Source organism: Mycobacterium sp. DBP42 (assembly GCF_005924235.1).
Classification (GTDB): Bacteria; Actinomycetota; Actinomycetes; order Mycobacteriales; family Mycobacteriaceae; genus Mycobacterium; species Mycobacterium syngnathidarum.
Genome location: NZ_VCMY01000005.1, coordinates 110,649 through 168,319 on the forward strand (window position 1 = coordinate 110,649; position 57,671 = coordinate 168,319).

The 57,671-nt window shown below is 66.6% G+C and carries 49 protein-coding genes and 1 pseudogene (2 of these 50 cut by a window edge); 27 read left to right on the plus strand and 23 right to left on the minus strand.

Features of this window, described 5'->3' with window-relative positions:
• The 3 genes from E0T84_RS08220 to E0T84_RS08230 all read left to right on the plus strand — a co-directional run.
• Positions 1-943 carry the 3' portion of a wax ester/triacylglycerol synthase family O-acyltransferase gene (locus E0T84_RS08220; RefSeq protein ID WP_070945545.1) on the plus strand. Its footprint begins 434 nt before the window's first position, so the window shows 943 of its 1,377 coding nt (coding positions 435-1,377); the start codon falls outside the window, past its left edge; it ends in the stop codon at positions 941-943.
• Positions 944-946: 3 nt separating this feature from the next.
• The gene (locus E0T84_RS08225) at positions 947-1,420 is read left to right on the plus strand and encodes a pyridoxamine 5'-phosphate oxidase family protein (protein WP_070188526.1); all 474 of its coding nucleotides are present in this window, start codon (positions 947-949) and stop codon (positions 1,418-1,420) included.
• A 405-nt stretch (positions 1,421-1,825) separates the two neighbouring features.
• Positions 1,826-4,438: a PQQ-dependent sugar dehydrogenase gene (locus tag E0T84_RS08230; protein WP_278185122.1), complete on the plus strand. Its 2,613-nt coding sequence runs from the start codon at positions 1,826-1,828 to the stop codon at positions 4,436-4,438.
• A 13-nt stretch (positions 4,439-4,451) separates the two neighbouring features.
• On the opposite strand, the gene E0T84_RS08235 is transcribed toward E0T84_RS08230, so the two are convergent.
• Complete coding sequence (locus tag E0T84_RS08235) at positions 4,452-4,718, minus strand: hypothetical protein (protein WP_019343449.1); 267 nt, start codon at positions 4,716-4,718, stop codon at positions 4,452-4,454.
• A 285-nt stretch (positions 4,719-5,003) separates the two neighbouring features.
• Between E0T84_RS08235 and typA the strand changes: the two genes are divergently transcribed.
• The gene (gene typA / locus E0T84_RS08245; protein ID WP_070188538.1) at positions 5,004-6,905 is read left to right on the plus strand and encodes a translational GTPase TypA; all 1,902 of its coding nucleotides are present in this window, start codon (positions 5,004-5,006) and stop codon (positions 6,903-6,905) included.
• Between the two features lie 189 nt (positions 6,906-7,094).
• Positions 7,095-8,939: an ABC transporter family substrate-binding protein gene (locus E0T84_RS08250; protein WP_110765159.1), complete on the plus strand. Its 1,845-nt coding sequence runs from the start codon at positions 7,095-7,097 to the stop codon at positions 8,937-8,939.
• 49 nt (positions 8,940-8,988) lie between these two features.
• Here E0T84_RS08250 and E0T84_RS08255 read toward each other — a convergent pair whose 3' ends face one another.
• From E0T84_RS08255 to E0T84_RS08270, 4 genes are all read right to left on the minus strand, one after another.
• On the minus strand, positions 8,989-10,230 hold the full coding sequence (locus tag E0T84_RS08255; RefSeq protein ID WP_070188528.1) for a hypothetical protein: 1,242 nt from the start codon (positions 10,228-10,230) through the stop codon (positions 8,989-8,991).
• A 577-nt stretch (positions 10,231-10,807) separates the two neighbouring features.
• Entirely contained in the window at positions 10,808-12,193 is a 1,386-nt protein-coding gene (locus tag E0T84_RS08260; RefSeq protein ID WP_070945543.1) for a hypothetical protein, read from the minus strand.
• 71 nt (positions 12,194-12,264) lie between these two features.
• Positions 12,265-13,554, minus strand: a complete 1,290-nt coding sequence (locus tag E0T84_RS08265) for a hypothetical protein (RefSeq protein WP_070188530.1) — start codon at positions 13,552-13,554, stop codon at positions 12,265-12,267.
• A gap of 522 nt (positions 13,555-14,076) precedes the next feature.
• A complete protein-coding gene (locus E0T84_RS08270) occupies positions 14,077-15,312 on the minus strand; it encodes a chloride channel protein (RefSeq protein WP_070188540.1) in 1,236 nt (411 codons plus the stop codon).
• Between the two features lie 105 nt (positions 15,313-15,417).
• Between E0T84_RS08270 and mshB the strand changes: the two genes are divergently transcribed.
• Positions 15,418-16,275, plus strand: coding sequence for an N-acetyl-1-D-myo-inositol-2-amino-2-deoxy-alpha-D-glucopyranoside deacetylase (gene mshB, locus E0T84_RS08275; RefSeq protein ID WP_070188531.1), 858 nt, complete (start codon positions 15,418-15,420; stop codon positions 16,273-16,275).
• Positions 16,276-16,387: 112 nt separating this feature from the next.
• Positions 16,388-16,810 (plus strand): hypothetical protein, encoded by a 423-nt coding sequence (locus E0T84_RS08280; protein WP_070188532.1) that lies wholly within the window; start codon positions 16,388-16,390, stop codon positions 16,808-16,810.
• A 1-nt stretch (position 16,811) separates the two neighbouring features.
• Here E0T84_RS08280 and E0T84_RS08285 read toward each other — a convergent pair whose 3' ends face one another.
• Positions 16,812-18,314, minus strand: a complete 1,503-nt coding sequence (locus tag E0T84_RS08285) for a hypothetical protein (protein WP_131823386.1) — start codon at positions 18,312-18,314, stop codon at positions 16,812-16,814.
• Between the two features lie 203 nt (positions 18,315-18,517).
• On the opposite strand from E0T84_RS08285, the gene E0T84_RS08290 reads away from it, so the two are divergent.
• Positions 18,518-21,109, plus strand: coding sequence for a bifunctional FO biosynthesis protein CofGH (locus tag E0T84_RS08290; protein WP_070185042.1), 2,592 nt, complete (start codon positions 18,518-18,520; stop codon positions 21,107-21,109).
• A gap of 76 nt (positions 21,110-21,185) precedes the next feature.
• Here E0T84_RS08290 and E0T84_RS32685 read toward each other — a convergent pair whose 3' ends face one another.
• Positions 21,186-21,629 carry an excalibur calcium-binding domain-containing protein gene (locus E0T84_RS32685; RefSeq protein WP_070185032.1) on the minus strand — a complete coding sequence of 148 codons (444 nt, stop codon included), beginning with the start codon at positions 21,627-21,629 and terminating at the stop codon, positions 21,186-21,188.
• Positions 21,630-21,810: 181 nt separating this feature from the next.
• Here E0T84_RS32685 and E0T84_RS08300 point away from each other — a divergent pair, with 181 nt between their 5' ends.
• On the plus strand, positions 21,811-22,359 hold the full coding sequence (locus E0T84_RS08300) for a YceI family protein (protein WP_070185033.1): 549 nt from the start codon (positions 21,811-21,813) through the stop codon (positions 22,357-22,359).
• Positions 22,360-22,614: 255 nt separating this feature from the next.
• Positions 22,615-23,298: a GAF and ANTAR domain-containing protein gene (locus E0T84_RS08305; RefSeq protein ID WP_070185043.1), complete on the plus strand. Its 684-nt coding sequence runs from the start codon at positions 22,615-22,617 to the stop codon at positions 23,296-23,298.
• Between the two features lie 7 nt (positions 23,299-23,305).
• Here E0T84_RS08305 and E0T84_RS08310 read toward each other — a convergent pair whose 3' ends face one another.
• Complete coding sequence (locus tag E0T84_RS08310; protein WP_110764882.1) at positions 23,306-25,321, minus strand: NADPH-dependent 2,4-dienoyl-CoA reductase; 2,016 nt, start codon at positions 25,319-25,321, stop codon at positions 23,306-23,308.
• Between the two features lie 263 nt (positions 25,322-25,584).
• Here E0T84_RS08310 and fdxA point away from each other — a divergent pair, with 263 nt between their 5' ends.
• Positions 25,585-25,908, plus strand: coding sequence for a ferredoxin (gene fdxA / locus E0T84_RS08315; protein WP_036448192.1), 324 nt, complete (start codon positions 25,585-25,587; stop codon positions 25,906-25,908).
• 29 nt (positions 25,909-25,937) lie between these two features.
• On the plus strand, positions 25,938-27,041 hold the full coding sequence (dapC, locus tag E0T84_RS08320; protein WP_070185034.1) for a succinyldiaminopimelate transaminase: 1,104 nt from the start codon (positions 25,938-25,940) through the stop codon (positions 27,039-27,041).
• Between the two features lie 16 nt (positions 27,042-27,057).
• On the opposite strand, the gene E0T84_RS08325 is transcribed toward dapC, so the two are convergent.
• The 5 genes from E0T84_RS08325 to E0T84_RS08345 form a co-directional block, all read right to left on the minus strand.
• Positions 27,058-27,675: a response regulator transcription factor gene (locus E0T84_RS08325; RefSeq protein WP_070185035.1), complete on the minus strand. Its 618-nt coding sequence runs from the start codon at positions 27,673-27,675 to the stop codon at positions 27,058-27,060.
• Positions 27,672-28,886, minus strand: coding sequence for a sensor histidine kinase (locus tag E0T84_RS08330; protein WP_070185036.1), 1,215 nt, complete (start codon positions 28,884-28,886; stop codon positions 27,672-27,674). Before E0T84_RS08330 ends, E0T84_RS08325 begins: the two co-directional genes overlap by 4 nt.
• A 9-nt stretch (positions 28,887-28,895) precedes the next feature.
• Complete coding sequence (locus E0T84_RS08335; RefSeq protein ID WP_070185037.1) at positions 28,896-30,392, minus strand: carotenoid oxygenase family protein; 1,497 nt, start codon at positions 30,390-30,392, stop codon at positions 28,896-28,898.
• Positions 30,393-30,482: 90 nt separating this feature from the next.
• Positions 30,483-31,103, minus strand: a complete 621-nt coding sequence (locus E0T84_RS08340) for a DUF6199 family natural product biosynthesis protein (RefSeq protein ID WP_070185038.1) — start codon at positions 31,101-31,103, stop codon at positions 30,483-30,485.
• A gap of 60 nt (positions 31,104-31,163) precedes the next feature.
• On the minus strand, positions 31,164-32,759 hold the full coding sequence (locus tag E0T84_RS08345) for a CdaR family transcriptional regulator (RefSeq protein ID WP_070185039.1): 1,596 nt from the start codon (positions 32,757-32,759) through the stop codon (positions 31,164-31,166).
• Positions 32,760-32,842: 83 nt separating this feature from the next.
• Between E0T84_RS08345 and pruA the strand changes: the two genes are divergently transcribed.
• Together pruA and E0T84_RS08355 are read left to right on the plus strand one after the other, a co-directional pair.
• Complete coding sequence (gene pruA / locus E0T84_RS08350) at positions 32,843-34,471, plus strand: L-glutamate gamma-semialdehyde dehydrogenase (RefSeq protein WP_138744204.1); 1,629 nt, start codon at positions 32,843-32,845, stop codon at positions 34,469-34,471.
• Position 34,472: 1 nt separating this feature from the next.
• The gene (locus E0T84_RS08355; protein WP_070185041.1) at positions 34,473-35,432 is read left to right on the plus strand and encodes a proline dehydrogenase family protein; all 960 of its coding nucleotides are present in this window, start codon (positions 34,473-34,475) and stop codon (positions 35,430-35,432) included.
• Positions 35,433-35,439: 7 nt separating this feature from the next.
• Here the strand turns inward: E0T84_RS08355 and E0T84_RS08360 are convergent, their stop codons facing one another.
• The 3 genes and pseudogenes from E0T84_RS08360 to E0T84_RS31795 form a co-directional block, all read right to left on the minus strand.
• Complete coding sequence (locus E0T84_RS08360; protein ID WP_083283923.1) at positions 35,440-36,435, minus strand: isopenicillin N synthase family oxygenase; 996 nt, start codon at positions 36,433-36,435, stop codon at positions 35,440-35,442.
• Between the two features lie 34 nt (positions 36,436-36,469).
• The gene (locus E0T84_RS31790; RefSeq protein WP_070185046.1) at positions 36,470-37,027 is read right to left on the minus strand and encodes an NUDIX hydrolase; all 558 of its coding nucleotides are present in this window, start codon (positions 37,025-37,027) and stop codon (positions 36,470-36,472) included.
• Positions 37,019-37,498: pseudogene (locus E0T84_RS31795) on the minus strand (DUF309 domain-containing protein); the annotation flags it as partial. The pseudogene E0T84_RS31795 and the gene E0T84_RS31790, both read right to left, overlap by 9 nt.
• 25 nt (positions 37,499-37,523) lie before the next feature.
• Here E0T84_RS31795 and E0T84_RS08370 point away from each other — a divergent pair.
• Complete coding sequence (locus E0T84_RS08370) at positions 37,524-38,930, plus strand: acyl-CoA synthetase (protein ID WP_070945564.1); 1,407 nt, start codon at positions 37,524-37,526, stop codon at positions 38,928-38,930.
• Positions 38,931-39,529: 599 nt separating this feature from the next.
• On the opposite strand, the gene dapD is transcribed toward E0T84_RS08370, so the two are convergent.
• On the minus strand, positions 39,530-40,474 hold the full coding sequence (gene dapD, locus E0T84_RS08380; protein ID WP_138744206.1) for a 2,3,4,5-tetrahydropyridine-2,6-dicarboxylate N-succinyltransferase: 945 nt from the start codon (positions 40,472-40,474) through the stop codon (positions 39,530-39,532).
• 73 nt (positions 40,475-40,547) lie between these two features.
• Between dapD and dapE the strand changes: the two genes are divergently transcribed.
• The 4 genes from dapE to E0T84_RS08400 all read left to right on the plus strand — a co-directional run bounded on the left by dapE (position 40,548) and on the right by E0T84_RS08400 (position 44,940).
• Positions 40,548-41,606: a succinyl-diaminopimelate desuccinylase gene (gene dapE / locus E0T84_RS08385; RefSeq protein WP_249383600.1), complete on the plus strand. Its 1,059-nt coding sequence runs from the start codon at positions 40,548-40,550 to the stop codon at positions 41,604-41,606.
• Complete coding sequence (locus E0T84_RS08390) at positions 41,603-41,968, plus strand: RNA-binding S4 domain-containing protein (protein ID WP_070186862.1); 366 nt, start codon at positions 41,603-41,605, stop codon at positions 41,966-41,968. Before dapE ends, E0T84_RS08390 begins: the two co-directional genes overlap by 4 nt.
• Positions 41,969-42,241: 273 nt before the next feature.
• A complete protein-coding gene (locus tag E0T84_RS08395; protein WP_070186861.1) occupies positions 42,242-43,063 on the plus strand; it encodes a hypothetical protein in 822 nt (273 codons plus the stop codon).
• 254 nt (positions 43,064-43,317) lie between these two features.
• The gene (locus tag E0T84_RS08400) at positions 43,318-44,940 is read left to right on the plus strand and encodes an ABC-F family ATP-binding cassette domain-containing protein (RefSeq protein ID WP_070186860.1); all 1,623 of its coding nucleotides are present in this window, start codon (positions 43,318-43,320) and stop codon (positions 44,938-44,940) included.
• On the opposite strand, the gene E0T84_RS08405 is transcribed toward E0T84_RS08400, so the two are convergent.
• The 4 genes from E0T84_RS08405 to E0T84_RS08420 all read right to left on the minus strand — a co-directional run bounded on the left by E0T84_RS08405 (position 44,921) and on the right by E0T84_RS08420 (position 49,075).
• On the minus strand, positions 44,921-45,790 hold the full coding sequence (locus E0T84_RS08405) for a type VII secretion target (RefSeq protein ID WP_138744208.1): 870 nt from the start codon (positions 45,788-45,790) through the stop codon (positions 44,921-44,923). The genes E0T84_RS08400 and E0T84_RS08405 overlap by 20 nt on opposite strands.
• A gap of 71 nt (positions 45,791-45,861) precedes the next feature.
• The gene (locus E0T84_RS08410) at positions 45,862-47,940 is read right to left on the minus strand and encodes an ATP-binding protein (protein WP_138744209.1); all 2,079 of its coding nucleotides are present in this window, start codon (positions 47,938-47,940) and stop codon (positions 45,862-45,864) included.
• Positions 47,941-47,950: 10 nt separating this feature from the next.
• On the minus strand, positions 47,951-48,340 hold the full coding sequence (locus E0T84_RS08415) for an anti-sigma factor antagonist (RefSeq protein ID WP_070186857.1): 390 nt from the start codon (positions 48,338-48,340) through the stop codon (positions 47,951-47,953).
• Between the two features lie 45 nt (positions 48,341-48,385).
• Complete coding sequence (locus E0T84_RS08420; RefSeq protein WP_083284222.1) at positions 48,386-49,075, minus strand: TetR/AcrR family transcriptional regulator; 690 nt, start codon at positions 49,073-49,075, stop codon at positions 48,386-48,388.
• Positions 49,076-49,178: 103 nt separating this feature from the next.
• Between E0T84_RS08420 and E0T84_RS08425 the strand changes: the two genes are divergently transcribed.
• The 7 genes from E0T84_RS08425 (at position 49,179) to E0T84_RS08455 (ending at position 54,867) form a co-directional block, all read left to right on the plus strand.
• Positions 49,179-49,739, plus strand: coding sequence for a TIGR00730 family Rossman fold protein (locus E0T84_RS08425; RefSeq protein WP_070186855.1), 561 nt, complete (start codon positions 49,179-49,181; stop codon positions 49,737-49,739).
• Positions 49,740-49,831: 92 nt separating this feature from the next.
• Positions 49,832-51,610, plus strand: a complete 1,779-nt coding sequence (gene fadD6, locus E0T84_RS08430) for a long-chain-acyl-CoA synthetase FadD6 (RefSeq protein ID WP_070186854.1) — start codon at positions 49,832-49,834, stop codon at positions 51,608-51,610.
• Between the two features lie 161 nt (positions 51,611-51,771).
• The gene (gene folP / locus E0T84_RS08435) at positions 51,772-52,596 is read left to right on the plus strand and encodes a dihydropteroate synthase (RefSeq protein ID WP_070186873.1); all 825 of its coding nucleotides are present in this window, start codon (positions 51,772-51,774) and stop codon (positions 52,594-52,596) included.
• Positions 52,593-53,543, plus strand: a complete 951-nt coding sequence (locus E0T84_RS08440) for a glucosyl-3-phosphoglycerate synthase (RefSeq protein ID WP_070186853.1) — start codon at positions 52,593-52,595, stop codon at positions 53,541-53,543. Before folP ends, E0T84_RS08440 begins: the two co-directional genes overlap by 4 nt.
• Positions 53,544-53,573: 30 nt before the next feature.
• On the plus strand, positions 53,574-53,951 hold the full coding sequence (locus E0T84_RS08445; protein ID WP_070186852.1) for a DivIVA domain-containing protein: 378 nt from the start codon (positions 53,574-53,576) through the stop codon (positions 53,949-53,951).
• Positions 53,948-54,538, plus strand: coding sequence for a DNA-3-methyladenine glycosylase I (locus E0T84_RS08450; protein WP_278185121.1), 591 nt, complete (start codon positions 53,948-53,950; stop codon positions 54,536-54,538). The genes E0T84_RS08445 and E0T84_RS08450 overlap by 4 nt, the downstream gene beginning before the upstream one ends.
• Positions 54,539-54,699: 161 nt before the next feature.
• Positions 54,700-54,867 carry a DUF3117 domain-containing protein gene (locus E0T84_RS08455; protein ID WP_003885506.1) on the plus strand — a complete coding sequence of 56 codons (168 nt, stop codon included), beginning with the start codon at positions 54,700-54,702 and terminating at the stop codon, positions 54,865-54,867.
• 21 nt (positions 54,868-54,888) lie between these two features.
• Here E0T84_RS08455 and glgA read toward each other — a convergent pair whose 3' ends face one another.
• Positions 54,889-56,052 carry a glycogen synthase gene (gene glgA, locus E0T84_RS08460; protein WP_110765031.1) on the minus strand — a complete coding sequence of 388 codons (1,164 nt, stop codon included), beginning with the start codon at positions 56,050-56,052 and terminating at the stop codon, positions 54,889-54,891.
• Positions 56,053-56,151: 99 nt separating this feature from the next.
• On the opposite strand from glgA, the gene glgC reads away from it, so the two are divergent.
• On the plus strand, positions 56,152-57,366 hold the full coding sequence (glgC, locus tag E0T84_RS08465) for a glucose-1-phosphate adenylyltransferase (protein ID WP_070945530.1): 1,215 nt from the start codon (positions 56,152-56,154) through the stop codon (positions 57,364-57,366).
• Positions 57,367-57,389: 23 nt separating this feature from the next.
• Here glgC and E0T84_RS08470 read toward each other — a convergent pair whose 3' ends face one another.
• Positions 57,390-57,671, minus strand: partial view of a DUF4126 domain-containing protein gene (locus E0T84_RS08470; RefSeq protein ID WP_110765030.1) — the end only. Its footprint extends 363 nt past the window's final position; the window shows 282 of its 645 coding nt (coding positions 364-645); its start codon lies beyond the right edge, outside the window; the stop codon is at positions 57,390-57,392.

Consider the following 57,671-nt stretch of genomic DNA (forward strand, 5'->3'; position numbering starts at 1 on the left):
GACGCGATTGTTGAGCCGCCTGTGTGACGACGGCGCCATGAACGCTTCAGGCCGCACCCGGCAAGCATCAATGGTGTTCAGCCCGGTCGGCTGGCTCGGTGACGCATGGCGCATCTCGACCGGGCTACCCGCGGCCACCGTTCAGGCCGTCCGTGGGGCACTCGGCATCGTCACCGGCCTGCTGCGTCCGGCGGCCGCCAGCTCGTTGACCGGACCGGTGACGAGCATGCGGCGCTACGCCACGGCTGAGGTGGCACTCGACGATGTTGCCACGGTGTGCCGGGAATTCGGTGTGACCGTCAACGACGTCGCCCTCGCCGCAATCACCGACAGCTTTCGCAACACGCTGATCCGCCGGGGTGAGAAGCCGAGTAGGGACGCGCTGCGCACCCTGATCCCGGTTTCGGTGCGAGCCGACGATGCGCATGACCGCACCGACAATCGGGTTTCCGTGATGCTGCCCTACCTTCCCGTCGACCAAGCCGATCCTGTGCAGCAGTTGCGCGCAGTACATTCCCGGCTGTCGAGAGCCAAGGCCAGTGGACAGCGCGAGGCGGGCAACTTCCTGGTTTCGGCTGCGAAAGCGATTCCTTTCCCGCTCACCGCGTGGACGGTACGGGCGCTGACCCGGTTGCCGCAACGCGGCGTCGTCACCGTTGCCACCAATGTCCCCGGCCCGCGGAAACGGTTGCGCCTCATGGGCTGCGACATCGTCAGGCTGCTTCCGATTCCGCCGCTGGCGATGCAGCTGAGAACCGGTATCGCCATCATGAGTTACGCCGACCGCCTGGTCTTCGGTGTTATCGGCGACTATGACACGGCTCCTGACGTGGATGAACTGGCGCGCGGCATCGACCGTGCCGTTGCTCGTCTGGTCGACATCAGCGTCGGCCACTGGCGCTCCACCCCGGTGGGGACTCTGCAACTCGTACAGGGAGGTTGACCGATGAAGGGACAAGAACTCGGCGTGCTCACCCGCAGGCAGTGCCTGGATCTTCTGGAGCGCGTGCGCGTCGGACGATTGGTGTTCACCGAGGACGCCCTGCCGGCCGTGCAGCCGGTCAACTTCCGGTTGTGGCATGACGATGTGGTGATCCGGGTGGCCGGCGGGCCCAAACTGACCGCGGCCATCGAACATCAGGTGGTGGCGTTTCAGGCCGATGAGCTTGACGCTGACCTGCGGACGGGCTGGAGCGTGACCGTTGTCGGACATGCCGAACCGATCACCGATGTGGACGAACAGGTGCAGATCGCCGGGACGTTCGTGCACCCTTGGGCCGAGGGGCGTCGCGATCACTTCGTACGGATCCGCACCGAGAAGGTCACCGGGCGCGTACTCCGGGACCATGCCACGCCGCATTACCAGGGCAACAACACGACTGGCGAGTTTCAGGATTCGGCCCGCCAAGCTCATATGTAAGTCATAGAGTTTGGGCACGATCGTCCCGCTCCATTGCTCGAGAACGGGAGATGGATTCGTGGGGGGCCCATGCGCAATCAGCCTGTCGGCACCGGGATCAGACACGTTGCCCGAGTAGGCGCCATGGCAGCCGTTCTCGGACTTGGCTCCGCGATGGCCTCTCCTGTCGGGGTGGCATGGGCCGACGAGGCCGCCTCAACGGCGTCATCGGAATCGCCGTCGTCGGAAGCGAATAGCGCTACGACGGATCCGGGGCCGGCCGCGCCTCCCCAGCCGAAACCGGCAGGTTCGACCAGCTCACCCGCCGGCGAGCCCGGGCCGACCGGTAAACAGCCGGCATCGAAGACATTGAAGTCGAAGAGGTTCAGGTCGAGGCAATCAATTGTCACATTCGGCGACGGAGTGGTGATCCGGAGCTCGGGCGGGGCCCACACGTCGGGTGCCGCGAAGGACACCCCGCCCAAGGACGTCGAAGCGACCGAAGAAGTCGACGATGCCGAAATGCCCGAATTGCCGGACCTCCTCGATCGCCCGGCAGGTGTCGTCGAGCCGAAGCCGCAGCAGCTGACACCGGCCGATGAGCCCGTCGTACCCGACACCGACACGGTGAGTTCGTTGAATCGGCCTACCAGCGAGCTGGATTCGAAGAACCGCACACTCGAGCCGCAGTTGAGGCAGGCGGAACTCACCGACCGGACGACATTTCTCGGTGCCATACGGGCCAAGATCGATGCGCTCGACACGGCGTCGTCGCCGACTCTGCAAACCCGGTCACAGGAAAAGGCGACGATCACCATCCCGCCGCTGCCACTTCCAGGGCCGGATTCACCCGAGCCGGTGCAGAAGGCGTGGGGTTGCTTCTGCAACGTCTTCACCACGGTGGCTCCCATCGCCCAGAAGCTCGGCGGGGTGATCAACAAGTACATCGCGCCCCTGCTGGCGGGGTCCGCGCCTGGAGAGACGCCGGACTCGCCGGCGTTGTGGGCCGTGCTCGGTTGGGTTCGCCGACAGGCGGACCAAATCCTTTCCTCCCCGCCGATTTCCGATGTCACCGAAGCGGTCACGGCCTGGGGTGCCTTGACTCTTCAGCAGGTGACCCAGTCGTGCGGGGAGCCCACGCAGGGACTGCCGGAGGAGCTCGAACGCACCGTGATCGTCTCGGGGCTGTCGGAGCCGGTGGATTTCCGGTTCCTGCCCGACGATCCGGACAACCCGGACGACGGTGGCATCCTGATCGCCGAAAAGGGCGGCGCGATCAAGCTTTACCAGGAGGGCCGGGGGACGACGACACTGGTGGTACTGCCGACCCAGACCGACTTCGAGAGCGGCATCGGCGGCATCGAAGTAGACCCGAACTTTGCCGAAAACCACTACCTCTACGTGTCATACACCAACGGCAACGACACCGATGTGCTGTCGCGCTTCACGCTGTCCGGTGACCAAGCCGCCATCCTGGCCTCCGAGCAGGTGCTGATCGCATCGGACCAGACGGCCGGTCCGATCCACCACGGCGGTGAGATCTACTACGAGGACAATCCCGGCGACAGTGCCGATTACATCTACTGGGCCAAGGGTGACAACTCGGTCAGCACCAACGCGCAGGATCTCACCAACATCCACGGCAAGATCATGCGGATCCACCCGGACGGAACGATCCCGACGGACAATCCCTTCTACAACACGCCGGGTGCCCGCAAGGAGATCTGGGCCTACGGTCTGCGCAACCCGTTCCGGTTCGACGTTGCACCGAACGGCCAGCTTCTCGTCGGGGATGTCGGGGACACCTCCTGGGAAGAGCTCAACGTCGTGACGAAGGGGGCCAACTACGGCTGGCCCGGGGCCGAAGGCGTGTGCGTGGGCTGCGGCTACGTCAATCCGATCTACTCCTACGACCACAACACGCCCGCCGGAACCGCGTCGATCACCTCTGTCCTGGTGTACACCGGTGACACCTTCCCCGAGGAGTACCGGGGCAAAGTCTTCGTCGCCGACTACACGCTCGGCTGGATCAAGGTGCTGACCCTCGATGAGAACTACGCCAGCTACGTCAGCGAGCAGCCTTTCGATGGCCAGGCGGGCACTCCGGTGCGGCTCATACAGGGGCCGGACGGCAACATCTACCAACTCAACATCTATCCCGGTGAGCTGTCGATGATCGCGCCGTCGGGCGGCAACCGGGCACCGACCGCCGTCGCGACGGCGACGCCGAGCGACGGGTATTCGCCTCTGGAGGTGCACTTCTCATCGCAGGGCTCCAGCGACCCCGATCCGGACACCACCCTCACGTATCACTGGGATTTCGGTGACGGCACGACCTCGACACAGGCCAACCCGACCAAGACCTACGACACCAACGGCACCTACAACGTGACGTTGACCGTCAGCGATGGGGAGAAGGCGGGCCAGGACACACAGTCGATCACCGTCGGCAGTACGGCGCCGCACGACCTGACGATCACCACGCCGCTGGGCGCCCCGCTCGACAACACGAAATACAATGCCGGCGATACCATTTCGTTCACCGGGGCGGCGTTGGATCAGGATGAAACACTGCCTGACAGTGCCTACAACTGGACCGTGGTGTTCCATCACGCCGACCACATCCATCCGGTCACCAGCAACGTCGTCGGCAAGACCGGCAGTATCACGGTCCCAACCGACCCGCACAACTCGGCGGACACCTGGTACGAGGTCAGGCTGACCGTCACCGACAGCACGGGCCTGTCGACGACCACCTCGGCCATGGTCTACCCGAACACCGTCACGCAGACGTTCACCGCGAGCGACCCGGACGCCGTCTTCACCATCGACGGCAAGCCCTACACCGGTTCGCATACGGAGACGTCGGTCGTGGGCGTGGAGCGAGTCCTCGGCGTGCCGTCACCGCAATTCGTCGAGGACGGTCAACTGGTGTTCGTCAGCTGGTCCGACGGCGGAGCCCAGACTCACACGATCGTCACACCCGGCACGGACACCACCTACACCGTCACCTTCGACAACGTTCCGTCTGTCTTGTGACGTCTCGACAGTGTCAGTAGCGCAATCGGTCGTTGACGACCCGCACGGCGTGGCCCGGGTGCTGCGTCGCATACAGCGGGTGCAGCAGCATCGGGTGGCGGCAGTGCGCGCAGGAGGCCTGCGGCTGGTTCGCCGACGCGAAGGTGAGGTGGTGGCATTCGCTGCACCGGACCATGTAGCAGGCCCCGATCCAGTTGGCCATGCCCACATAGATCGCGACCGTGGTCCCCGCAGCGAGCACCATGATCAAAGCGACCGTGAGCGCTTCATAAACCGTCATCCTGGCACCTCCAAGCACGCCCATCGCACGTGACGGATACCTAAAACGGTACGCCCGAACGTCAGGATTTCCTCGCCCGTTTGAAGACCTTGTCCAGTTCTTTGCCGCTCACCCCGTGGCGTTCGGCCTTGCGGACCTTGTGCAGCACCAGAGGGCAGCGTTTGCAGCGCGGCTTGCTCCGGCAGCACTTTTTCTTGGGTTTCAGGCGGGCGATCTTCGCGGACTTCAACGTGACGGGGCTCTCTCGTTTTCGTGATCGACCGGCGTGCCTGCGAGAATGTCGGTGTGGATTCACGCCCGAGCTTTCGCAATGTCGCCATCGTCGCCCACGTCGACCACGGCAAGACGACCCTAGTCGACGCGATGCTGCGACAGTCCGGTGCCTTGACGCACCGCGGCGACGACGCGGTCGAGCGCCTGATGGACTCCGGTGACCTTGAGAAGGAAAAGGGCATCACCATCCTGGCCAAGAACACCGCGGTGCACCGGCACCATGCGGACGGCTCGATGACGGTGATCAACGTCATCGACACTCCAGGTCACGCCGACTTCGGTGGTGAGGTGGAGCGCGGCCTGTCCATGGTCGACGGTGTGGTGCTGCTGGTCGACGCCTCTGAGGGGCCGCTGCCGCAGACCCGGTTCGTGCTGCGCAAGGCCCTGGCCGCGCACCTTCCGGTGATCCTGGTGGTCAACAAGACCGACCGGCCCGACGCCCGCATCGCCGAGGTGGTCGAGGAAAGCCACGACCTGCTGCTCGACGTTGCCTCCGACCTCGACGAGGAAGCGCAGGCGGCCGCCGAGAAGGCGCTGGATCTGCCCACGCTGTACGCCTCGGGCCGGGCCGGCATCGCGTCGACCACACAGCCCGCCAACGGCGAAAACCCCGACGGGGAGAACCTGGACCCGTTGTTCGACGTGCTGATGGAGCACATCCCGCCGCCCTCCGGTGACCCGGAGGCGCCGCTGCAGGCGCTGGTCACCAACCTCGACGCGTCGGCCTTCCTCGGCCGCCTCGCGCTGATCCGTATCTACAACGGCCGGCTCAAGAAGGGGCAGCAGGTCGCCTGGATGCGTGAGGTCGACGGGGCGCCGGTGATCACCAACGCCAAGATCACCGAGCTGTTGGCCACCGAGGGCGTCAACCGTAACCCCACAGAAGAGGCCGTCGCCGGCGACATCGTCGCCGTCGCGGGTATCCCCGAGATCATGATCGGCGACACCCTGGCCGACCCCGAGCACGCGCACGCGCTGCCGCGCATCACCGTCGACGAGCCCGCCATCTCGGTGACCATCGGCACCAACACCTCGCCGCTGGCGGGACGGGTGTCCGGGCACAAGCTGACCGCCCGCATGGTCAAGAACCGCCTCGACACCGAGTTGATCGGCAACGTGTCGATCCGGGTCGTCGACATCGGCCGCCCCGACGCCTGGGAGGTGCAGGGCCGCGGCGAGCTGGCGCTGGCCATCCTGGTCGAGCAGATGCGCCGCGAGGGCTTCGAACTGACCGTCGGCAAGCCGCAGGTGGTCACCAAGAACATCGACGGCAAGCTGCACGAGCCGTTCGAAGAGCTGACCATCGACTGCCCCGAGGAGTTCGTCGGAGCCATCACCCAGCTGATGGCCAACCGCAAGGGCCGCATGGAGCAGATGACCAACCACGCGGCCGGTTGGGTGCGGATGGACTTCGTGGTGCCCAGCCGCGGCCTCATCGGCTTCCGCACGGACTTCCTGACCGAGACCCGTGGCACCGGTATCGCCAACGCGGTGTTCGAGGGCTACCGGCCGTGGGCCGGGGAGATCCGCGCCCGCCACACCGGCTCGCTGGTTTCGGACCGGTCCGGTTCGATCACCCCGTTCGCGATGATCCAGCTGTCCGACCGTGGCCAGTTCTTCGTCGAGCCGGGCCAGGATACGTATGAGGGCCAGGTCGTCGGGATCAACCCGCGCGCCGAGGATCTCGACATCAACATCACCCGCGAGAAGAAGCTGACCAACATGCGGTCGTCGACCGCTGACGTCATGGAGACTTTGGCGCGGCCACTGGATCTGGGCCTGGAGCAGGCCATGGAGTTCTGCGCCGAGGACGAGTGCGTGGAGGTGACCCCCGAGGTCGTGCGCGTGCGCAAGGTGGAGCTGACGGCCTCATTGCGGGCACGCGCGAAGGCCCGGGCCAAGGCTCGCGGCTAGTTCTTCGTTTTCTTGGTTTGACTATGCGTCCAGGGCGCGAAGGTGCGAGGAGCAGGTGTCCTGAACGCAGAGTCGATGTCGTTTGCCGCCGGAATGCGGTTGATTCGCAGTGCCGGTGCGCAGCGCCGGCGTCGGGAGAGGCTCGATACCCTGAGTAGCGTGCCGACACCGCTGAGCCGCGCCCGTCTGATGATCGGAGCGCTCGTTTCGGTGCCGGTGCTTCTGTTCAGCGGTTGTACGGTCAGCCCGCCACCGGCCCCGCAGAGCACCGAGACCACTGAGACAACGCCACCGCCTCCGGTCAAGGCGACGCAGATCATCATGGCCATCGATTCGATCGGGCCAGGGTTCAACCCGCACCTGCTGTCGGACCAGTCTCCGGTGAATGCGGCCGTCGCCTCGATGGTGCTGCCGAGCTCGTTCCGCCCGGTGCCCGACCCGAAGTCTCCGACAGGTTCGCGCTGGGAGCTCGATCCGACGCTGCTCGAATCGGCCGAGGTCACCAGTGAGAACCCGTTCACGGTCACCTACAAGATCCGTCCGGAAGCGCAGTGGACCGACAACGCACCCATCGCCGCCGATGACTACTGGTATCTGTGGCAACAAATGGTCAGTCAGCCAGGCGTTGTGGACCCGGGCGGCTATGACCTGATCACCGGTGTGCAATCGGTCGAGGGCGGCAAGCAGGCGGTGGTGACGTTCTCGCAGCCCTACCCGGCGTGGCGGGAGCTGTTCAACGACATCCTGCCGGCCCATATCGTCAAGGACATTCCCGGCGGCTTCGGCGCTGGCCTGGCCCGCGCTATGCCGGTGACCGGCGGGCAGTTCCGGGTGGAAAGCATTGACCCGCAACGTGATGAGATCCTGCTCGCCCGCAACGACCGGTACTGGAGTGCGCCGGCAAAACCTGATCTGGTGCTGTTCCGGCGCGGTGGCGCGCCGGCCGCACTCGCCGACTCCATTCGCAACGGCGACACCCAAGTCGCCCAGGTGCACGGTGGCGCAGCCACTTTCGCGCAGTTGAGTGCGATCCCCGATGTTCGCACCGCCCGGATCGTGACGCCTCGGGTGATGCAGCTGACCCTGCGGGGACAACAACCCACCTTGGAGCAGGCACAGGTGCGCAAGGCGATCCTGGGTCTCATCGATGTCGATCTGCTGGCATCGGTGGGTGCCGGCGACGACAACACGGTGACGCTGGCCCAGGCTCAGGTTCGCTCTCCGTCAGACCCTGGCTATGTGCCGACGGCCCCGCCGGCCATGTCGCGGGCGGCCGCCCTGGATCTCTTGCGCGGTGCCGGCTACGTGATCGAACCGGCGGCCGAGCCGGGCGCGCCGGGTGCGCCTCCGTCCCCCGACAACGGCAGGCAGCGCATCACCAAAGACGGCAACCCGCTGTTGTTGGTGCTGGGTGTGGCATCCAATGATCCGACGTCGGTCGCGGTGGCCAACACCGCGGCCGATCAACTGCGGAATGTCGGGATCGACGCCTCGGTGCTGGCTTTGGACCCTGTTGCGCTCTACGGCGATGCGCTGACCAACAACCGTGTCGACGCCGTCGTCGGGTGGCGTCAGGCCGGGGGAGACCTGGCCACCAGCCTTGCCTCGCGCTACGGCTGCCGCGCGCTGGAAGCGACCGCTGTCTCCACGACGGTTCCCGGTGTCCCGACGTCACCGTCACCGTCGCCGAAGCCGACGACGAGTGCCGCGCCCGCACCGACCACCACCGCAACCTCGACCCAGCCCATCCCGGCTCCCGACTCGGGTGAGTTGGTGCAGGCGCCCAGCAACATCACCGGCATCTGCGACCACAGCATCCAGTCGAAAATCGATGCGGCACTGGATGGTTCACAGAACATCGCCGAGGTGATCCAGGCGGTCGAGCCCAAACTTTGGAACATGGCCACGGTGCTGCCGATCTTGCAGGACACCACGATCGTCGCGGCCGGGCCCAGCGTTCAGAACGTCAGCTTGACCGGTGCGGTTCCCGTCGGCATCGTCGGCGACGCGGGCAGCTGGACCAAGGGCAGGTAGGCAGACAGTGGGCCCCCTCGTGCGAGGAGGCCCACTGCTTGGCGGTGAATCAGGCTGCGCCGCTTGAGCTGCTCGAGCCTGACGAGGACGAGCCGCCGCTGGACTTGGCGTGCTTTCCGGCCTTGGTGCTCTTGCCACCGAGACCCGCTGCGGCCTTCTTCAGTCCGTCGGTGACGCTCTTGACCGCTCCCTGAACGTCCTCGCGGACCTGCTTGGCCGAAGCGGACCGCTTGGTGGACAGGGTCTTACCGGGCTCTGCCTTGAGGCTGTCCCTCACCACCGGGGCGGTGGCTTTGGAAGGTACGTCCTCATCCGCCGCCTGCGCCGCCGCTGCCGGCGCAGGCGCCGTTTCTGCGCTTTCGGCGCTTTCGTGCACCGCTGCCGGTGCAGGCAGTGCCTTCTCGGCGGTGGGCGCGACGTCGAGCGTCACGACTTTGGCTGGCGATCTCGACGTGGTGTCCGTTGCCGAGACTGCTGCCTCGGTTGCGGGCGGACTGATTGCCGCAGCGATCATCTCGCGCGCCTGCCGCAGGGTACCCAGCAGGCCGAGGTTGGGACCGAACACACCGCCGCCGAGCTCGTCACCGTTGAGGAACGCGTCCGCGATGACGGCGGGGCTACTGAACATCGTGCTGACGGCGCCGAGCGGATCACCTGCGGTGGCAGAGTCGAGGATCTCCTGGCCGACGTTGCCTGCGACAGTGATCGTCCGATATGCGACGTTGAGCGCCCCGAGCAGCGGCATCACCACGGCCAGTTGGGTGTCCACGACATTGAGCACGTTTTGTATCGGCTGCCGGATGGCAGCTGTGATCGGTTCCAGCAGGGGCAGGCCGACTCCTACGACCGGGGTGAGGAATGCGCTCCAGGCATTGGCAACCGCACCGTTGATGTCGCCGCTGAGGAGGTCTGAAAGCGCCGACTGCAACAAGGACGGGATGCTGTAAGGATTCGACGGGTCGAGTGCGTTGCCGAGTGCCACCGCGGAATCCTGCAGTGCCGACCCGAGCGAGACTGCGGTGGCGATCTGGTTGTCGATCACCTGCCGCAGGATCGGAGCGGGGTCGGCCAACTCGTCACCGATCAGCGTCGACACATTGGTGACGGTGTTGGTGAAGAGCTGCATGTAGGCCTGGATCGGATCGGTTGCTGCCGACAGGCTCACCTCAGCCGAAGAGACCGCTGGAACCGTGATGTCCGGCATCGGCGGCGCGACCGGACTTATCGCGATTGCGCTGGCGCCGACCAACGCGACACCAGCGGCGAGATAGGGATGGCCTGCGACTTGCATTGCTTCTCCTCTAGATCAATCCGATCCCCGACGAGGCTGAAGCTACCTGAGGGTAACTTTACAAATTTCCGTTTTTGAAAAGTTGCATTCAATGCTCGGCACACGGCTAATGAGGTTGTGAGCAAAGTGAACTAGCTGGTAATGCAGGGTAGTTAGGTGTGCTTCGATATTTTTCTGCAACCCAATGCGGGGAGCGCCTCGCCGGCCCGCGAGGCGTCGGCGCTGAAGGCCGATTGTTCGCTCGATGGGCACGCGCTCGGGGAAACACGGGTGAACATGGGTGCTCGGGCAAGCGGGATGTTTTGCACCGGAAGGCTCCCCGCGGGTGCCACGCGTCGACCTCGGTCCGGCCGCATCGGGTGTGGCGTGTGACCGCGAACGACTCGCGACGGTGCGTTGTCCAGAAGTTGCTGTGTCGTTGTGATGGCAACCAAATGTCGTAGGTTGCCACATTGGCGCAACACGGTGGCACGCGAACCCTTCGGGCCGCGGAACTGAGTGCAGGCTGAGAACTTCCAAAGAAGCCGCAGGCCCTCTCCATCGCATCGATGGAGAGGGCCTGGCGGGGTGCGATGGGTTACTTGTCGGAGCTCTTGGCCGAGCCGTTCGAGGTCTTCTTCTCGGCCTTCTTCTCGGCCTTCTTCTGGGTGGCGGGCTTGTCCTTCTTCAGGCCGCCGGTCAGCTTCTTGACCGCTGACTTGACCTGAGTGCGGACGGCTTTGGCGGAATTGGCCTTTGACAGCCCCTGGGTGGCTTTCGGTGATGCCTTGGTCGACAGCTTGGTGGCGGCCTTGGGGGTGCTGTCGCTGTCGGCCTTGGCGTCGGCGTCGGCGGAAGGAGTGTCCTCTGACACCGCGTCTTCCACCGCCACCGCGTATTCCACCGCCGCCGCGGGCTCATCTGCCGCCGCGGGCTCGTGGGCCACCGAAATGGCCTGTGAAGCAGCAGGTGTCGAGCTGCTCTCCTTGTCCGGCGCGACGTCGAGCGTCACAGTCTTGGCTGCTGGGGCGAGTGCCGACTGCACCGCCACCGTCTCCGAGGCAGCGTCGAGGGCCGGCAGGTTGCCGAACAGGTTGCCTCGGTCGGCGCCGGGGGTGGCCAGCGAGTCGGCGATCTGGGAGACCGTGTCCAGAAGCGTCGAGATGGTGCCTCCCGGGTAGAACCCGTCCCGCGCGCTCAACAGCCCGGTGAACACCGTAGGTGGCATGCCGTCGCCGTTGTCGATCTCGAATCCGTTGAGCAGGGCACCGGTGATCGTGGCCGGAGCATTCACCAAGGTCCCGACGAACTCGGCAGCATCGCCGGCCGTCGCGGCAGCGGCCAGGTTCTCGAGCACGTACCCGTTGGCTACCGCGGTTGCGGTCAGCGGGGTCAGGATGCCGTTGAGCAGCAGTGCCGGTGCGCCCTCGGGCAGTTTCGTCACCAGGCTCGCCAGGTTGGTGAACGGCTGAGCGATCACCGACCAGGCTCCGGGTGCCCACTGGTTGCCCACGAAGCTGAGCAGCGGAAGCCCCAGCATGAGGGGACTGGTGGCCAGCGCGGCGAACCCGTTTTGGAGGTCCCCGGCGGCGATCAGATCGAGGCCACCCTGGACGGCCGCCTGGAAGCTCATGAAGTTTTCGGGGTCGAGGGCGTCTTGCATGCCCTCGATGAGTCCCTGGGTCGCGGTACCCAGGACGTTCGCGCTGTGCAGTTGGTTGGCGATCACCTGCCTCAGGATCGGCGCCGGGTCGGCTGCCACCTGCTCGCCCAAGCCGCCCACGTTCTCGAAGGCGGTCCCGATCACGTCGGCCCACAGTTGCAGGGGATTGGCTGCGGCGGTGAGGTTTACCGCGGCCGATGAGGCGTCGATCGCGGGCAGGTGTACATCCGGAGCGGGCGGTGCCAGCGGGCTGACGGCGATGGCGCCGGCGCCGACGAGTGCCACACCTGCGGCCAGGTAGGACCGAGAAACGAGCTGCATTGGATCTCCTTACGGGACTTGAGCGGCAGGCCCCCGGTCTGGTGGAGGGGCCCTGCCGGTGGTGCGGTGGGTTAGTTGTTGTCGGCGCCCTTGGCGGAACCGCGGGACGACTCGGCCTTCTTGGGGGTGCTGGGCTTGTCCTTCTTGAGGCCGTCGGTCAGCTTCTTGACCGTGGACTTGACCTGGGCGCGGACTGTCTTGGCAGAGTTCGCCTTCGACTGCCCCTTGGCGGCCTTGGGGGAGGCTTTCATCGACAGCTTGGTCGAGGCTTTGGTGTTGGCGGTGGCATCCGAAGCGTCGGCTTCCGGTGCGGTGGCAGTCCCGGTTTCGACGCCAGAAGCAGTGTCGGCGTTGCTCACTGGAGTCGATTCGGGTTGCTCGGCCTTCGGCGCCGCGACTTCGATCGCAGCGGGGGCCGGGGCGGCCAGCGCCTTGGCAGTCGGGATGGTGACATCCGGTGGGGTGAACGGCTTGGGCTTGAGTTGTTTGAGGGCGTCGACGAAGGTGTCCTCGATGTAGTTGCCCATCGAGATCGTCGCATCGGTTTGACGGATCACGCTCGTGGCGAAGTCGGCGATGCCGTGCTGCACGGCATTGACGACCTTGGTCGGATCGCCGGTGGCGACGGCGTTCGCGACGTCCTGGGCCCCGACGAGTGCCTGCTTCAGAATGGCTCTCGGCTCACCGTCCAGGTCATACCCGACGCCGACCGTTGCGGCAGCCAGTCCGATCACCAACCCGAGTGTGCTCTCCGATACAGCGTTGATGAGCGGCTGCGGGACGTTGAGTACGTGCCCGATGGCGTTGATCTCGGGGGACACCGCGAAGATCAAGATGTTGATGATGGGCTGCATCCCGTCCAGCACGAGGCCGTCGAGGGCGCCACCGGCGTCACCGGCGGCGATCTTGGCAGCCGCCGCCTCGAGGCCGGCCGGCAGGCCGGCGGCCAACTCGCTCAGCGCTTCACTGAGAGCAGTCCCGGCCGCAGACGTGGTTTCCCCGAGCGCGGCCAGGTTGGGGCCGAACTCCTGGGCCGTGATGACCACTCCCGCGAGGGCCTGCGCAATGGCATAAACCGGGGGTGTGGTCAGGAACGCCTGGTATCCGCCGACCGCGTTGTCGACGAGCTGCCGCGGGATCGGGGCAGGGTTGGTGGTCTGGCGTTCGATGATGTTGCTGATCAGCGTCTGCGTCGCGGCGGCCACTGGCTCGAATACGGTCACCGGGTTGTCGATGGCCGCCGTGAGAGCCACCGGTACGTGCACCTCCGGGACGGTTGGCGCCATGGGGCTGACTGCGATGGCGCTGGCACCGACGAGTGCCACCCCCGCGGCCAGGTATGACCGAGCGACGAGTTGCATGGGATCTCCTTACGGCGACGTAACTAAGGTCGGCGCAGAAGTTACCCCAAAGTAAGTTCGGTTGTCTGCAAAGTTTCTTAACTAGTTTTCAGGTCGCAGTAACCCGCAGCCTGCTCCGCAAATGAACTCTGGGTATCTGCGATATTGCTGGTAGTACGTATTTTACTAGGTGAGACCCATTGGTTGCGAGACCCGTGGTAGCGATATTGGGCGCTGTGATAGGTCGGCTGTAGCAAATATTTGACTGGAGGTGTCAGTTGATTGCCAGCGAAGGCGTCGGGGGCAAACGCGGCTGGGTTACCCAGCGGTAATGTTCCGGTGATACCGGCACGGGAGTTAGCGCGCGCACACTGGACACGTGGGTGTGATCTGTAAAACAACCAGCGCGGGGATGAGGCGCCGACCACTAATGAGACCGGTGGTCCCGGTATTCGCACCGTGCTTGCGTTGGCAACTAAGTGGCAGCCTCGGTCAGTTCCGAAAACTACGGATTTCGTTGCCCGCGGTTTGCCCTGGTGTCGCTCATTCGACCATCACCTCGTCGCGCCGCTCCGCTACCGATTGCAGCCCGTGAGCGGCCAGTGCGGCGGCAAGGAATGGCAGCAACACCCACAGCGGCGGCCGCGCCAACTCCCACACGAACAACGCGGCCCATATCGGGGCGCGCTGCGTCACCGCAAGCACTCCGGCCGCACAGGTCAGTGAGACCGCAGCGACGCTGACAGGTCGAATGTCCAAGGTGTTGATCGACAGAGCGATGAGCGATCCCAGCGCTGCGCCGGTCGCCAACGCCGGCGTGAGCATGCCGCCCACCGCGCCGGCTCGCAGGAACAGTGCCGTGAGGACGGGCTTCAAGAGCAGGATCACCGCGGCAGATCCGAGCGTCATACCGCTGGCGAGACTGACCGTCAGGATGCTCTTGCCATTGCCCGGCAGCTCTGGCCACCACACCGAACCGATACCGACGAGCAGACCGGCCGCGGCAATGCCCGGAATGATCAGCCATGACGTGGGGGCGACCGCGGGTCGCGCCGACGCCATGATCCGGTCGAAAGCCGTGCCCACCGCGAACGCCAGCGGCGCCAGTGCCAACGCGAAACCGGTCAGAAAATACGACAGGCTGGGGTCCGGCCACTCCAGCGGAGCCCGAACATGTGTCACGGGTGCCGCGACCGCGACCGCCAACGCCGAAGTGATCAACGCGGCCCCGACGGCCCGTGGGTGCCAGGTGTGCATCATGATCCGGATCGCGAACAAGGCCCCGCCGATCGGCACGCTGTACACCGCACCCAGGCCGGCCCCCGCGGCGCAGGCGAGCAGAATCTCGCGGTCGTGGGGTGTGAGTGCCCACCGCGAGGTGCCGACGTCCCCGAGTACCGCGGCAACTTGGCGGGGTGCGCCCTCACGACCCAGGGATGCGCCGGAACCCACCACCAGAACCTGTAGCGCCGCGTCGAGCGTCATCGAAACCCGGGGGATGGCACGGTGATTCGAGATGGTCGAGGCCAACGCAGGCACCTCATGGTGACGTCGCAGAATCCACCAGCCGAACCCGGCCAGCGCGCCGCCGATCATCGGGCCGACGGCCCGGCGCACCGGGCTGCTGCCGGTGACCCCGTCGAGCAGTGAGCCGAACGTGAACGCGTAGGTGAGGTGTTCGATGAAATGCAGGAGAACTGTCGTCGCCATGCCTGCCAGGCCCGCCAACAACCCGACGATGACGATGCTGCAGCCGAACTCAAGCTCACGGCGGGTCACGGTGTGAATGTATGCGCGATACCCGGATTCGTCAGCGTTGTGCGTCAAAGCCGGTGACGTAGGTCTTCTCGCGCCACCGTCGGTCCCCGGCTATCGTCGGTCACGATGCCCAGCGAAACGCCCCGTCTGCTATTCGTCCACGCCCATCCGGACGACGAAACCCTCACGACCGGTGCCACGATCGCGCATTACGCCGCGCTGGGCGCCGATGTGCACGTGGTGACGTGCACCCTCGGTGAAGAGGGAGAGGTCATCGGGGACCGCTACGCGCGGTTGGCCGTAGACCATGCCGATCAACTCGGCGGGTATCGGATCAGCGAACTGACGAAGGCGTTGAGCGCGCTCGGTATCGGTGCGCCGCAGTTCCTCGGCGGGCCCGGCCGCTGGCGCGACTCGGGCATGGAAGGTTCACCGCAGCGCAAGCAACAACGATTCATCGATGCCGATTTCGACGAGGCGGTCGGCGAACTGGTGCAGATCATCGAGAAGCTACGACCGCACGTCGTGGTCACCTACGACCCCGACGGCGGGTACGGGCATCCTGACCACAAACAGGCTCACCGCGTCACCACTGCGGCCGTCGCGGCGGCCGGCTGGAAAGTCCCGAAGTTCTATTGGACGGTGATGGCGAGTTCTGCGATGCGCGCCGGCCTGCAGGGCCTGCGGGACGTTCCCGAGGACTGGATCCGGATCGACGTGGGCGATGTCCCGTTCGGGTACGCCGACGACAAGATCGATGCTGTCGTCGACGCCGCCGCCCAGCTGCCGGCCAAGGTTGCGGCGATGCGCGCGCACGCCACCCAGGTCACCGTGGATCCGGACGGCACCGCATTCGCGCTGTCGAACAATCTCGCCCTGCCGCTGCTCGGTGAGGAGCACTACGTGCTTGTCTCGGGCGACGCGGGGGAGCGCGACCAGCGTGGCTGGGAAACCGACCTGCTGACCGGACTGAATCTGCAATAGCCGAAACTGGACGCGGTAAGCTCCGGTGAATCAGAGGCGTCGAAGGGACATTCATGGACCCCGATCTGGATCCGAACCTGCAGCACTGGCAGGACCGCGCGGACAACTTCCAGTGGGTGGTGGGTTCGCTTGTCGGTCTGCTCGACAGCATCCCGACCTGACCCCGCCCTCGGACCTCGTGCTGGGTCGCATCGTCCTGGCACTGCTCGCGGTTGACGGCGTCATTTCGGCCGTCGTAGGTGCGCTCCTGCTGCCGTCATATATCGGATCGATCCCATTTCCGGTGAGCGCACTGGCTGCCGGAGCACTCAACACCGCTCTCGTGTGGGCTGCCACGTACTGGACCGATTCCATACGGATAGCGGCGCTGCCGCTGTGGACTTGGCTGGCGGCCGTCGTTGCGATGACATTCGGTGGGCCGGGCAGCGACCTCATCTTCGCCGGCCCTGGGCTGATGGCGTATGGCTCGCTGATATTCATCGCCGCCGGCGCGTTACCACCGGCGGCGATGCTGCGACGGCATTACCGTCGCTGACCTACTTCTTGTCTTTCTTGGTGCCCTTCTTGGCGCTGCCCGACTTGCCCTTGTCTGCCGACTGGCTCCCGGCGGCCGTAGATGCCTTCTCGTTGGCCTTGGGCGTGGCCTTGGTCTTGGGCTTCGGGGTCAGATTCCGCACTGTGTTCCTGACCGCGTCGCGCGTGTCATCACTGGCCTTCTTCGATGCGGTGACCGCGTCTTCGACCCCTGCCTGCACCCGTGTCCGCACTCGGGCCGCACGGTCTTTCGCGCGGTCCTGCGCGGCACCTGCGACAGTGTCGACATCCTCGGCCGGCGTCTCTGCCGGAGTCTCGGCCGGCGCGGGCGTGGACACCAACGACGCACGCGCCGACGGCGGAACGCTCGTCACCTCCTTGGTGTCGGTGTCGGTGGCCAGGCGGCCGGGGGTGAAGTAGTCGATCTGATTGTCGACGTACTCACCGACCGCATTGAGCGCGTTGCTGCCGTGGCTGGTGATGCTGTTGCCGACGAAGCGGGCTTCGGTGCCGAGCGCCTCGAGAATCCCCTGGTTCTGGGTCAGCACGTCATTGAGGTAGCGATCCGGAACCTGCATCAGATCGGTGGTCAGGTCGACGCCCTGCTGGGACAGCGCGCTGATCAGTGTGTAGTTGATGTCGATCTGCCTGCTGATGAAGTTCAGGCGCAGCGCATCCAACGCGTTCTCGGCGCCGCCCACGACGAAGTCGGCCGCGTTGTGGACGACGTTGTAGGCACCGTCGACCGTGTTCACCGCGACGTTGGTGATGAGGTCTGCCGGCGGCAGCACGACATCGCCGACCAACTCGCGCACACCCGGGAACAGGGCGCCCGGCGCGGCGGCCAACGTCTGAGTGGTGGCCAGCGTGGGGAATGGTGGCGGCAGCGGCGGGAAGATCCAGCCGAAGAAGTAATTGAATTCTTCGACGCCGAAGTTGACGGCTTCGGCGACCGAGGATCCGATCGCGCTGCCGATGCCGTTGATCCAAACCCCGAGATTCAGCGGATTGTTGACGATGGGAACGATCGCGTCGTAGAACACGGCGTTGGCGATCGGCTCAATCAGGTAGTTGTAGAAGATGCCGATCTGGTCGCCGATCAAACCGGCGAACGGCACCCCCCAGCCGCCCAGCCAGTAGGCAATGTCCTGTGCGTATTCCACGCCCCAGTCGACCCAGGCCTGGATGAACTGGTAGCCCGAGGTCAACCAATCGCTCGCCGCGTTCTGGACGCCGACCTCGCCCGTCGTCGCGGCGGCGGGCGCAAATCCCAGCGCGGGTGCCGCACCGGTCTGGTCGGGAACCTTGGGTGTCACCGCGGCCGTCATCCGGCTGGCCGCGGCGAGCAGATCGATCATCGCCTGGGTCAGCTGGGGCTCGGCGGAAGTCGGGTGGGCGGGGACGGCGATATCGGCCGGGGCTGCCTGAACGGGGGTGAGGGCGATGGCCGTGGCGGTGGCCGCGGCAGCACCTGCCACTAGATACGAACGAACACTTGTGGACATCGCAACTCCTTCGGTATCCCCTTTCCCGACGGGATCAACTTACGCGGTCGGCGAGGCGATCGTCGCACCTTTAAGTTGTGTGTCCACTAAGGGCGCCGCACTGCGGAAACCCACTGGGGTTACTGTGGCCGGTATGCCGGGCGGATTGGTTTCAGAATGTGAGACGCGTGGATGATCGTGCACAACGACGGGGTTACACGAAAGTGGCTCTAAACCCCCAGCACGGCGCTGATCTGCCCACCCCGGCCGTCCCACCGAGATCCACGGCGCCCAGCACGCCGACCAGTTCGGCGGCCCTGCGGCGCGTGCTGCGCCGGGCCCGTGACGGCGTGACGCTCAATGTCGACGAGGCCGCCATCGCCCTGACCGCCCGTGGCGCAGATTTGACTGATCTGTGTTCCAGCGCCGCCCGGGTGCGGGACGCGGGTCTGGAATCGGCCGGCCGGCGTGGTTCCGCCGGCCGGTTGCCGGTCAGCTACTCGCGCAAGGTGTTCATCCCGGTGACGCATCTGTGCCGCGACACTTGCCACTACTGCACGTTCGTCACCGTGCCCGGCAAGCTGCGCGCACAGGGCATGGGCATGTATATGGAGCCCGACGAGATCCTCGACGTGGCGCGCCAAGGTGCCGAGCTGGGTTGTAAGGAGGCTCTGTTCACCCTTGGCGACCGCCCTGAGGAGCGCTGGGACGATGCCCGCCGATGGCTCGATGAGCGGGGCTATGACTCCACGCTGGACTACGTGCGGGCCATGGCGATCCGGGTGCTCGAAGAGACCGGTCTGCTGCCGCACCTGAACCCAGGCGTGATGAGCTGGTCGGAGCTCTCCCGGCTCAAGCCTGTCGCTCCTTCGATGGGCATGATGCTGGAGACCACGTCACGGCGTCTGTTCGAGGTCAAGGGCGAGGCCCATTACGGCAGCCCGGACAAGGATCCGGCGGTTCGGTTGCGCACCCTGGACGACGCCGGCCGTTTGTCGATCCCGTTCACCACGGGACTGCTGGTCGGTATCGGCGAGACGCTGACCGAGCGTGCCGAGACGATGCACGCAATCCGTAAGTCTCACAAGGAGTTCGGGCACGTTCAGGAAGTTATCGTGCAGAACTTCCGGGCCAAGGATCACACCGCGATGGCGTCGAGCCCGGATGCCGGGATCGACGATTTCATCGCGACGATCGCGGTGACGCGCCTGGTGCTGGGGCCCAAGATGCGTATTCAGGCGCCGCCGAACCTGGTGTCGCGGCAGGAATGCCTGGCCCTGATCGGTGCCGGTGTCGACGATTGGGGCGGGGTGTCACCGCTGACCCCCGATCACGTCAACCCGGAGCGGCCGTGGCCGGCACTGGACGATCTGGCCGACGTCACCGCGCAGGCCGGCTACGACCTGGTGCAGCGGCTGACCGCTCAACCGCAGTACGTGCAAGCCGGCGCTGCCTGGATCGATCCGCGGGTGCGCGGGCACGTCGATGCGCTGGCCGACCCTGACACGGGGTTCGCGCTCGACGTCATCCCGGTCGGGCGGCCGTGGCAGGAACCCGACGAAGCATCAGAATCGTTGGGCCGCATCGATCTGCACACCGCGATCGACTCGGAGGGCCGGCTCACCGATACCCGTAGCGACCTCGACAGTGCGTTCGGGGACTGGGAGTCGATTCGCGCCAAGGTGCACGAGCTCGCCGCCCGGGCCCCCGAACGCATCGACACCGATGTGCTGGCCGCGCTGCGCTCGGCCGAACGCGATCCGGGTGGCTGCAGCGACGACGAGTACCTCGCGTTGGCCACTGCCGACGGTCCGGCGCTGGAAGCTGTTGCCGCCCTGGCGGATTCGTTGCGTCGCGATACCGTCGGCGACGACGTCACGTTCGTCGTCAATCGCAACATCAACTTCACCAACATCTGCTACACCGGCTGCCGGTTCTGCGCCTTCGCGCAGCGCAAGGGCGACGCCGACGCCTACTCGCTGTCCACCGACGAGGTCGCCGACCGGGCCTGGGAGGCCCACGTCGCCGGTGCCACCGAAGTGTGCATGCAGGGCGGCATCGACCCGGAGCTTCCCGTCACCGGCTATGCCGATCTGGTCCGGGCGGTCAAGGCGCGGGTGCCGTCGATGCACGTGCATGCCTTCAGCCCCATGGAGATCGCCAATGGTGTCACCCGCAGCGGGCTGTCGGTTCGGGAGTGGTTGACCAGCCTGCGTGAGGCCGGCCTGGACACCATCCCGGGTACGGCCGCCGAGATCCTCGACGACGAGGTCCGCTGGGTCCTGACCAAGGGCAAGCTGCCGACCTCGGAATGGATCAACGTGGTCACCACCGCGCACGAGGTGGGGCTGCGCTCGTCGTCGACGATGATGTACGGCCACGTCGACACCCCCAAGCACTGGGTCGGGCACTTGAACGTGTTGCGCGGAATCCAGGACCGCACGGGCGGTTTCACCGAGTTCGTGCCGCTGCCGTTCGTGCATCAGTCCTCACCGCTCTATCTGGCCGGCGGCGCGCGTCCCGGACCGACACACCGCGACAACCGTGCCGTGCACGCATTGGCCCGGATCATGTTGCACGGCAGGATCCCGTCGATCCAGACGTCCTGGGTGAAGCTCGGCGTGGAGCGCACGCAGGTGATGCTGCGCGGCGGCGCCAATGACCTGGGCGGCACGTTGATGGAGGAGACCATCTCCCGGATGGCCGGCTCGGAGAACGGCTCAGCCAAGACCGTGGCCGAACTTGTCGCGATCGCCGAAGGTATCGGCCGCCCGGCCCGTCAGCGCACCACGGACTACTCGCCACTCGCGGCTTGAGCAGGCACCGCGAGCGTAACGAGAGTGCGTTTACGCGCGTCAGGCAGTTCACATCGTGCCCGTCGCCGGCCATGCCCTAATCCATCAACCGACCGCTGAGAATCTCGCATGACAGGCTCGCGGCATCGCCGATGACCGGATCGGCTCCGATCATCTGGTCGCCGACACCGGAACTGAACAACGTCGCTTTGCCACCGCAGTGCGACCCGGTTTGCAGGGTGCCCGCAGAACCGGATGGTGCGGTGATGTCGATGCAGTTGGCGCCGGTCCAGATGACCACGGTGGTGTAGTCGCTGCCGGAAGCCGAGCCTGCGCCGGAAACTGAGCCGCCTCCGGTCTCGCAGGCGACCCCGTCGCCGTCGCGGTCGAGTTTCGAGCTGTACCCGGGCTGCCCGGCGTAGATGGGCGCGGCACCCGCGGCGCGGGCCGCAGCGCAATTCGGGTAGGCGCCGGCGACGGGCGCCGCGAGTAGTGAGCTTGTTGCTGCGGCAGACGTCAGGATGAGGGCGAGTAGGCGCATACCAGCGGTTTCCCATCTTGTAATTGACTGCAACGAAAATTGCTGATCCCAGCATGATGCGCCGCCGGTTTCAAGATCGAGAAGAAATTCGCGAGAAATCGGGAATTCAATCGGACCACGGTCCGGTTAGTGCTTGGTGAAGGTGCCGGACCGCCCGGCGCTCGAACCAAGGAGAGACACCATGACCGTCGCAGTAGCCACCGACCTGACCGCGGGTACCTGGGCCATCGACCCCGTGCATTCCTCGATCAACTTTTCGGTCCGTCACCTGATGGTGAGCAAGGTCCGTGGCAGCTTCGAGACGTTCAGCGGCGCCGTCGTCGTTGCCGAGGACGGAACCCCCTCGGTCAGCGCCACCATCGACGTCACCTCGATCGACACCCGCAACGAGCAGCGCGACGCCCACGTGCGCTCCGCAGACTTCTTCGACGCCGAGAACTACCCGTCCGCCACCTTCGTGTCGACCGGCGTGCATCCCGACGGTGACGACTACATCGTCGACGGCGACTTCACCCTCAAGGGCGTGACCAAGCCGGTTTCACTCAAGCTCGAGTTCAACGGTGTCAACCCGGGCATGGGCCAGGGCCCGGTGGCCGGCTTCGAAGCCTCGGTTGTGTTGAACCGCAAGGATTTCGGCATCGACATCGACATGCCGCTGGAGACCGGCGGCACCGTCGTGGGCGACAAGGTCACCATCACGCTCGAGATCGAGGCCGTCAAGCAGGCCTGACTCACCCCACCCGTGACATGGAGGAGTGGCGCCGGGCCGCCGGCGCCACTCCTGCGTGACGGCGGTGCGCTCTGTTTCCGGGCCACCGTGAACAGGCGGCCCCGTCGGCTCGAGGTCTGAACCGGCGAGACCTGGGCGACGGCCATGGTCGACCATGGCCGTCGCCTGCTACACCAGATTGCCCCTCCAAATCAGCCATAAACGTCCGCCCGAAACGTCGTGTGGAACCCGGCGTCGGCGGGCATCCTGGCAAGCATGGTGGAGCTACCGCGCCACGAGTTGGCCGTGCGCATGGCAGACCTCGCGCGCGCACTCGCGGCTCCGCGCACTGTCGAGGAGATACTCGCCGACGTCACCAAGGCGGCCACCGAGCTCATCCCGGGCGTGGACACCGCGGGGATCTTGCTCGTCGGTGACGGCGGTAGGTGGGACTCGCTCGCGGGCACCAGCGAGCTGCCGTATCGGCTCGACGAACTGCAGGTGACCTACCAGGAAGGCCCGTGCATGGAGGCAGCCCTCGGCGACACCGTGGTCCGCACCGACGATTTCCGTGAGGAACCCCGTTGGCCGAGGTATTCGAAGATCGCAGCCGAGATCGGTGTGCTGAGCGGGTTGTCGTTCAAGCTGTATACGGCTGAACGGACGGCCGGTGCGCTGAACCTGTTCGGTTTCCAGCCGAGGGCCTGGGACAGTGAAGCCGAGACCATCGGCACGGTACTGGCGGCGCACGCCGCGGCGGCGCTGTTGGCAAGTAGACATTCCGACCAGCTGACGTCGGCGCTGACCACACGGGACCGGATCGGCCAGGCCAAGGGCATCATCATGGAGCGCTACCACGTCGACGACGTGCAAGCCTTCGAGATGCTCAGGCGGTTGTCACAGGACAGCAACACGAAGCTTGTCGAAATCGCCCGGCAGGTGATCGACTCTCGCGGCTAGTTTGCGCCTACAGGCGCGCGGCCAACTCCGTGCCCTGCTTGATCGCACGTTTGGCATCGAGTTCGGCTGCTATGGCAGCACCACCGATGATGTGCGGCTCGATCCCGGCGCCGTGCAGGGCATCTTCGAGATCGCGCACAGATTCCTGCCCGGCGCAGATCACCACGTTGTCGACGGGAAGAACTCGCCGATCACGGTGCTCGGAACCGAAGCTGATGTGCAGACCGTCGTCATCGATGAGTTCGTAGTTGACTCCGGAAAGCTGATGTACGCCTTTGGCTTTCAGTGATGCTCGGTGCACCCAGCCGCTGGTCTTGCCGAGGTTGCGGCCCTGCGCACCCTTGGTGCGCTGCAGCAGGTACACCTCGCGGACGGCCGGGGCGGGCAGCGCAGTGGTGAGTGCGCCGCGTGCTTCCTGCGGGTCGGCGGCACCCCATTCGGCCTTCCACTCCTTGAGGTTGAGTGTCGGTGATTGGTCAGTCGTCAGGAACTCGCTGACGTCAAAACCGATTCCGCCGGCACCGATCACCGCCACAGAGTTGCCCACAGGCGCACCCGTGATGGCCTGGGCATAGGTGAGGACCTTCGGATGGTCGATCCCCGGGATGGCAGGCAGTCGCGGCGTGACCCCGCTGGCCAGCACCACATCGTCGAAGCTGGTCAGGTCGTCGACCCCGGCCCGGACGCCCAACCGCACGTCGACCCCGAGCTTGTCGAGCATGGTGGTGTAGTACCGGATGGTCTCGTTGAACTCTTCCTTACCGGGAATCCTTCTGGCCAAGTCGAATTGACCGCCGATTACCGATCCGGCCTCGAACATGGTCACCCGGTGCCCACGCTGCGCGGCGCTGACCGCTGCCGCCAACCCGGCGGGCCCGGCCCCGACGACGGCGACCGAGCGGGCGCGGCGGGTGGGGCTCAGGACCAGGGAGGTCTCGCGTCCGGCGCGCGGGTTGAGCAGGCACGACACCTTCTTGTGTACGAAAGCGTGGTCGAGGCAGGCCTGGTTGCAGGCGATGCAGGTGTTGATCTCGTCGACGCGTTCCTCCGCTGCTTTGCGAACCCAGTCCGGGTCACTGAGGAAAGGCCGGGCCATCGAGATCAACTGCACATGCGTATCGGCCAGGGTCTGCTCGGCGGTCTGCGGCATGTTGATCCGGTTGGACGCCACCACCGGGATGGCGAGGTGCTCGGCCACCGCGCTGCTGATGTCGACGAACGCGCTGTTGGGCACCGAGGTGACGATCGTGGGCACCCGGGCCTCGTGCCAGCCGAAGCCCGAGTTGATGATCGTCGCTCCGGCGGCCTCCACTTCCGTTGCCAGTGCGACGATTTCGTCCCAGCTCTGGCCGTCCTCGACGTAGTCGGCCATCGACATCCGGTAGCAGATGATGAAGTCGGAGCCCACCGCCTCGCGCACCCGGCGCACGATCTCGACCGGGAATCGGCGGCGCTTCTCGGGGGTGCCGCCCCACGCGTCGGTGCGTTTGTTGGTGCGCGGCGCCAGGAACTGGTTGAGCAGATAGCCCTCGCTGCCCATGATCTCGACACCGTCATAGCCCGCCTCGCGAGCCAGCAGTGCACAGCGGACGAAATCGTTGATGGTGCCTTTCACGTCGCGCAACGCGCGGGGCCGGAAGGGGTTGATGGGAGCCTTGATCGCGGATGCGCTGACCGAAAGTGGGTGGTAGGCATAGCGTCCGGCGTGCAAGATCTGCAGCAGGATCTTGCCGTTTGCCTCGTGTACGGCGCCGGTGATGCGGCGATGGCGGCGGGCCTCGGACGAGGACACGAGTTGGGATGCGAACGGCAGCAGCCAACCGGTCTTGTTCGGTGCATAGCCGCCGGTGATGATGAGCCCGACGCCGCCGCGGGCCCGTTCGGCGAAGTACTCGGCCAGCTTCGCCGTGTCACCGGCGCGATCCTCCAGGCCGGTGTGCATCGAGCCCATCACCACACGGTTGCGCAGTGTGGTGAACCCGAGGTCCATCGGTGATAGAAGGTTCGGATACGCCAGCCCCATGTCGGCAGAGTAGGTGGGACCGACGGTCCTATGCAACTAGTTGAGTGGCGTTGGCGGGGTGCAAGTAATCGGCCGTGGCGACTAGGCGAGGTGTATCTGCGACGTTTAGTATCAGTTACTACGCGCCACCCTTAAATGGGTGGTGCGTCAAGTTAGGGCACACTGAGACGAACGTCCAAGTATGGGCAACGCATACTGTGACGTCGACTCATCAGAGTCCCCGAACACCGAGCCCAGCAGCCCACTGGACAGGAGAGACATCAGTGACGTACGTCATTGCCGAACCCTGCGTCGACGTCAAAGACAAGGCATGTATCGAGGAGTGCCCGGTCGATTGCATCTACGAGGGTGCACGCATGCTGTACATCCACCCCGACGAGTGTGTGGACTGCGGCGCATGCGAGCCGGTCTGCCCGGTCGAGGCCATCTACTACGAAGATGACGTCCCCGACCAGTGGAGCAGCTACGCGCAGGCCAATGCTGACTTCTTCTCCGAGCTGGGCTCACCCGGCGGTGCCTCCAAGGTGGGCCAGACCGACAATGACCCGCAGGCCATCAAGGACCTGCCGGCCAAGGCCGAGGACTGAGCGCGGTCGAAGCCGGCTTCGAGACTGACGTGGTGCGACAGCGTCGTTCAGCGGTACTGCCAGAGTTCCCCTGGGACACCCTGGCCGACGTCACCGCTCTGGCCCGTTCGCACCCCGACGGAATCGTCGACCTTTCGGTAGGCACTCCGGTTGATCCGGTGGCGCCGGTGATCCGCGACGCGCTGGCCGCCGCCAGCTCGTCTCCGGGCTATCCGACGACCGCCGGCACCCCGGCCCTTCGTGCCTCCGCCGAAGCCGCACTGCGGCGCCGGTACGGCATCACCGACCTGGCGCCGGATGCGGTACTGCCGGTGGTCGGCACCAAGGAGCTGATCGCCTGGCTGCCGACCCTGTTGGCGATCGGAGCCGGCGATACCGTCGTCGTCCCCGAACTGGCCTACCCCACCTACGAGGTGGGCGCCCTGCTTGCCGGGGCACAGGTGTTGCGGGCCGATTCGCTGACCCAGCTCGGGCCGCAGCGGCCCGAGCTGATCTACCTGAACTCACCCAGCAACCCGACGGGCCGCGTGCTCGGGGTCGACCACCTGCGCAAGGTGGTGGGCTGGGCCCGGGACCGGGGCGTACTGATCGCGTCGGACGAGTGCTATCTGGGTCTGAGCTGGGAAGCCGAGCCGCTCAGCGTGCTGCACCCGTCGGTGTGCGACGGTGACCACACCGGGCTGCTGGCCGTGCACTCCCTGTCCAAGACCTCTTCACTGGCGGGCTATCGCGCCGGGTTCGTCGCCGGTGATCCTGCTGTGGTGGCCGAGTTGCTCGCGGTGCGCAAGCACGCCGGGATGATGGTGCCTACGCCGGTGCAGGCCGCGATGGTGGCCGCCCTCGACGACGACGAGCACGAGGCCGTCCAACGGGAGCGCTACGCGCAGCGCCGCGCAGCGCTGCTGCCCGCCATGCGGGCGGCCGGGTTCACCGTGGAGCACTCCGAGGCAGGGCTGTACCTGTGGGCCACCCGCGGCGAGCCGTGCCGCGACACCGTCAAGTGGTTGGCCGAGCGGGGGATCCTGGCGGCCCCCGGCGAGTTCTACGGGCCGGCCGGCGCACGGCATGTCCGGGTCGCGCTGACCGCGACGGACGAGCGTATCGCCGCCGCCGTCGCGCGGCTGGCCTCGTAGCCCTCGCGGAGAAGCGCTACCCCAGCAGTCCCAGCGACATGGCTTTGGTGACCGCCGCGGTGCGGTCGGACACCCCGAGTTTGTGGAATGCGCGCAGCAGGTGCGTCTTCACCGTGGCCTCGCTGATGTGCAGGGCGCGTCCGATATCGGCATTGGTGGCGCCCGTGCCCACCAGGGCCAGCACCTCGGCCTCACGCGTCGACAGCGCCACCGACGGTGAGCGCACCGCGTTCACCAGTCGATCGGCGACCCCGGGGGCGAGCACGGTCTTGCCGCGCGCCGCATCGCGCACTGCCCGGGCCAACTCAACGCGGGACGCATCCTTGAGCAGGTATCCGGTCGCCCCGGCCTCGACCGCGCGCAGGATGTCGGTGTCGCTTTCGTAGGTGGTGACGACGACGATGTGCGTCGACGGATTGTCGGCCAGGATGCGTGCCGTGGCGGTCACGCCATCGATGCCGGGCATCCGCAGATCCATCAGGATGACGTCGGGTCGCAGCGTGTGGGCCAGGCTGATCGCCTCGGCCCCGGACCCGGCCTCACCGATCACGCTGAGATCGTCCTCGGCGTCGATCATGCCGCGCAGCCCCTCGCGAACCACGGGGTGGTCATCGACCAACAACACGGTCGTCATGCCGGCACCGCCACGACGACCCGCACCCCGCCGCCTTCGGGCCTGGACAGCGTCAACGTACCGCCGACCTGGTCCAGCCGTGCCCGCATCCCGCGCAGGCCAAACCCCTCGACGTGATCGGCGGGCAGGCCGATACCGTTGTCGGACAAGCAAAGTCGGACACCATCCGGCGCCGTCTGCAGCCGCACGTGCAGCTCGGTCGCGCAGGCATGCCGGCGCACGTTCGTCATCGCCTCCTGCGCGCTGCGCAGCAGCACCACGCCGGTGGCCATCGCGAGCGGCGGTAGATCGTCGTCGATCCGGACGTCGACGGCGATACCGGTCTCGGCCGCCAGACCCTTGGCCTGCCGACGCAACGCGGCCGACAGGGAGCCCTCTTCCAGGGCGGCGGGGGTCAGCCGGGTCACCATCGTGCGGGCCTCGGTCAGGTTGTCGCGCGCGGTGGTTCGGATGAGTTCGACATGGCGGGCGGCGGCGGCCGGATCGCTGTCGCTCTCGGCCTGCACGGCCTGGGCCAGTGCCACGATGCTGGTGAACCCCTGAGCCAGCGTGTCGTGGATTTCGCGGGCCAGCCGCTCCCGCTCCGCGGCCACCCCGGCCTCGCGGGACAGCTGAGCGGTCTGTGCCCGGCTCGCCGCCAGCTCGGCGACGGTGTCGGTCAACCGTTGCCGCTGCCGCAGGGTCGTCATGATCGTCGTACCGATGACCGGCGCCGCCACCGCGCCCACCAGCGTCACCGCCGCCACCGCGGGCAGACTCGGCCATCCCGCTCCGTGGGCGGCCACGGCGACGCCCAGCGGGGCCAGGGTCACCAGGAAGGTCAGTGTCAGAGCCGCCGCCAGCGGCAGGGTGGCGAATACCAACGGGTAGAGCGCCGGAATCGCCGCGACGGCCGGTGGTGCTGCCAGCAGCGCGACGAGCCACAGCCCGATCATCACCGCCACGAACGCCGCCGTCCGTACCCGGACCGGACCGGTGATGGGATCCGCAGCGCGAATGACGTTGCGCCCGAAGACCAGAACGACCACCACCATCGCGGTGAGCGCACCACAGGCGACCAGCAGATTGCCGCCGAACGTGTGCCGCAGCAGCACGACCGCGAGGATCGCCGCGACGCACAACCCGCAGACGTAGCTCTCCCACATCCAATGCCAGTCCGACGGTTCGCCTCTGACGCGGCGCGGTGTCGTAGGTGGACCGGTTTCGGTCATCTGCCGATGCTAGCGGCCGGACGGTACGTCGGTGGCCACCCAATTGCCGTGGAAGCCGTGCGGAACCCGAACCGGAATATGCACGGTGGCAACGGGTGCCAGGGTGGCGGCATCCAGCAGTACGAGATCGCTGCGGTTCTCGGCACGGTCGTAGACGAATCCCATCACCACGCCGTCGTTCTCGTCGGCTTCGGGTCCGGACGGGACGAAAACGAACTCGCCGGGTTCGCGCCCGGGCCCGAAGTCGACCCGGTCGGTGGTGCCGTCGCGCAGGTCGTGGCGAAGGAGGGCGGACGGTGCCGCACCCGCTTCGGACGGAAAACCGACGGTGTAGCCGTACCGGTGCGGCCGCCCGGTGAGTCGATCATCGATCCGGGGGAACTCCTGGGCATCGTCATCGAGTCGCTGCTCCTGCACCCGGCCGGTGCGGAGGTCAATGGTCCAGCGGTCCAACGTGATCGAGTCGGTGAACAGTCGGTCCCCGGTGGTGAACACCGCCGGGTGCCGCACGACATCGAGCACGATCTGCTCGCCGTCCGGCCCGGTCTGGTCGTAACCGTTGAGGGCGTGGAAGACGTAGCACGGCGCCACGTCGAACCACCGGATGTCGGCGGCCGCACCCTCGCGCGGCAGCACCCCGATGCGGGCACCGTGCTCGGGGGCCCACCGATACGGCATCGACGTAGTCGGAAGCGTGGCGCGCTCGGAACCGCGCATCGCCGCACGCAACACGAAGTCCGGTGCCGCATGCCGGGCGGCGAACCCGGTCAGCAGCCGCGCCGCTGCCCGCGCCGGAGCGCTCTTGACCATGGTCGTCAGGTCCAGCACCACCGGCAGGTCGTAGATCACCACGTACTTTTCGGTGAGGGTGAAGTCGTGCATCATCGTGTGCGCCGGCAAGGCGATATCGACGGTGCGCCGGACCCGGCCGTCCACCCCGGTGACGGTGTAGCTCACCAGGTTGCCGCGCAACGGATTGTATGAAACAGCGTGCAGCTCACCAGTTTTCGGATCGTGCTTGGGATGTGCGGTGAATCCGCCGAACAGGGTGCCGCAGAAATCGGACGGGCCCACCGTGTCGAGTTCCTCGGTGAGCTCGTAGGGCCGCACCCCGGCCTCGGTGAGCACCAGGGTCTTGCCGGCGTGGCCGATGATGTTGGTATTGGCCGGGAAATCGAAGCCGCCCGCGTGCGCCCCGCCGGCCCACTTCACGCCGAGCTGGCGCGTCATCGAGGACGACCGCACCCAGCGGTTGCGGTACCAGGTTGCCGCGCCGTCGCGCAGCCGGATCCCGTGCGCCATGCCGTCACCCAGGAACCAGTGGTGACGCCGCGGATCGGGAGCTCGCAGCGGGTTGGGGCCGGTGCGCAGATAGCGCCCGTCGAGATAGTCCGGGATGGTCCCGGTGACCGTGAGGTCGGTGATCGTGACCTCGTCATGCACCGGTGCGAAGTTCCCGCTCAGAAACGGATGTTCGGATTCCTGCTGAATCGCTTCGGTAGTCATACCCCTACGGTGCCGCTTCGGACGCTTCAGCGGGACGACTTCACGGCTGATTCGTTTGTCAACCGAACGATGGACAGGGCAGTGGCGTTGTCACAACGGCGGGCGGGCCATGGAGCATTCGGTGGGCTGCTGCGATTTTCCCAGGGACTGCAGGCCGCCGTGGTAGTACAACAGCATGTCGTGGTGCTTGGGCAGCGTGCGGTCCCGAACCCACATGTTCTCCGTCGGGGTGTTGGGCTGGCCGCCGGACCTGCGCACCGCGTCCTTGACGAACTCGATCTCGACCTCCAGCCCGTCGGCAAGTGCCTGCACTTCTTGGTGATTGGCGATCATGCCGTTGTCCCACTTGATGGTCTGATTGAAACGCGGCCGGACCTGCGTCTCACATCGTTGCCGTGCTGCGGCATAGAGGTCGGATTGCTGCTGCTTGGCCCCCTCATCGCTCTTCTCGCCGAAATACTGCCCGATGCAGGCGATGCCCACGACCACAGCCACGACGGCCCCGATGATCCGCCCCACACCGTTGACCGCGACGTAGGTGTCCGACGGCTCGGTCTCTCCGCGGAACTTCCAGCCTTCATCGAGGTAGAAGGCGAGCTTGGGGCGCGTCGCGAAGAACACCAACGCGGCGGCAAGCAGGAAACACAGTATGCCCAGCCCCAGCATCGCGAACTCCTTGTTCGAACCCGTCGCATCAGTTCTCGATGCCATTCTCAGGGACGAACGGCGGGCCTGAACGCACCAGATTCGACCCGGCACCGATTCTCGGGCTCACGCCGTGGCCCGCAAGCCCAACGAAAGCAGCAGCCGCACGTCGGCATCGTTGAGCGAAGCCCCCAACAGCTGCTCGACCCGGCGGATCCGGTAGCGCACCGTGTTGGGGTGCACATGCAGATGCTGGGCCGCCGCCGCCACATCGCCGAAGCAGTCCAGGTACACGCCCAAGGTCTCGGCGAGCACCGGCTCGTCGGCGCGCAGGGTGCGCACCCGCGGGTCGATCAGCCGCTCATCGGCGGCGATCGCGGTGACGATCTCGTCGAGCAGCACCGTGGTGCGCGCCTCGGCCAGTGAGGTGACCGCGGCCAGCGTGCCGGGATGACGCTCAGCGGTGTCGAGCACCCGGTCCACATCGGCGCGGGCGTCGGCAGCACCGGCCAACCCGGGCACCGGGCTCGCGATCACGGCGTGCAACTGCAGGCCCAACTCGGGGCGCAGGGCGGCCACGGTGCCCCGTACCCACGACGCCACCGCCTTGCCGGTGCTGGGGAACAACACATAGACGCGCGAACCGACCGAAGCCATCTGTGCGTCATGGCGAAAAGCGCTGGCGCTCAGGGCAAGGACATCGGCGAGCCGGGTGCTCGCGGTGCCGCCGGTGTCGGTAGCCCCGGCCCAGCCGCTGAAGCCGATGACAGCCGCGCGGCCGCCGGGGGCCACGCCCAGTTCCCTGGCGATCAACTCGACTTCGACGGGCGCGTCTGTCTCGCCCAATCCCAGCACTTCCTGCACCCGCACCGCATGGGTGGACGGGGCGGCAGCCAACCGCGCCATGATGCGCGCGGCCAGTACCGCGGCGCCCCGCAGGGTGTCTTCGGCATCGTCGGCGAGCGGGCGGCTGCCCTGCTGCACCCAGATGGTGCCGATGAAGGCCGGGGCCCGGCGCTCGTCGACGGCCGGAGCGAAGATGCCGATCGCCAGCCGGGGGCGCAATCCGAGTTCGGGACGCTCGGCCACTCGCACCGCGTCCGGCCGGGAACGCAGCGCGTCGAAGATGCCCCACTGGGCGATCCAGGCCAGATGCTCCGGGGGGCCGGCCCGACCGAGAATCGACAGCCGCCGCAACTCGTCGGCCTCGTCGCTGGACGCCGAATAGGCCAGCACGTGCGACTGGGCGTCCTCGATGCTGACCATGCCGTGCGTGCGTTCTGCCACCGATTGGGCGAGGCTGAACAGGTCGGTGCCCGAATCATGCAGCGCGCCGTCACCGTGGTGTTCGAAGACGTGGTTGACCAACCGGTAGAGGCGCTCCCAGCGGGCGCGTGGATCGACGGCGACCACGGCGGTGCCTGCGGCTGCAGCCCGGCTGACCAACGCCGCCGACGGTTCCTTCATGAAGATCGCCGTCGGCGCGCGGCGCGCGCTCTGCTGCTCGACCCACCGCAGCGCGTCGTTCTCGGAGACACCGAGCAGGAAGAACAGGTCGGCGGCCCCAGCGGACGGCGCCAGACCCAGGCGCACGTCATCGGAATCGATCAACGCGGCCGAGGCCACCGGCAGATCCAACCCGCGTGGGGCCTGCACCAGCCGGACCAGCGTGGCGTCCAGCGCCAACAGCAGCTGGCCCAAGCTGACACCCGTGGTCCGCATGTTGTCCGATTCTACTGATCAACGAGGTAAAGCTTGTCTGATCAGACAAGTGTTACGTGGGTCACGTCGAGGATTCTGGAGACATGGATGCCATCACCAACGTGCCGTTGCCGGCCAACGAGCCGGTCCATGACTACGCACCGGGCTCAGCCGAACGGACCCGCCTCAGCACCGCGCTCGGCGAACTCGCCGGGGCACCGATCGACCTGCCGCACGTCATCGGCGGCAAACACACGATGGGCAGCGGCGCACGCATCGACGTGGTGCAGCCGCACTGCCACAGCGCGCGGCTGGGCACCCTGACCAACGCCGAACACTCCGACGCCACCGCGGCCATCGAGGCCGCCCTGGCCGCCAAGCGCGACTGGGCCGCGCTGCCGTTCGACGAACGCGCCGCGGTGTTCCTGCGGGCGGCCGACCTCCTGTCCGGGCCGTGGCGGGAGAAGATCGCCGCGGCCACCATGCTCGGTCAGTCCAAGTCCGCCTACCAGGCCGAGATCGATGCGCCCTGCGAACTGATCGACTTCTGGCGGTTCAACGTCGCATTCGCCCGCCAGATCCTGGCCCAGCAGCCGATCAGCAGCCCTGGCGTGTGGAACCGCACCGACCACCGGCCGCTGGAAGGCTTCGTCTATGCCATCACGCCGTTCAATTTCAGCGCGATCGCGGGCAACTTGCCCACTGCACCTGCGTTGATGGGCAACACCGTGGTGTGGAAACCCTCACCCACACAGACTTTCGCGGCCTACCTGATCATGCAGCTGTTGGAGGCCGCTGGGCTGCCGCCCGGTGTGATCAACCTGCTGACGGGGGACGGGATCGCGGTCTCGGATGTGGCACTGGCCGATCCGCGCCTGGCCGGCATCCATTTCACCGGGTCCACCGCCACCTTCCAGCACCTGTGGCGTGAAGTCGGCGCGAACATCGACCGCTACCACACCTACCCGCGGCTGGTCGGCGAGACCGGCGGCAAGGACTTCGTCCTCGCCCATGCCTCGGCCCGCCCGGATGTGCTGCGCACGGCCCTGATTCGCGGTGCCTTCGACTACCAGGGGCAGAAATGCTCAGCGGCCTCCCGGGCCTTCATCCCGCGTTCGGTCTGGAACCACATGGGCGACGATTTCCTGTCGGCCACAGTGGACCTCAAGTGCGGAGATGTCACCGACCTGACCAACTACGGCGGCGCCGTGATCGACGACCGCGCCTTCGCGAAGAACGTCGCGGCGATCGAGCGGGCCAAGGGTGCCGCGGGCGTCACCATCGCGGCTGGAGGCGAATACGACGACACTGAAGGCTATTTCGTGCGGCCCACCGTGCTGCTCTCCGACGATCCGACCGACGAGGCCTTCTCCACCGAGTTCTTCGGTCCGATCCTGGCCGTACACGTCTACCCGGACGCGGAATACGAACGGATCCTCGACGTCGTCGACACCGGTGCCCGTTACGCGCTGACCGGGGCGGTGATCGCCGACGATCGCACCGCGGTGCTCACCGCCGCCGAACGGCTGCGGAACGCCGCGGGCAACTTCTACGTCAACGACAAGCCGACCGGCGCGGTCGTCGGCCAGCAGCCGTTCGGCGGATCACGGGCCTCGGGCACCAACGACAAGGCCGGCTCCGCGCTGAACCTGTTGCGCTGGACCTCGGCCCGATCCATCAAGGAGACGTTCGTACCGCCGACCAATCACACTTACCCCCACATGGAGGTCTGAGATGGGAGTGTTTCAGCGGGTTGCGCGCCCGACGATCCTGGCCGCGTCGCGCTCGCCGCGGCTACGCCACACGGCTGAGCGCCTCCCGATCACCCGCAAGGTGGTCGACCGTTTCGTCGCGGGCGAGACGGTACCCGACGCGCTTGACACCGTTGGGGCGCTGCGGGATTCGGGTCGCTTTGTCACCGTCGACTACCTCGGTGAGGACACCACGAGCAGCGAGGACGCCGAGCGTACCGTGCAGGCCTATCTGACCCTGCTCGAAGGGCTGGCTCGTCGCGGCGACGTCGAGGCGGCAGCGCAGCCGCTCGAAGTGTCGCTCAAGCTATCGGCGCTCGGCCAGGCGTTGCCGCGTGATGGCGAAAAGATCGCCTACGAGAATGCGCACACGATCTGCGCCAAGGCCCGCGAGGTGGGCGCCTGGGTGACCGTGGACGCCGAAGACCACACCACCACCGACTCGACGCTGTCGATCGTGCGTGACCTTCGTACCGAATTCGACTGGCTGGGCACGGTTCTGCAGGCCTACCTGCGCCGCACCGAGGCGGATTGCCGCGAGTTCGCCGCAGCCGGAGCCCGGATCAGGCTCTGCAAGGGCGCTTACGACGAACCCGCCTCGGTGGCCTACCGCGACGCAGGCGAGGTCACCGACTCCTACCTGCGGTGCCTGCGGGTGCTCATGGCCGGTTCGGGCTACCCGATGGTGGCCTCACACGACCCGGTGATCATCGACGCGGTGCCCGCCCTGGCTGACGAATTCGGCCGAGGCGTGGACGGTTTCGAGTACCAGATGCTCTATAACATTCGCGACGCTGAACAACGTCGGCTGGCCGAGGCGGGCAACCATGTGCGGGTGTACGTTCCGTTCGGCAACGAATGGTACGGCTACTTCGTGCGGCGGTTGGCCGAGCGCCCGGCCAACCTGATGTTCTTCCTGCGGGCACTGGCCGAGCGCCACTGAGCCGACGTCAGCCGGGACTCAGGTCGTAGGCGAGCTTGAACTTGTCCAGCAGATAAGGCCCCGACACCACGGGCTCGTACCGTGGCGGATTGTCCGCCGTCGCGCAGGTGGGGATGCACTCGATCAGGGCGTCGTAATTGGGCTGGTGGAAGAACGGCAGGCTGAACCGTTCAGCACCGGCGCCCGTGCTCACCACGCGGTGCACGGTGCTGACCCACCGGTCGTTGGTCCACCGGGCCAACAGGTCACCGATGTTGATGACGAACGATCCCGGGACCACCGGAACGTCGAGCCACTCGCCGCGAACGCCCCGAACCTGGAGTCCGCTCTGGGATTCGTCCTGCAGCAGGATGGTGAGGTTGCCCCAGTCGCTGTGCCGGCTCAGCCGGACGTGTCCGGCCGGCTGACGATCAGCCGGGTAGTGGTTGGCCATCAGGTTGGAGTGGTGCCGGTCGATCAAGCCATCGAACCAGTCTTCGCGTAGTCCGAGGGCCAGGGCGAACAGCCGCGACAACTCGGTCGCAAGCACGGCCATCTCGTCGTAGTAGCGCTGGTAGGCCGTACGGAATCCCGGCACGTCGGGCCAGGTGGGCCGGTCGCAGCCTTCGGTGTTGCCCAGCGGGAAGTACACGAATTTCTCGACACTGTCCGGTGATTCATGCTCGGCTTCGGGGTCGGCTCCGTCATTGGTGGCCGCGAGCTTGCCCGCACTGCTGAACCCGCGGGCCAGCGGATCGGCGGGGTCCGCCCTGATCTGCTCCTTCGCGGCCTGAGGCAGCGAGAAGAACTCGCGCAGAGCGCGATTGACATCGTCGATCACCGCATCGGGGACCCCGTGTCCAGCGAGCAGGAGAAACCCACTGGTCTCGCAGCACCGGCCGATGGCATCGGCCACCACCTGACGCTGACGCGCGTCGCCAGTGCGCGCGCTGCTGATATCGATCAACGGGACGAAGCCGTCGCGCAGGACAACTTGGTCGACTACCACCTCTGATTGGCTCACACGGTCGACGCTAGAACCTCAACCTAAGTTGATGTCAACGCTGAATTCGGCTCTCGCGCAACAGCAGAAATGTCAGCGCGGCGATCGACTGGGCATCGGTGACCTCGCCGTCCCGGATCATGCGGTCCAGTTCGGCGCGGGAGAACCACGCGCTGTGCATGTCCTGTTCCTCGTGCTCGCGTTCGTGTTCGCCCTCGGTGAGGCCCGTCGCCAGAAATACCCACCCGCGCTGGCTGCTCATCCCGGCGGCCACGTCCAGCTGACCGAGTCGTTCCATGGTCTGGGCCCGCAGCCCGGTCTCCTCGCGAAGTTCGCGGTGGGCCAGGGTTTCCGGATCGAGGTGATGCTGGTCGGGTGCGGTGCCCTGCGGGAACTCCCAGCGGCGCAGCCCCAGCGGGTAGCGGAACTGCTCGACGAGATGGAACCGATCCTGATCGGCGTCATACGGGATCACCAGGGCATAGGTGGGTTTGTCCACCACGGCGTAGATGCCGGCGCTGCCGTCGGGACGGACGATGTCGTCCTCGCGCAGCGTCAGCCAGTTGTTGCGGTACACCTCGCGCGTCGCCGTCCGGCGGATCGTGGCCCTCAGACCGGTGCGCAGCCGCACCGGCGCGATGTCGCCGGCGTTCTCGACGTCACCGGCCAGGGCATCGGCATAGGCGACCAGGCCGGCCACGTCGACGCCATAGGGCGCCGGTCGGTCGACAAGTGACAGCCGCGTCGATGCCCGCCGCAGCAGGGCGGCCGCACCGGCCCGGTTGCCGCGCTGCACATGGGTGATACCCACGGCCAGCTGGGCCAATCCCTGCCAGAGCGCACGCTCGTGCTCCGGGCCGTTCTTCCATGCCGCCTCGAGGACTTCGTGCGCACTGAACGCCTGACCGCGGTCGAGCAGATCCTGGGCGTAGGCGAGCGTTTCGGCCGGCGAGAGCTCCAGGTCGTCGGGGATCCGGGGCACGCCCTCACTGCCGTAGGGCAACGGCCGGCCGAGTGCGTCACGCGGACGGGTGTTGCGCGGCCGGCCCGCATCGTCGCGGCCGCGTCCAGCTGCTGTGCCCATGGCACCCGACGGTAGCCTCACAAGAGTGTTGCTGGCCTCTTTGAACCCTGCAGCGGTCGCCGCGGGCGCCGAACTCGTCGACGCTGTCTCCATCGACGGGACGGTGCTGAGCCGGAGTGATCTCGTCGGCGCCGCCACCTCGGTGGCCGAGCGGGTGGCCGTTGCGCAGCGCGTCGCTGTGCTGGCGACCCCAACCCCGACGACGGTCCTCGCCATCATCGGATGCTTGATCGCCGGCGTGCCCGTGGTCCCGGTACCGGCCGACGTCGGCACGGCCGAACGTCGGCACATCCTCGCCGACTCCGGCGCCCAGGCCTGGCTGGGGGAGCAGCCTGAGGAGGCCGAGGGGCTGCCGCACGTCCCGGTGCGGCTGCACGCCCGGTCCTGGCACCGCTATCCCGAACCGGCCCCGAACTCGACCGCGATCATCATGTACACCTCCGGGACCACCGGAGCGCCCAAGGGCGTCCCGATCAGCCGCCAGGCCATCGCCGACGACATCGACGCACTGGCCGCCGCGTGGCAATGGACGGCCGACGACACCCTGGTACACGGGCTGCCCCTCTTCCACGTGCACGGTCTGGTGCTGGGGCTGCTGGGCTCGCTGCGGATCGGAAACCGCTTCGTACACACCGGGAAACCGACCCCGGCCGCGTACGCGCAAGCCCAGGGCACGCTGTATTTCGGGGTACCGACGGTGTGGTCGCGCGTGGTCAAGGATCTCGATTCGGCCCTGGCCCTGTCCACGGCCAGGCTGCTGGTGTCCGGTAGCGCGCCGCTGCCCGTTCCGGTGTTCGACGAGTTGGTGCGATTGACCGGGCATGCGCCGGTGGAGCGTTACGGCAGCACCGAATCGCTGATCACGCTGAGCACCCGCGTCGACGGTGAGCGCAGGCCCGGTTGGGTCGGGCTGCCGCTGGCCGGGGTGCAGACCCGGCTCGTCGACGACGACGGCGCACCGGTGCCGCACGACGGCGAAACCATCGGACGGCTCCAGATAAAGGGCCCCATGGTGTTCGGCGGCTACCTCAACCGGCCCGAGGCCACTGCCGAGGCCTTCGATTCCGACGGCTGGTACCGCACCGGCGACGTCGCGGTCATCGATGCCGACGGTATGCACCGCATCGTCGGGCGCGAGTCGGTGGATCTGATCAAATCGGGCGGTTACCGCATCGGTGCAGGTGAGATCGAGACGGTGCTGCTCGGTCATGACGGTGTCGACGAGGCGGCTGTGGTCGGGGTGCCCGACGACGACCTGGGGCAGCGGATCGTCGCGTTCGTCGTCGGCAATGCCGCGCCCGAGGTTCTGATCGAATTTGTCGCTCAACAACTTTCAGCGCACAAACGCCCCCGCGAAGTTCGACTTGTCGACAGCCTGCCACGCAACGCCATGGGCAAGGTGATGAAAAAGGAACTGGCGCAATCGGGCTGAGGTTCTCCGCGGTCTGCATCGACGCACACGACCCCGCAGCCGATCCTCACCCCGCACCTCGTTCAGGAACCGTGCCGGGGAACAACGTGGTCAGGAATCGTCTGCATCCGGACTTCATCCCGGACGATCAGCAGGCCGAGGTGGACCTGATCGCCGCGTTCGCCCTGAAATAGCCGACCCCGTCAGCGCGTTAACAAAAAGCGTAGCGTGGGCGATAGAGGGGTTAGAAAGTGCACGTCAACCTGCCGATGTTTGGAGGCCACACGTGAATCTCAAAAAGATCGCGGGAACAGCAATGATCGCCGGTGCGCTCGGTGCCGGATCCCTCGGGCTCGGCACGGCCTCAGCGCAGGCTGACCCTGGCCCCCGTATTCCGTGGGTTCCGGGCCCCGGCTGGGTGGATTGGAACCCGGGCCCCAACCTGCCGCCTGGGCAGATCAAGAAGTGGTGCCCCGGAAACAACCCGCCTGGTCACTGGATCGGTGGCCCACACGGGATTCCCTGCACCTAAAGCGGCGTGAGCCAGCTCGAACGTCGGCTTGTGTTTCAGTCCTTCGCGGAAGTGTGAAACACAAGCCCACGCTCGGCCGGACGGAAATCTAGTTGGCGTGTAGCGCGTCGTTGAGCGTGATGCCGGTGCCGTCACGCTTGACCACCTCAACCGCACCGGAAAGCGAGTTGCGGCGGAACAGCAGGTTGTTGGCCCCCGACAGCTCGACAGCCTTGGTGGTTTGGCCGTCTGCGGTTGTCACTTTGGTACCGCCGGTGACATAGAGCCCGGCCTCGACCACACAGTCGTCGCCCAAAGAAATTCCCAGACCCGAGTTGGCGCCCAGCAGGCAACGCTTGCCCACCTTGATCACCTCTTTGCCGCCGCCGGACAGCGTGCCCATGATGGACGCCCCGCCACCGATGTCGGAGCCGTCGTCCACCACCACACCGGCCGAGATCCGGCCCTCGACCATCGAGGTGCCCAGGGTGCCGGCGTTGAAGTTCACGAAACCTTCGTGCATGACCGTGGTGCCCGCGGCAAGGTGGGCACCCAGCCGCACGCGGTCGGCGTCGGCGATCCGCACGCCTGACGGGGTCACGTAGTCGACCATGCGGGGGAACTTGTCGATGCCGTACACGGCCACTGCGCCCCGACGCCGCAACCGGGCCCGCGCCGTCTCGAAACCCTCGACCGCGCACGGACCGAAATTGGTCCACACCACGTTGGCCAGCAGGCCGAAGACGCCGTCCATATTGGCGCCATGCGGGGCTACGAGCCGGTGCGAGAGCAGGTGCAGCCGCAGCCAGACGTCGTGCGTGTCGGCGGGTTTGTCCGCGAGGTCGGCGATCGTGGTGCGTACCGCCACCACCTCGACACCGCGGTCGGCGTCGGGGCCGGTCAGGCCCGCGAATTCGGCGGGCACATCGTCGCCCGTGAGCTTCACCGTGCCGGCGTCGCCGGAGGCGCTCAGCTCAGGGGCGGGAAACCAGGTGTCAAGGACGGTCCCGTCGGCGGTGATGGTGGCCAGGCCGACGCCAGATGCTGCAGTCACGCTGGCCAAGGTTACTGGACTAATGTCGAGGACCGTGGCGCACTCTTCGGCTCTTCGCGCGAGCGGCTCATCGCTGGATTTGACTGCCGATCCGATCGCGCTGACCGCTGCCTTGGTGGACATACCCAGCGAATCCCGCCATGAGCAGCTGATCGCCGACGAGATCGAAGCTGCGCTACGCGCACAGGCGCCGTGGTTCGAGGTGGTCCGCAACGGTGACGCGGTCCTGGCCCGCACCAACCTGGGCCGCCCGTCGCGGGTGCTGCTGGCTGGTCACATCGACACCGTTCCCGTGGCGGACAACCTGCCCAGCCACATCAAGAACGGTGAGATGTGGGGTTGCGGCACCTCGGACATGAAGTCCGGCGACGCGGTGTTCCTGCACCTGGCGGCCACCATCGCCGAGCCGAGCCACGACATCACCCTGGTGATGTACGACTGTGAGGAAATCGAGTCCAGCGCCAACGGGCTGGGTCGTATCGAACGCGAGCTGCCGGACTGGCTACGGGCCGACGTCGCGATCCTCGGCGAACCGTCCGGCGGCTTCATCGAGGCGGGCTGCCAGGGCACCATCCGCGTCGTCGTCAGTGCCAACGGCACTCGCGCGCATTCCGCGCGATCCTGGCTGGGCGACAACGCCATTCACAAACTCGGCGCCGTGCTGGACCGGTTGACGGCGTACCAGCCCCGCGACGTCGACATCGATGGTTGCGTGTACCGAGAAGGGCTGTCCGCGGTGCGCATCGACGGCGGCATCGCCGGCAACGTCATCCCCGATGCCGCATCGGTGACGGTGAACTTCCGGTTCGCTCCCGACCGCAGTGTCGAGCAGGCCGTCGGCCACGTCCATGAGGTGTTCGACGGGCTCGACGTCACCATCGACCTCACCGACGCCGCCGCGGGCGCCCTGCCGGGGCTGGCCAAACCGGCGGCTGCCGCGCTGGTGGCCGCGGCCGGGGGACAGGTCCGCGCCAAGTACGGCTGGACGGATGTGTCCCGCTTCGCCGCGCTCGGCATCCCCGCCGTCAACTATGGGCCGGGCGACCCCAACCTGGCTCACAAGGTCGACGAGCGGGTAGAGGTCGCGCAGATCACCACCGTCACCGACATGCTGCGGCGCTATCTGACATGAGTTCCGTTCGCGTCGACAGCTGGATCTGGGCCGTGCGGATCACCAAGACCCGGTCCGCGGCGGCGGCCGCCTGCCGCGGCGGCCACGTCCGGGTCAACAACGTGCCCGCCAAACCAGCGCAGCACGTGAGCCCCGGTGACGAAGTGCGGGTCCGGCTGGACGGGCGGGAACGGATCGTCGAGGTCATCCGGCCCATCGCCAAACGTGTGGGAGCGGCGGTCGCGTCGGAATGCCTGATCGACCGCAGCCCGCCACCGCCGCCCAAGGAGATGGTGGCCGCCGTTCCGGTCCGTGATCGAGGAGCCGGTCGGCCCACGAAACGGGAACGGCGACAACTTGATCGGCTGCGCGGGACGTTCTGAAATGACTTTCCGATGACGTCAGCGGCCATTTTGCTGCCCGGCGCCACGGAGTCTGCAGCAAATTCAACACGAATTTAGCCGGACTACCAGCGAACTTGGAATCATTTGCGCTATAGCCCGTGAAATGACTCCAAAATGGGGTTATGGTGACTGCACGGCTTGGCTGCAGGGGCTCCCGGGAAAATTTCCCCTGGCGCGTTGATTGCCGTATGACGTGCCGTTTTCGGCAGACGGTCTGGGTCGTGTCCGATAACTCGACAAAGGAGAAGACCAGTGTCATCCGCCAACCTGGCGATCGATTTCGAGGGCGGAGTGTCCGAGGCCTGGACCTCGATAGCAACCTTCGTGCCGAAACTCCTCGCCTTTCTAGCAATCCTTGTCATCGGCTGGATCATCGCCAAAATCGTTGCCCGGATCGTCAAGGCGATTCTCGGTCGCATCGGCTTCGACCGCGTCGTGGAACGAGGCGGGCTCAAAGATCTGCTGGCCCGGAGCAATTACGATGCATCGGGCATCCTCGCCAAACTCGCCTACTACGCGATCCTGCTGATCACTTTGCAAATGGGTTTCGGAGTGTGGGGCCCCAATCCGGTCAGTGAGTTGCTTGCCGGCGTAGTGGCATGGCTGCCCAAGCTTTTCATCGCTCTGGTGATCATCGTGATCATCGGTGCTATTGCCAAGGGCGTGAAAACGGTGATCGGCGACGTGCTCGGTGGGTTGTCCTACGGCAACTTGTTGGGCACCGTGGCGTCGTTGTTCGTCTGGGGCATCGGCATCATCGCGGCGCTGAACCAGATCGGTGTCGCCACCACCGTCACCACGCCGGTACTCATCGCGGTTCTCGCCACCATCGGCGGCGTGGCCGTCGTGGGTGTCGGCGGTGGTCTGGTCCGACCGATGCAGGAACGTTGGGATCGCTGGCTCGGCAATATCGAGGCCGAGATTCCGGCCATGCGCAGCCAGGCCGAGGCGAACCGTCCCCATCAACCTTCCTACGCAGGTGCCACACAAACCCATGCAGCCCAACCGAATCCGGACTACCCGGCCGGAGCGCAGCAGCTGCGGCGCGTCGAGCCCCCGGATGGGCGCGCCTGATCCACGCCACCCTGACGATCGGTATCCACCGCAGCGTTAGGGCCAGCCGTCGTGGTCGGTGAGCCCATCGGGCCGCCGACCACGACGCCGTGATAATCGATTGCGCGCGTGCGTACTATGGGTAACGCATCTGCTGTCAACCGAGGTGGGCCGAAAACATGCTGGGAGAAGACATCTCCGGGTGATCCCGAGAGTCGATTCATTCCTGTCCATCTGTGCGGTGCCTTCTGCCCGCAGCGCCTTGGAGTCCCAGCATGTCCATTGTCTGTTCCCATTTGTCGTTCTCCTGGCCCGATGACGTCGAGCTGTTCTCGGACCTGTCGTTCTCGATCGGCCCTGGACGCACCGGCCTGGTGGCGCCCAACGGCGCCGGAAAGAGCACGCTGCTCAAGCTGATCGCCGGCGAATACCGTCCCTCTGCAGGCTCGGTGACCGTCGACGGTGCTATCGGTTACCTACCCCAAAGCCTGCCGTTCACCGCCGATCTCACCGTGGCCGCGGTGCTGGGAGTGGCCCCGGTGCTCGACGCATTGGCGGCGCTGGCCGCCGGTGACGCCAGCGAGGAAGTGTTCTCCACCATCGGCGACGACTGGGACATCGAAGAACGCTCGCGTGCCCAGTTGGACCGGCTCGGGCTCGACAACCTGGCGTTGGATCGGCGGCTGGGAACGTTGTCGGGTGGGGAAGTGGTGTCGTTGGGACTGGCGGCCCAACTGCTCAAGCGGCCCAGTGTGCTGCTGCTCGACGAACCCACCAACAACCTGGACAGCGCGGCCCGGCACCGCCTGTACGACGCGCTCGACGGCTACTCCGGCTGCCTGCTGGTGGTCAGCCACGACCGGGTGCTGCTGGACCGCATGGACCAGATTGCCGAGCTCTACGGCGGTGAGATGATCTTCTACGGAGGCAATTTCACCGACTACCAGCAGACCGTGGAGGCGGCACAGGCGGTGGCCGAGGGCAATATCCGCAACGCCGAACAACAGCTCAAGCGCGAGAAGCGACAGATGCAGGAGGCGCGGGAGCGTGCTGCCCGACGCTCGTCGAACGCGGCGCGCAACGTCAAGGACGCCGGGTTGCCGAAGATCGTGGCGGGCAAGCTCAAACGCGATGCGCAGGAATCGGCCGCCCGGGCCGATGATGTGCATGCCAAGCGGGTCGATGACGCGCGCAACCGCCTCGGCGAAGCCGAGCGAATGTTGCGTGACGACAAGGTAATTGCGCTGGACCTGCCCGACACCATGGTGCCGGCCGGCCGGACCGTCTTTGCCGGGGACGGACTGCAGATCAGCCGTGGTGGCCGGAAACTGTTTGTCGACAACGGTATCGGGTTCACCGTGCGCGGCCCGGAGCGTATCGCGTTGACCGGTCCCAACGGAGCAGGAAAGTCGACGCTGCTGCGGCTCATCGACGGCACCCTGGAGCCCGAGTCCGGGACAGTGCAGCGAGCCGACGGGCGCATCGCCTCGCTCTCGCAACGCTTGGACCTGCTGGACGACGACCGCACGGTGGCCGAGAACCTGGCGTCCGCCGCACCGAGTCTGTCGCATACCCGGCGCATGCATCTGTTGGCACAGTTCCTGTTTCGTGGCGACCGCATCCACCTGCCGGTGGTCGCGTTGTCGGGCGGGGAGCGGTTACGGGCGACGCTGGCGTGCGTGCTCTATGCCGAACCGGCACCCCAGCTGCTGCTCCTGGACGAGCCGACGAACAACCTCGATCTGGTCAGCGTGGGACAACTGGAGTCCGCACTGAACGCCTACCGGGGCGCGTTCGTGGTGGTCAGCCACGACGAACGGTTCCTGAAGGCCATCGGTATCGACCGCTGGCTGCGCCTGGACGGTGGAGAGTTGAGCGCTACTGCTGCCGCGGGTTGATGTTGTGAATCTGGGTCGGCACCGTGCTGACGCCGAAGCCGTCCTCCACTGCCGCACCGGCGGCGGCCCCTGCCTCGGCCACGGGGGCGCGAGCGCCCTCGGTGCTGTCGTGCCGGGCGCCGTCCAACCTGTCGTCTCTGCCCTCGTGCTTGGCATCGTCCTTACCGTCGTGCTTGGCATCGGACTGGTCGGCGGGTCCACCGGCGCCGTCGGCGCCGGGTCCCTGGTGGTCGGCGGCTTTGATGGCGTTCTCGGCTCCCGCACCACTGACATCGGATGCCATCGCGGCAGCCTCGCCGCCTCCGCCGGCACCCTGCATGGCAGCTTCGACAATGCCCTGCACACCCTGCATGGCCTGTTGTGGCACCTGCGTCATCGCCTGGGTCAGCCCCTGCAGCGGCTGGGTGACCGACTGCATCATCTGGCCGGCCATCTGGCTGAACTGGCCCATCATCTGGCCCGCACCGCCCGCTCCCGAGCTCGCGTCACCGGAACCACCTGAGCCACCGCCCGCCGCAGACGCAGAGGACTTTCCTCCATCGAGCGCATCGGCCTGGGCCTTGAGCCGCTCGGCGGCATCCATGTCACCGCGGGCGTATGCCTGCGAGGCCTTGCCGAGCAATTCGGACATCCTGCCCGCGGCGACCTGGGTGGCGCCCAAAGCGCCGTCACGGGCAGACGACGCACCATCGAAGGCGTTCTGCATCGGGAAACCTATGGCGCCGTGGCTGGACGCGAGGTCTGACGGGCCGGCGAACGAATTCTTGAAGCTGCTGATGTCTTCACTGACCCCGCCGACGATGCCTTGCAGGCCGGTGATCGCGCCTGTGTTGGCGACGAGCTGGTTCATCGAGCCCCCTCGAGGTCGTGCGGTCTAACTGGGCATTTTACCGTCGGCGGGCCTCGTGCCGATGCGGGAACTCAACTCGCGCACGCCTGACGGGTGGCATCCCCAGCGGCCGCAAGCATCCCGATGTCGCGGTATTGAGTCGCCACGTTGCGTAATGCGGCATGATCCCCGGCCGCCAGCGCCCGAGCGTGCTCCAGTGTCAGTTGCCCGAACACGCAATCCAGGTCCACGCGCAGCAACGCATCGACCGCGCGGGTGTCGCCCAGTCTCACGCCGTCGTGCAAGGCTCGCAGCATCACCGCGTATTGTCCGCCACGCTCGGCGGCTTTGGCGGCCTCGCGAGCGGCGGTCACCGCGCTCACCGAATCCTTGCGGGCAGAACACATCCAGGCTCGGGCCAGCGCCAACTCCGGCGCGAACAACATCGACTTGAGCCCGTGCCGGGATTCCGCCCGGGACAACGCTTTTCCGGCCTCGACCGGCATGCCGCGTTGGCCGACGGCCTGTGCCAAGAGCATCCAGGCCAGGGGTCCCCAGGAATACCCGGTCGGCGCCAGCGCGGCGGTCGCCTTGCGCAACAACGCAATCGCCTCATCGCAGTCACCGCGGACCAGCAGCACGTCAGCCATCAGCACCTCGCCGATGGAGCGGCCGGGCTGCAGCAGCTGGGTGAAATCGGTGATGCCCTTGGCCATTTCCTGGGCCCGGTCCAGCTGCCCGGTCATCAGCAGCGCCGTGGTTTGGCCGAACCCGCTCGTGAACCGCAGCAGGCCCGGATGCCCGGCTGCCAGCGCACGCTGTGCCATCGCATCCACCCGGTCGAACTGGCCAAGCCGGGCGCAACTCAGCGCCGCCGTCGAACCCGCCCAGCCGATGGCGGTGTCATCGGCGGCCGGGGAGTCCAGCACCTCCATGGCCAGACCCAAAGCCCGTTGGGGTGTACCGGCATTCATCGCGAAAGTGGCCGCCAGTGCGTCGAGCGTGGACTGGGCCTGCGGCGTCGACACCTGCCGGCGGGTGGAACGCAGGAATGCGGTCGCGCGTTCGGGTTCCGAGAGCATCCAGAACTGATTGGCCGCCTGTGGCAACGCCCACGCCATCAGCTGGTCCTCGGACAGGCCGGCCGGATCGATCTGTCCCAGAACGGCATCAGCCTCACGGCCACGTCCCTGCCAGGCCAACGCGTACGCGAGAGTGAGCAGGCCCGTGAAATCGGAGGACGCCGCAGTCGCGGCCCGCGCCAGGCGCTCGCTCAGTTCCAGGTCGCCCAGCCGCAGCGCCTCGCTTGCGGCCCCCACGAGTTCGTCCACTGGCGGGCGGACGTCGCTGTCGAGCGCGAGTACCGCCACCCGCAGCCGGTCCACCACACCGGGCCGCGACGTCGCGGACAAGCGCTCGACCAGCGTGCTGCGCAATCGCCTCAGCCCCGGCCCGCCGATGGTCGCGCGCATGCCGCTGAGAAACAGCGGATGCACACAGCGCGCCATCGCGTCCTCGACGCGCACCACGCCGCATTCTTGTGCCTCTTGTACGGCCCCGGCGCTGGTCAGTGCCGTCAGATCGGCCAGCGGGAGTGGATCGTGCACCGACAATTGCCGTAGCACGGAGAGCGCACCGTCTGGCAGATCGGCGAGAAACGTGGCGACCTGATCGGCCAGGCGGGCGTCGTCGTGGCCCGGCGGTGCCATCTCGACCCGATTCACCAAGCCGTCATCCCACAGCGCCGCGACGTCGTCGGGTGCGTCGGCCGCGGATGCGGTGACGATGAGTTTGGCCGCCCCACTGACCGCGAGCTGGTACACCAGGGCTGCGGACAAGCGGTCCAGCAGATGTGCGTCGTCGACGACCAGCAACAGCTCGGTCCCGAGCGTCTCACGTGCGGACCGGAGCACGTCGGCGGTCTTGCCCGCCGGAGGAATGTCGATCAGGTGCGCCACCGCCGCGAACGGAACGGCCGCAGCCGATTCGGTCCCGGTTATCCACACCACGCGACGGAAATCGCTTGCCAGATGTTCGGCGGCGGTGCGAATCAGCGAGGTTTTGCCCACGCCGGAAGGGCCGAGGAGGGCCGCGCCGCAGCTCTCCTGCAGGCCGGCCTCGAGGCCATCGAGTGCGCGGTCACGCGGTGCGATCACCCAGTCGACAGCCATCCATCGAATCCTATGGGGGGCGGTGGCCGTTCAACGCCGAATTGAGGTCCGGGTGCGCCGACACCGCATCGTCCATGCCGCATTCGGTGATGATTCGCAGGATGCTCGGCTGACGAAGTACCACCCTCAACGTGACCGCCTGTGCGCGGCAGTCGACGGTCATTTTGGCCAGGGCGAGTAGCGCCCCGCAGTTCATGAAGTCCAGGGATCCCGCATCGACGACGAGCGTCGAGGATTCGGGTGCCGCGGCGGCCGATTCGTGGAGCATGCGCTGCCAGTCGGATTCATTGTGGGCATCGGCTTGTCCGAAGACCTGCACGATGAGGCCTTCGGGGATGGTGCGAACTGTCCAGTGCAGCTCGTGATCCTGCTTGCTCGATTCCACGATGAAACCGAGCATAACCGCCGAAGTTTACGTTGTAAACACGGGTGATCATGGTCCCGATCAGGGATTGGGCAGCCAGGTCTCGATGCGGTCGAGCATGGCCTCCAGTGCTTCCTCGAACTCGTCGGCGCTGTGGTCCTCGGCCAGCATCGGTTGCAGCCGACGCAGGTTCGGGTAGTCGTCCAGCGTCGTGTCGGGACGCGGCTCATCGTCGAGAACGGCCTCGTCGGGGCTGAGGGTTACCCCGCGCGCGGATACCTCCAGCAGCAGTTGACCCACCAGAAACGTGGTGTACGTCCGGTACGCGGCCACTGCGGCGTTGTCGCTGAACCCGTAGGACAGCAGTGTTTCCAGAAAAGTCTCCATCCAGCGCAGGCTGCGCAGTGGTGGCCGCACCCACGGTGCCTCGGGGGCTTCCGTCGCCACGAGCGGGAACACATCGGGATGGTCGATGGCGATCTGGCGCACGCCGTGGCCGAGCCGGAGCAGAAAGTCCTGCCAGCCGTCCTCTTGCCGGCGTGCGGCGAGCTGATCGGCGTAGAGGCGGTCCACGATGTGGTTGACGACACCGGTCAGCAGATCGCCCCGGCTGTGCACATAACGGTAGAGCGCCATGGCCTCGACGCCGCAGGCCGCACCCAGCCGCCGCATGGTCAGTTTCGTCAGACCATCGCGATCGATCAGCTCGATCGCGGTATCCAAGATGAACTCGCGGCTCAGCCTTACCGGCTGGTCGGCATCGTCAGTCACCAGGATCGTCCCTCCGCGTTCAGTTCAGTCTCCCCGCGAGCCGCGGTCGCGTCCATCGCCCACCCGTCATCGCTGGTTCACCAGCACCCTTTAGTTTGGGTACGTGTCCGGTGAAACTGACCGCGAGTTTGCGGTATGTGTCTATTGCGCTTCGGGGCCCACCCATCCCGAGCTGCTGGCTTTGGCCAGTGAGGTCGGGGTGGCCATCGCCAAGCGCGGATGGACGTTGGTCTCCGGCGGCGGCAACGTCTCGGCGATGGGCGCGGTCGCGCGGGCCGCGCGTTCGTCCAACGGCCGCACGGTCGGCGTGATCCCCAAGGCCCTCGTACACCGTGAGCTCGCCGACGTGGACGCGGCGGAACTCGTGGTCACCGACACCATGCGGGAACGCAAGAAGGAGATGGAGGACCGCTCCGACGCCTTCATCGCCCTGCCGGGCGGCATCGGCACATTGGAAGAGTTCTTCGAGGCATGGACCGCGGGTTATCTGGGCATGCACGATAAGCCCGTGGTGCTGCTCGATCCGTTCGGTCACTACGACGGGTTGTTGACCTGGCTGCGTGGGCTGGCCGACTCCGGCTACGTCAGCAGCCAGGCGCTGGATCGGTTGATCGTCGTCGACGAGGTCGCCGCAGCGCTCGACGTGTGCGCAGCGCTTACGTAGAACCGGCGGTAACGGCGGTCACCAGCGCGGTTATGGTGTTGCCCACACGAGAGCCATCTCGAGACCCATAACAACATGCAGGGGGAGACCGCATGACCGACCAGAAATCGGGCACCAGAAGCAGCGTCGGCCTACTCGACCTCGCCAGCCAGGTACCCGGTCTGCTGATGGATGCGCCGGTCATCGCACGGGGCGTGCTCACCGGAATGATGGCCCGGCCGACGGCCAAGACGTCGATCGGCAAGGTGTTCCAGGAGCGGGCAGCCCAATACGCCGACCGGGTTTTCCTCAAGTTCGAAGACCAGCGTGTCACTTACCGCGAGGCCAACGAGACGGTCAACCGCTACGCGGCCGTGCTTGCCGCCAAGGGCGTCGGGCACGGTGACGTGGTCGGGGTGATGCTGCGCAACTCGCCCGACGCGGTGCTGTTGATGCTGGCGATCGTGAAATGCGGCGCCGTCGCGGGCATGCTCAACTACCACCAGCGCGGCAAGGTGCTGGCTCACAGCATCGGGCTGCTCAACGCGGCCGCCGTGGTGGCCGAGTCCGATCTGATCGAGCACATCACCGAGTGCGGGGCTGAGGCCAACGGCCTGGTCACGGTCGAGGAGCTGCGCCGCCTGGCGTCCACCGCGCCGACCACCAATCCCGCCAGCACATCGGCTGTCCTGGCCAAGGACAAGGCCTTCTACATCTTCACCTCGGGCACCACCGGCATGCCCAAGGCCAGCGTCATGACCCACTACCGCTGGCTGCGCGCGCTGGCCGGGTTCGGCGGCTTGGGCCTGCGGCTGCACAGCGATGACACCCTGTACTGCTGCTTGCCGCTCTATCACAACAACGCCCTGACCGTCTCGGTCGGATCGGCGCTGAACTCGGGTGCCGCTCTCGCCCTGGGCAAGTCGTTTTCGGCATCTCGGTTCTGGGACGAGGTCATCGACTATCAGGCGACCGCGTTCGTCTACATCGGTGAGATCTGCGGCTACCTGCTCAACCAGCCGCCCAAGCCGACGGACCGCGCACACAAGGTCCGCGTGATCGTCGGCAACGGGTTGCGTCCGGCCATCTGGGACGAGTTCACCCAGCGATTCGGCATCCCGCGCGTCTGCGAGTTCTATGCCGCCAGTGAGGGCAACACCGCGTTCGTCAACGTCTTCAACGTCTCGAAGTCCACCGGCATCTGCCCGAGCCCGGTCGCCTTCGTCGAATACGACGCCGACAGCGGCGAACCCGCGCGTGGCGCCGACGGCCGGCTGCGCAAGGTCAAGCGCGGCGAGCCAGGCCTGATGTTGTCCAAGGTCAACGCCCTGCAGCCGTTCGACGGCTACACCGACAAGGCTGCCAGCGAGAAGAAGCTGGTGCGCAACGCCTTCAAGAAGGGCGACGTCTGGTTCAACACCGGCGACCTGATGCGGTCCCAGGGGCTCGGCCACGCGGCGTTCGCCGACCGCCTTGGCGACACCTTCCGCTGGAAGGGCGAGAACGTGGCGACCACCGAGGTCGAGGCTGCCGTGGCCAGCAATCCGCTGATCGAGGAGTGCACCGTGTTCGGCGTCGAGGTGCCCGGTGCCGGTGGGCGGGCCGGCATGGCCGCGGTGCAGCTCAAGGACGGCAAGGAGTTCGACGGCAAGGAATTGGCCGACGCGTTCTACGGCCACCTGCCGGGCTACGCCGTCCCGCTGTTCATCCGCGTCGTCGGCGAACTGGCCCACACCTCGACGTTCAAGAGCCAGAAGGTCGACCTGCGAAAGCAGGGCTACGGCTCCGACATCGAGGATCCGCTGTATGTGCTGGCCGGCCGGGACGAGGGCTATGTGCCGTTCTACCCGGAATACCCCGACGAGGTGACGGCAGGTAAGCGGCCCAAGTAGGCAGGTGTGCCGCTTTCTGCACCAGTGTCGTGGCCAGCGTCGGATCGCCACCCTGAGGTAGAAACGGCGGCGGATCAGTCACCAGGCACTATGGAGGCGTGTTGACGACGCGCAATGGCCAGTTCTGCGGACGCCCGGTCGCGGCTGACCGTGCGCTGATCATGGCGATCGTCAACCGGACGCCGGACTCGTTCTATGACCGCGGCGCGACGTTCACCGACGACGCCGCGAAGTCCGCGGCGGCACGGGTGATCGACGAGGGCGCCGATGTGATCGACGTGGGCGGGGTCAAAGCCGGCCCGGGCAGCGCCGTCGACGCCGACGAGGAGATCGCCCGCGTGGTGCCGTTCATCGAATGGCTGCGCACCACCTACCCCGATCAGCTGATCAGCGTCGACACCTGGCGCGCGGCGGTGGCCAAGCAGGCCTGCGCGGCCGGCGCCGACCTGATCAACGACACCTGGGCGGGTGCGGACCCCGGTCTGCCGGAGGTCGCCGCCGAGTTCGGCGCCGGCCTGGTGTGCTCACACACCGGCGGCGCAGTGCCGCGCACCCGGCCGTTCCGGGTGACCTACGGAATCACCGAACGCGGCGTTGTCGACGACGTAATCGCCGAGGTGACCGCCGCCGCCGAGCGGGCGGTAGCAACGGGTGTCCCGCGGGACCGAATCCTGATCGACCCGACCCACGATTTCGGTAAAAACACTCATCACGGTCTTAGTTTGTTGCGCCACGTAAAAGATCTTGTTAAGACCGGATGGCCAGTCCTGATGGCGCTGAGCAACAAGGATTTTGTCGGGGAGACTCTGGGTGTGGATCTGACCGAGCGCCTGGAGGGCACGCTGGCCGCGACGGCACTGGCCGCCGCGGATGGAGCGGCCATGTTCCGGGTACACGAGGTCGGACCCACACGGCGCGTGCTGGAAATGGTCGCGTCGATCCAGGGAGTGCGGGCACCCGCACGAACAGTGAGGGGGCTCGCGTGACTGCAATACCTGAACTGGACGTCACCGACGGAGTCGTCGGACATCGTTGGTTGACCGACCACAGCTGGAACCGGCCGAGTTGGACCGTCGCCGAGTTGGAGGCGGCCAAGGCCGGCCGCACAGTCTCGGTCGTGCTGCCTGCCCTCAACGAGGAGGAAACGGTCGCCTCCGTCGTCCAGACCATCACCCCGCTGTTGGGCGGCCTGGTCGATGAGCTGATCGTGCTCGATTCGGGGTCCACCGACGACACCGAGATCCGTGCGCTCGCCGCCGGGGCCCGGGTGATCAGCCGCGAGGTCGCGCTGCCTGAACTGGCACCGCAGCCGGGCAAGGGTGAGGTGCTGTGGCGGTCCTTGGCCGCCACGACGGGTGACATCATCGCCTTCGTCGACTCCGACCTGATCGACCCCGACCCGATGTTCGTCCCCAAGCTGCTGGGCCCACTGCTCACCGCCGACGGTGTGCACCTGGTCAAGGGGTTCTATCGGCGGCCGCTCAAGGTCAGCGGCAGCGAGGACGCCAACGGGGGTGGCCGGGTCACCGAGCTGGTGGCGCGCCCGCTGCTGGCCTCGCTGCGCCCCGAGCTGAACTGCGTGCTGCAGCCGCTCGGCGGCGAATACGCGGGCACCCGCGAGCTGCTGACCTCGGTACCCTTCGCGCCCGGTTACGGCGTGGAGATCGGTCTGCTGGTCGACACCTACGACCGCCTGGGTCTCGACGCCATCGCCCAGGTGAACCTCGGGGTGCGAGCCCACCGCAACCGCCCCTTGACCGAGTTGGCCTCGATGAGTCGGCAGGTCATCGCGACCTTGTTGTCGCGGTGCGGCATCGCTGATTCGGGCATGGGGCTGACGCAGTTCTACGCCGACGGTGACGATTTCACCCCGCGGGTGTCGTCGGTGTCCCTGGCCGACCGTCCGCCGATGGTGACCCTGCGCCCGCGCTAGATGTCGCATGCGTGAGGCAGTATCGAGGGCGTGACACTGATACTGCTGTACCTGGTGGTGCTGGTCCTGGTGGCCACGGTGCTGTTTGGTCTGGGCAGCATGATCTTCGGCCGGGGTGAGACGCTGCCACCGTTGCCCCGTGGGACGACCGCCACGGTCCTGCCGGCCTCGGGGGTCACCGGAGCCGACGTCGATGCCGTCAAGTTCGCCCAGGTCATCCGCGGATACAAGACCAGCGAGGTGGACTGGGTACTGGATCGGTTGGGTCGCGAACTGGACGCAGTGCGGGGGGAGCTGGCTGCCGTCCGCGCGGCCTACGGCGTACCCGACGACTTCGACGCGGAGGGCGACGATGACGCGGAGATGTCGGCCACCGCGGGCGAGGTCCGGACCTCGGAGGAGCCGTGACCGACCGGATTGTCGGCACCGCCGACGATGGCCGCATCCGGTGCGGCTGGGCCGTCCAATCGGGCGATCCCCTGTACCGCGACTACCACGACACCGAGTGGGGCCGTCCGCTACGGGATTCGGCCGCTCTGTTCGAGCGAATCAGCCTGGAGGCCTTCCAGAGCGGTCTCAGCTGGCTGGTCATCCTGCGCAAGCGGGAGAATTTCCGGGCTGCGTTCGACGGATTCGATGCCGGTGTGGTCGCGAAGTACACCGACGACGACATCGAGCGGCTGATGGCCGACTCCGGCATCGTGCGCAACCGGGCCAAGATCCTGGCGACGATCGCCAATGCCAAGGCGGTCAACGACCTCGACGTCGACTTGAGTGAGCTGCTGTGGTCATTCGCCCCGCCGGCCCGTCCCCGGCCCGCTGACCTGGACCAAGTCCCCGCGGTGACACCGGAATCGACCGCCATGGCCAAGGAACTCAAGCGCCGCGGCTTCAAGTTCGTCGGCCCCACCACGGCATATGCGTTGATGCAGGCCACCGGGATGGTCGACGATCACGTCGCGGCCTGCTGGGTGCCGGAGGCAGCCCGAAAGTGACATCAGTCGGTATCCGAAGGGTCTTTGCACAACCATCGCGGCGGATAGGGAAGAATAGGGGGAGTTCAGTAGCAGTTCAACGCCGGGTGCCGCCAACGAGTGGGCGGCTTCGGCCCCAACCTGGCCCTGACGCGGGTCGGCGAAGTTGGAGGGAGCACTCGATGGCGGCGATGAAGCCCCGGACTGGTGACGGTCCACTGGAAGCAACCAAAGAGGGGCGAGGGATCGTAATGCGAGTACCGCTGGAAGGCGGTGGGCGCCTCGTTGTCGAACTGACTCCTGACGAGGCCGCTGCGCTGGGTGACGAACTCAAGGCCGTCACCAGCTGATCGACCTCGCAAGGTGTCCGCTCAGGCGGACACCTTGCGGTATATCTCCAGGGTCTGCTCAGCGATGTGCGCCCAGGAGAATTCGGCGATGCACCGCTGGCGTCCGGCCTCACCGTACTTTCTGGCGGTGTCCGGCTCGGCCACCAGTGAGTTGACCGCGTCGGCCAGACGCATCTCGAAGAAGCGCGGGTCGGTGGCGTCGTAGTGCACCAGAAGCCCGGTCTGTCGGTCGGCGACGACCTCTGGGATACCGCCGACATCGGAGGCGACCACCGGCGTCGCACAAGCCATCGCTTCCAGATTCACGATGCCCAACGGCTCGTACACCGAGGGGCAGACGAAAACTGTGGCAGCGGAAAGTATTTCGCGGATCTTGTTGATCGGCAGCATCTCGCGCACCCAGAACACGCCGGTGCGGGCCCGGGCCAGTTCCGCCACTGCCGAGGACACCTCGGCAGCGATCTCGGGGGTGTCGGGGGCGCCGGCACACAACACCAGCTGCACCTCCGGGCTGAACCGGTGGGCCGCGGCCACCAGGTGGGCCACACCTTTCTGACGGGTGATGCGTCCGACGAAAGCCACGATCGGCCGGGTCAGGTCGACACCGAGTTCGGCCAGCACCGAGTCGTGATCGGCGGGCGCTGCCGGATACCAGACGTCGGTGTCGATCCCATTGCGCACCACGTGGACCCGGTTGGGATCGAGCGCTGGATACGTATGCAGCACGTCGTCACGCATACCGGAGCTCACTGCGATCACCGCGTCGGCAGCCTCGATCGCGGTGCGTTCCACCCATGAGGACACCCGGTAGCCCCCACCGAGCTGCTCGGCTTTCCAGGGGCGCAGCGGCTCGAGCGAGTGGGCGGTCAGTACATGGGGGATGCCGTAGAGCAGTCCGGTCAGGTGCCCGGCCATCCCGGCGTACCAGGTATGTGAGTGCACCACCGTGGCCTCCGACGCGGAGTTGACCATGTTGAGGTCCGCGGACAGTGTCGACAGCGCCGCATTGGCGCCGCGCAGCGCGGGGTCGGGCTGCGCCACGAAGGCCCCGTCCCGGGGGGCGCCCATGCAGTGGACGTCGACGTCGCACAGCTGACGCAATTGTGCGACGAGTTCGGTCACGTGCACCCCGGCACCGCCGTACACCTCGGGTGGATATTCCCGAGTCATCATGGCCACCCGCATATCCGAGACGGTAGTAGGTCGGCGAGGGTCCAGCTACACGCCGCACACATCTGTTGCCATTGGCTGGCCGCGTTGCTGGTTGGCGGATAGGTTTGACCCATGAGGGAGTTGCCACATGTGCTGGGCATCGTTCTGGCCGGGGGAGAGGGCAAACGGCTGTATCCGTTGACGGCTGATCGTGCCAAGCCGGCAGTTCCCTTCGGCGGTGCCTACCGGCTGATCGATTTCGTGCTGTCCAACCTGGTGAACGCCCGATATCTACGGATCTGCGTTCTGACGCAATACAAGTCGCATTCGTTGGACCGGCACATCAGCCAGAACTGGCGGCTGTCGGGCCTGGCCGGTGAGTACATCACCCCGGTGCCTGCGCAGCAGCGGCTCGGGCCCCGCTGGTACACCGGATCGGCCGATGCGATCTACCAGTCACTCAATCTGATCTACGACGAAGACCCGGATTACATCATCATCTTCGGCGCCGACCACGTGTACCGCATGGACCCCGAACAGATGCTGCGGTTCCACATCGACAGCGGGGCCGGGGCCACCGTGGCCGGGATCCGGGTACCGCGCGCTGAGGCCAGTGCGTTCGGCTGCATCGACGCCGACGATTCCGGGCGTATCCGAGATTTTGTGGAGAAGCCCGCGGATCCACCGGGCACCCCCGATGATCCCGAACAGACTTTCGTGTCGATGGGCAACTACATCTTCACCACCAAGGTGCTCATCGACGCGATCCGCGCCGATGCCGATGATGACCACTCAGACCACGACATGGGCGGCGACATCATCCCCCGGCTGGTGACCGACGGGATGGCCGCGGTCTACGACTTCAACAACAACGAGGTGCCCGGGGCCACCGAACGCGATCACGGCTACTGGCGCGACGTCGGAACACTCGACGCGTTCTACGACGCGCACATGGATCTGGTGTCGGTGCACCCGGTGTTCAACCTCTACAACAAGCGCTGGCCGATCCGCGGTGAGTCGGAGAACCTGGCACCGGCCAAGTTCGTCAACGGCGGATCGGCACAGGAGTCGGTGGTCGGTGCCGGCAGCATCATTTCGGCTGCCTCGGTGCGCAATTCGGTGTTGTCCTCCAACGTCGTCATCGACGACGGCGCCATCGTGGAGGGCAGCGTTCTGATGCCGGGGGTGCGGATCGGGCGGGGTGCGGTGGTGCGCCACGCCATCCTGGACAAGAACGTGGTGGTGGGCCCGGGCGAGATGGTGGGTGTGGACCTCGACAAGGACCGCGAGCGGTTCGCGATCAGTGCGGGCGGTGTGGTCGCCGTCGGCAAGGGTGTCTGGATCTGACGCATCCGCGCGTCAGTGCGGGGTCATTCCCACGGATCCACCGCGGCGGGTCGGGGCGCCGCACTGGTGCGTGCGTTGACGCCGACCTTGGCCTCGGTCCGTCGCCTGCGCCACCGCCACAACCGGAACGCGCCCCAGAGCAACACGACCAGCGCCACGAGCACCAGGATCGGCAGCAGGATCGCCACGAAAACCAGACCGACACTGGTGACGTCCTCGACGGTGGACAGCACGGGTGCGGCGACCCCGGCGGTGGCGACGTTGGCCGCCGGCCGCACCGTGGACTTGGTCAACGACACCACCAG

Excerpts from the sequence above, each read along its gene's own strand:
- E0T84_RS08390 (WP_070186862.1), top strand. The coding sequence starts at position 41,603 with ATGAGTTCCGTTCGCGTCGACAGCTGGATCTGGGCCGTGCGGATCACC.
- E0T84_RS08265 (WP_070188530.1), bottom strand. The coding sequence starts at position 13,554 with ATGCAACTCGTCGCTCGGTCATACCTGGCCGCGGGGGTGGCACTCGTC.
- E0T84_RS08260 (WP_070945543.1), bottom strand. The coding sequence starts at position 12,193 with ATGCAGCTCGTTTCTCGGTCCTACCTGGCCGCAGGTGTGGCACTCGTC.
- E0T84_RS08345 (WP_070185039.1), bottom strand. The coding sequence starts at position 32,759 with ATGCGGACCACGGGTGTCAGCTTGGGCCAGCTGCTGTTGGCGCTGGAC.
- E0T84_RS08325 (WP_070185035.1), bottom strand. The coding sequence starts at position 27,675 with ATGACGACCGTGTTGTTGGTCGATGACCACCCCGTGGTTCGCGAGGGG.
- mshB (WP_070188531.1), top strand. The coding sequence starts at position 15,418 with ATGCCCAGCGAAACGCCCCGTCTGCTATTCGTCCACGCCCATCCGGAC.
- E0T84_RS08250 (WP_110765159.1), top strand. The coding sequence starts at position 7,095 with ATGATCGGAGCGCTCGTTTCGGTGCCGGTGCTTCTGTTCAGCGGTTGT.
- glgA (WP_110765031.1), bottom strand. The coding sequence starts at position 56,052 with ATGCGGGTGGCCATGATGACTCGGGAATATCCACCCGAGGTGTACGGC.
- E0T84_RS08355 (WP_070185041.1), top strand. The coding sequence starts at position 34,473 with ATGGGAGTGTTTCAGCGGGTTGCGCGCCCGACGATCCTGGCCGCGTCG.
- glgC (WP_070945530.1), top strand. The coding sequence starts at position 56,152 with ATGAGGGAGTTGCCACATGTGCTGGGCATCGTTCTGGCCGGGGGAGAG.
- E0T84_RS08405 (WP_138744208.1), bottom strand. The coding sequence starts at position 45,790 with ATGAACCAGCTCGTCGCCAACACAGGCGCGATCACCGGCCTGCAAGGC.
- E0T84_RS08305 (WP_070185043.1), top strand. The coding sequence starts at position 22,615 with ATGGTGGAGCTACCGCGCCACGAGTTGGCCGTGCGCATGGCAGACCTC.
- E0T84_RS32685 (WP_070185032.1), bottom strand. The coding sequence starts at position 21,629 with ATGCGCCTACTCGCCCTCATCCTGACGTCTGCCGCAGCAACAAGCTCA.
- E0T84_RS08285 (WP_131823386.1), bottom strand. The coding sequence starts at position 18,314 with ATGTCCACAAGTGTTCGTTCGTATCTAGTGGCAGGTGCTGCCGCGGCC.
- E0T84_RS08310 (WP_110764882.1), bottom strand. The coding sequence starts at position 25,321 with ATGGGGCTGGCGTATCCGAACCTTCTATCACCGATGGACCTCGGGTTC.
- fadD6 (WP_070186854.1), top strand. The coding sequence starts at position 49,832 with ATGACCGACCAGAAATCGGGCACCAGAAGCAGCGTCGGCCTACTCGAC.
- E0T84_RS08455 (WP_003885506.1), top strand. The coding sequence starts at position 54,700 with ATGGCGGCGATGAAGCCCCGGACTGGTGACGGTCCACTGGAAGCAACC.
- E0T84_RS08400 (WP_070186860.1), top strand. The coding sequence starts at position 43,318 with ATGTCCATTGTCTGTTCCCATTTGTCGTTCTCCTGGCCCGATGACGTC.
- E0T84_RS08335 (WP_070185037.1), bottom strand. The coding sequence starts at position 30,392 with ATGACTACCGAAGCGATTCAGCAGGAATCCGAACATCCGTTTCTGAGC.
- E0T84_RS08235 (WP_019343449.1), bottom strand. The coding sequence starts at position 4,718 with ATGACGGTTTATGAAGCGCTCACGGTCGCTTTGATCATGGTGCTCGCT.
- E0T84_RS08340 (WP_070185038.1), bottom strand. The coding sequence starts at position 31,103 with ATGGCATCGAGAACTGATGCGACGGGTTCGAACAAGGAGTTCGCGATG.
- E0T84_RS08300 (WP_070185033.1), top strand. The coding sequence starts at position 21,811 with ATGACCGTCGCAGTAGCCACCGACCTGACCGCGGGTACCTGGGCCATC.
- E0T84_RS08330 (WP_070185036.1), bottom strand. The coding sequence starts at position 28,886 with ATGACCGAAACCGGTCCACCTACGACACCGCGCCGCGTCAGAGGCGAA.
- E0T84_RS08410 (WP_138744209.1), bottom strand. The coding sequence starts at position 47,940 with ATGGCTGTCGACTGGGTGATCGCACCGCGTGACCGCGCACTCGATGGC.
- pruA (WP_138744204.1), top strand. The coding sequence starts at position 32,843 with ATGGATGCCATCACCAACGTGCCGTTGCCGGCCAACGAGCCGGTCCAT.
- E0T84_RS08225 (WP_070188526.1), top strand. The coding sequence starts at position 947 with ATGAAGGGACAAGAACTCGGCGTGCTCACCCGCAGGCAGTGCCTGGAT.
- E0T84_RS08255 (WP_070188528.1), bottom strand. The coding sequence starts at position 10,230 with ATGCAAGTCGCAGGCCATCCCTATCTCGCCGCTGGTGTCGCGTTGGTC.
- folP (WP_070186873.1), top strand. The coding sequence starts at position 51,772 with ATGGCGATCGTCAACCGGACGCCGGACTCGTTCTATGACCGCGGCGCG.
- E0T84_RS08415 (WP_070186857.1), bottom strand. The coding sequence starts at position 48,340 with ATGCTCGGTTTCATCGTGGAATCGAGCAAGCAGGATCACGAGCTGCAC.